Origin of the sequence: Oryzibacter oryziterrae, assembly GCF_021864535.1 — a bacterium.
GTDB lineage: Bacteria > Pseudomonadota > Alphaproteobacteria > Rhizobiales > Pleomorphomonadaceae > Pleomorphomonas > Pleomorphomonas oryziterrae.
In genome coordinates, this window is record NZ_JAKJIC010000001.1 from 57,059 (window position 1) to 114,729 (window position 57,671).

Annotated in this window: 46 protein-coding genes and 1 pseudogene (2 of these 47 running past the window's edge); 30 read left to right on the plus strand and 17 right to left on the minus strand. The window is 63.0% G+C overall.

The window, feature by feature from the left end:
- Positions 1–625, plus strand: partial view of an acetyl-CoA carboxylase biotin carboxylase subunit gene (locus tag L2I41_RS00265; RefSeq protein WP_237151491.1) — the 3' portion only. 1,388 nt of this gene lie to the left of the window's left edge; the window shows 625 of its 2,013 coding nt (coding positions 1,389–2,013); the start codon falls outside the window, past its left edge; it ends in the stop codon at positions 623–625.
- A gap of 73 nt (positions 626–698) precedes the next feature.
- Here L2I41_RS00265 and L2I41_RS00270 read toward each other — a convergent pair whose 3' ends face one another.
- Positions 699–1,136 carry an EamA family transporter gene (locus tag L2I41_RS00270; RefSeq protein ID WP_237151492.1) on the minus strand — a complete coding sequence of 146 codons (438 nt, stop codon included), beginning with the start codon at positions 1,134–1,136 and terminating at the stop codon, positions 699–701.
- 126 nt (positions 1,137–1,262) lie between these two features.
- Between L2I41_RS00270 and L2I41_RS00275 the strand changes: the two genes are divergently transcribed.
- The 4 genes from L2I41_RS00275 to L2I41_RS00290 all read left to right on the plus strand — a co-directional run bounded on the left by L2I41_RS00275 (position 1,263) and on the right by L2I41_RS00290 (position 5,251).
- The gene (locus tag L2I41_RS00275; protein WP_237151493.1) at positions 1,263–2,057 is read left to right on the plus strand and encodes a threonine/serine exporter family protein; all 795 of its coding nucleotides are present in this window, start codon (positions 1,263–1,265) and stop codon (positions 2,055–2,057) included.
- A complete protein-coding gene (locus L2I41_RS00280; RefSeq protein ID WP_237151494.1) occupies positions 2,054–2,524 on the plus strand; it encodes a threonine/serine exporter family protein in 471 nt (156 codons plus the stop codon). The genes L2I41_RS00275 and L2I41_RS00280 overlap by 4 nt, the downstream gene beginning before the upstream one ends.
- 115 nt (positions 2,525–2,639) lie before the next feature.
- On the plus strand, positions 2,640–4,601 hold the full coding sequence (gene thrS / locus L2I41_RS00285; RefSeq protein ID WP_237151495.1) for a threonine--tRNA ligase: 1,962 nt from the start codon (positions 2,640–2,642) through the stop codon (positions 4,599–4,601).
- A 188-nt stretch (positions 4,602–4,789) separates the two neighbouring features.
- Positions 4,790–5,251, plus strand: a complete 462-nt coding sequence (locus tag L2I41_RS00290; RefSeq protein ID WP_237151496.1) for a GNAT family N-acetyltransferase — start codon at positions 4,790–4,792, stop codon at positions 5,249–5,251.
- A 19-nt stretch (positions 5,252–5,270) separates the two neighbouring features.
- Here the strand turns inward: L2I41_RS00290 and L2I41_RS00295 are convergent, their stop codons facing one another.
- Together L2I41_RS00295 and L2I41_RS00300 are read right to left on the minus strand one after the other, a co-directional pair.
- On the minus strand, positions 5,271–5,453 hold the full coding sequence (locus L2I41_RS00295) for a YegP family protein (RefSeq protein ID WP_237151497.1): 183 nt from the start codon (positions 5,451–5,453) through the stop codon (positions 5,271–5,273).
- A 198-nt stretch (positions 5,454–5,651) separates the two neighbouring features.
- A pseudogene (locus tag L2I41_RS00300) lies at positions 5,652–6,011 on the minus strand (VOC family protein).
- A 529-nt stretch (positions 6,012–6,540) separates the two neighbouring features.
- Here L2I41_RS00300 and L2I41_RS00305 point away from each other — a divergent pair.
- From L2I41_RS00305 to L2I41_RS00320, 4 genes are all read left to right on the plus strand, one after another.
- Positions 6,541–7,584 (plus strand): methyl-accepting chemotaxis protein, encoded by a 1,044-nt coding sequence (locus L2I41_RS00305; RefSeq protein ID WP_237151498.1) that lies wholly within the window; start codon positions 6,541–6,543, stop codon positions 7,582–7,584.
- 210 nt (positions 7,585–7,794) lie between these two features.
- Positions 7,795–8,760 (plus strand): lipoyl synthase, encoded by a 966-nt coding sequence (lipA, locus tag L2I41_RS00310; RefSeq protein ID WP_237151499.1) that lies wholly within the window; start codon positions 7,795–7,797, stop codon positions 8,758–8,760.
- 5 nt (positions 8,761–8,765) lie between these two features.
- Positions 8,766–9,221: a type II toxin-antitoxin system RatA family toxin gene (locus L2I41_RS00315; RefSeq protein WP_237151500.1), complete on the plus strand. Its 456-nt coding sequence runs from the start codon at positions 8,766–8,768 to the stop codon at positions 9,219–9,221.
- A gap of 99 nt (positions 9,222–9,320) precedes the next feature.
- Positions 9,321–9,944, plus strand: a complete 624-nt coding sequence (locus tag L2I41_RS00320; protein WP_237151501.1) for a LysE family translocator — start codon at positions 9,321–9,323, stop codon at positions 9,942–9,944.
- A 59-nt stretch (positions 9,945–10,003) separates the two neighbouring features.
- Here the strand turns inward: L2I41_RS00320 and L2I41_RS00325 are convergent, their stop codons facing one another.
- Complete coding sequence (locus L2I41_RS00325) at positions 10,004–10,501, minus strand: CinA family protein (RefSeq protein WP_237151502.1); 498 nt, start codon at positions 10,499–10,501, stop codon at positions 10,004–10,006.
- Positions 10,498–11,742, minus strand: coding sequence for a bifunctional 2-C-methyl-D-erythritol 4-phosphate cytidylyltransferase/2-C-methyl-D-erythritol 2,4-cyclodiphosphate synthase (locus L2I41_RS00330; RefSeq protein WP_390633726.1), 1,245 nt, complete (start codon positions 11,740–11,742; stop codon positions 10,498–10,500). Before L2I41_RS00330 ends, L2I41_RS00325 begins: the two co-directional genes overlap by 4 nt.
- Before the next feature lie 139 nt (positions 11,743–11,881).
- On the opposite strand from L2I41_RS00330, the gene dusB reads away from it, so the two are divergent.
- From dusB to L2I41_RS00355, 5 genes are all read left to right on the plus strand, one after another.
- Positions 11,882–12,940 (plus strand): tRNA dihydrouridine synthase DusB, encoded by a 1,059-nt coding sequence (dusB, locus tag L2I41_RS00335; RefSeq protein ID WP_237151504.1) that lies wholly within the window; start codon positions 11,882–11,884, stop codon positions 12,938–12,940.
- Positions 12,937–14,058, plus strand: coding sequence for a two-component system sensor histidine kinase NtrB (locus L2I41_RS00340; protein WP_237151505.1), 1,122 nt, complete (start codon positions 12,937–12,939; stop codon positions 14,056–14,058). Before dusB ends, L2I41_RS00340 begins: the two co-directional genes overlap by 4 nt.
- A gap of 14 nt (positions 14,059–14,072) precedes the next feature.
- Complete coding sequence (ntrC, locus tag L2I41_RS00345) at positions 14,073–15,515, plus strand: nitrogen regulation protein NR(I) (protein WP_237151506.1); 1,443 nt, start codon at positions 14,073–14,075, stop codon at positions 15,513–15,515.
- Positions 15,516–15,519: 4 nt separating this feature from the next.
- Positions 15,520–16,062, plus strand: a complete 543-nt coding sequence (locus L2I41_RS00350; protein WP_237151507.1) for a GNAT family N-acetyltransferase — start codon at positions 15,520–15,522, stop codon at positions 16,060–16,062.
- A gap of 105 nt (positions 16,063–16,167) precedes the next feature.
- Entirely contained in the window at positions 16,168–17,364 is a 1,197-nt protein-coding gene (locus L2I41_RS00355; RefSeq protein WP_237151508.1) for a UbiH/UbiF family hydroxylase, read from the plus strand.
- 15 nt (positions 17,365–17,379) lie between these two features.
- Here L2I41_RS00355 and L2I41_RS00360 read toward each other — a convergent pair whose 3' ends face one another.
- Both L2I41_RS00360 and bglA read right to left on the minus strand, forming a co-directional pair.
- Positions 17,380–18,753, minus strand: coding sequence for a TIGR03808 family TAT-translocated repetitive protein (locus L2I41_RS00360; RefSeq protein ID WP_237151509.1), 1,374 nt, complete (start codon positions 18,751–18,753; stop codon positions 17,380–17,382).
- A gap of 77 nt (positions 18,754–18,830) precedes the next feature.
- Positions 18,831–20,492, minus strand: coding sequence for a beta-galactosidase BglA (gene bglA, locus L2I41_RS00365; protein ID WP_237151510.1), 1,662 nt, complete (start codon positions 20,490–20,492; stop codon positions 18,831–18,833).
- 293 nt (positions 20,493–20,785) lie between these two features.
- Between bglA and L2I41_RS00370 the strand changes: the two genes are divergently transcribed.
- The 3 genes from L2I41_RS00370 (at position 20,786) to cysN (ending at position 24,942) form a co-directional block, all read left to right on the plus strand.
- Positions 20,786–21,799: a LacI family DNA-binding transcriptional regulator gene (locus L2I41_RS00370; protein ID WP_237151511.1), complete on the plus strand. Its 1,014-nt coding sequence runs from the start codon at positions 20,786–20,788 to the stop codon at positions 21,797–21,799.
- A 303-nt stretch (positions 21,800–22,102) separates the two neighbouring features.
- Complete coding sequence (cysD, locus tag L2I41_RS00375) at positions 22,103–23,011, plus strand: sulfate adenylyltransferase subunit CysD (protein WP_237151512.1); 909 nt, start codon at positions 22,103–22,105, stop codon at positions 23,009–23,011.
- Complete coding sequence (gene cysN / locus L2I41_RS00380; RefSeq protein WP_237151513.1) at positions 23,011–24,942, plus strand: sulfate adenylyltransferase subunit CysN; 1,932 nt, start codon at positions 23,011–23,013, stop codon at positions 24,940–24,942. Before cysD ends, cysN begins: the two co-directional genes overlap by 1 nt.
- A 43-nt stretch (positions 24,943–24,985) precedes the next feature.
- Here cysN and L2I41_RS00385 read toward each other — a convergent pair whose 3' ends face one another.
- A complete protein-coding gene (locus L2I41_RS00385; protein ID WP_237151514.1) occupies positions 24,986–26,413 on the minus strand; it encodes an MFS transporter in 1,428 nt (475 codons plus the stop codon).
- Between the two features lie 306 nt (positions 26,414–26,719).
- On the opposite strand from L2I41_RS00385, the gene soxR reads away from it, so the two are divergent.
- Complete coding sequence (soxR, locus tag L2I41_RS00390; protein ID WP_237151515.1) at positions 26,720–27,157, plus strand: redox-sensitive transcriptional activator SoxR; 438 nt, start codon at positions 26,720–26,722, stop codon at positions 27,155–27,157.
- 13 nt (positions 27,158–27,170) lie between these two features.
- Here the strand turns inward: soxR and L2I41_RS00395 are convergent, their stop codons facing one another.
- Positions 27,171–28,325 (minus strand): GGDEF domain-containing protein, encoded by a 1,155-nt coding sequence (locus L2I41_RS00395; RefSeq protein ID WP_237151516.1) that lies wholly within the window; start codon positions 28,323–28,325, stop codon positions 27,171–27,173.
- A gap of 333 nt (positions 28,326–28,658) precedes the next feature.
- Here L2I41_RS00395 and L2I41_RS00400 point away from each other — a divergent pair, with 333 nt between their 5' ends.
- The 5 genes from L2I41_RS00400 to L2I41_RS00420 all read left to right on the plus strand — a co-directional run bounded on the left by L2I41_RS00400 (position 28,659) and on the right by L2I41_RS00420 (position 39,577).
- Positions 28,659–28,952: an FAD assembly factor SdhE gene (locus L2I41_RS00400; protein WP_237151517.1), complete on the plus strand. Its 294-nt coding sequence runs from the start codon at positions 28,659–28,661 to the stop codon at positions 28,950–28,952.
- Positions 28,953–28,964: 12 nt separating this feature from the next.
- Positions 28,965–32,603 carry a transcription-repair coupling factor gene (gene mfd / locus L2I41_RS00405; protein ID WP_237151518.1) on the plus strand — a complete coding sequence of 1,213 codons (3,639 nt, stop codon included), beginning with the start codon at positions 28,965–28,967 and terminating at the stop codon, positions 32,601–32,603.
- 913 nt (positions 32,604–33,516) lie between these two features.
- The gene (locus L2I41_RS00410; protein ID WP_237151519.1) at positions 33,517–35,937 is read left to right on the plus strand and encodes a tetratricopeptide repeat protein; all 2,421 of its coding nucleotides are present in this window, start codon (positions 33,517–33,519) and stop codon (positions 35,935–35,937) included.
- 1,342 nt (positions 35,938–37,279) lie between these two features.
- The gene (locus tag L2I41_RS00415) at positions 37,280–38,446 is read left to right on the plus strand and encodes an aminotransferase (protein WP_237151520.1); all 1,167 of its coding nucleotides are present in this window, start codon (positions 37,280–37,282) and stop codon (positions 38,444–38,446) included.
- Between the two features lie 108 nt (positions 38,447–38,554).
- On the plus strand, positions 38,555–39,577 hold the full coding sequence (locus tag L2I41_RS00420) for an asparaginase (protein WP_237151521.1): 1,023 nt from the start codon (positions 38,555–38,557) through the stop codon (positions 39,575–39,577).
- 4 nt (positions 39,578–39,581) lie between these two features.
- On the opposite strand, the gene L2I41_RS00425 is transcribed toward L2I41_RS00420, so the two are convergent.
- Positions 39,582–40,175: a L,D-transpeptidase gene (locus tag L2I41_RS00425; RefSeq protein ID WP_237151522.1), complete on the minus strand. Its 594-nt coding sequence runs from the start codon at positions 40,173–40,175 to the stop codon at positions 39,582–39,584.
- Between the two features lie 379 nt (positions 40,176–40,554).
- Here L2I41_RS00425 and L2I41_RS00430 point away from each other — a divergent pair, with 379 nt between their 5' ends.
- The 5 genes from L2I41_RS00430 (at position 40,555) to L2I41_RS00450 (ending at position 45,761) form a co-directional block, all read left to right on the plus strand.
- Positions 40,555–41,130 (plus strand): NnrU family protein, encoded by a 576-nt coding sequence (locus L2I41_RS00430; protein WP_237151523.1) that lies wholly within the window; start codon positions 40,555–40,557, stop codon positions 41,128–41,130.
- 186 nt (positions 41,131–41,316) lie between these two features.
- Positions 41,317–41,997: a tetratricopeptide repeat protein gene (locus tag L2I41_RS00435; RefSeq protein WP_237151524.1), complete on the plus strand. Its 681-nt coding sequence runs from the start codon at positions 41,317–41,319 to the stop codon at positions 41,995–41,997.
- The gene (locus L2I41_RS00440) at positions 41,994–43,367 is read left to right on the plus strand and encodes an outer membrane protein assembly factor BamB family protein (RefSeq protein ID WP_237151525.1); all 1,374 of its coding nucleotides are present in this window, start codon (positions 41,994–41,996) and stop codon (positions 43,365–43,367) included. The genes L2I41_RS00435 and L2I41_RS00440 overlap by 4 nt, the downstream gene beginning before the upstream one ends.
- Positions 43,368–43,492: 125 nt before the next feature.
- A complete protein-coding gene (der, locus tag L2I41_RS00445; RefSeq protein ID WP_237151526.1) occupies positions 43,493–44,899 on the plus strand; it encodes a ribosome biogenesis GTPase Der in 1,407 nt (468 codons plus the stop codon).
- A 229-nt stretch (positions 44,900–45,128) separates the two neighbouring features.
- On the plus strand, positions 45,129–45,761 hold the full coding sequence (locus L2I41_RS00450; RefSeq protein ID WP_237151527.1) for an NAD(P)H-dependent oxidoreductase: 633 nt from the start codon (positions 45,129–45,131) through the stop codon (positions 45,759–45,761).
- 57 nt (positions 45,762–45,818) lie between these two features.
- Here the strand turns inward: L2I41_RS00450 and mltG are convergent, their stop codons facing one another.
- The 4 genes from mltG to fabG form a co-directional block, all read right to left on the minus strand.
- On the minus strand, positions 45,819–47,159 hold the full coding sequence (mltG, locus tag L2I41_RS00455) for an endolytic transglycosylase MltG (protein WP_237151528.1): 1,341 nt from the start codon (positions 47,157–47,159) through the stop codon (positions 45,819–45,821).
- Between the two features lie 416 nt (positions 47,160–47,575).
- A complete protein-coding gene (gene fabF / locus L2I41_RS00460) occupies positions 47,576–48,838 on the minus strand; it encodes a beta-ketoacyl-ACP synthase II (RefSeq protein WP_237151529.1) in 1,263 nt (420 codons plus the stop codon).
- Between the two features lie 230 nt (positions 48,839–49,068).
- Positions 49,069–49,305: an acyl carrier protein gene (locus tag L2I41_RS00465; protein WP_237151530.1), complete on the minus strand. Its 237-nt coding sequence runs from the start codon at positions 49,303–49,305 to the stop codon at positions 49,069–49,071.
- Between the two features lie 382 nt (positions 49,306–49,687).
- On the minus strand, positions 49,688–50,425 hold the full coding sequence (gene fabG / locus L2I41_RS00470) for a 3-oxoacyl-[acyl-carrier-protein] reductase (RefSeq protein WP_237151531.1): 738 nt from the start codon (positions 50,423–50,425) through the stop codon (positions 49,688–49,690).
- Positions 50,426–50,648: 223 nt separating this feature from the next.
- Here fabG and L2I41_RS00475 point away from each other — a divergent pair, with 223 nt between their 5' ends.
- Both L2I41_RS00475 and L2I41_RS00480 read left to right on the plus strand, forming a co-directional pair.
- Positions 50,649–51,083 (plus strand): VOC family protein, encoded by a 435-nt coding sequence (locus L2I41_RS00475; RefSeq protein ID WP_237151532.1) that lies wholly within the window; start codon positions 50,649–50,651, stop codon positions 51,081–51,083.
- A gap of 12 nt (positions 51,084–51,095) precedes the next feature.
- Positions 51,096–51,524, plus strand: coding sequence for a CoA-binding protein (locus L2I41_RS00480; protein WP_237151533.1), 429 nt, complete (start codon positions 51,096–51,098; stop codon positions 51,522–51,524).
- A 19-nt stretch (positions 51,525–51,543) separates the two neighbouring features.
- Here the strand turns inward: L2I41_RS00480 and rnr are convergent, their stop codons facing one another.
- The 3 genes from rnr to topA form a co-directional block, all read right to left on the minus strand.
- Positions 51,544–53,838, minus strand: coding sequence for a ribonuclease R (rnr, locus tag L2I41_RS00485; RefSeq protein ID WP_237151534.1), 2,295 nt, complete (start codon positions 53,836–53,838; stop codon positions 51,544–51,546).
- Positions 53,839–53,945: 107 nt separating this feature from the next.
- Positions 53,946–54,791: a GGDEF domain-containing protein gene (locus tag L2I41_RS00490; protein ID WP_237151535.1), complete on the minus strand. Its 846-nt coding sequence runs from the start codon at positions 54,789–54,791 to the stop codon at positions 53,946–53,948.
- Positions 54,792–55,103: 312 nt separating this feature from the next.
- Positions 55,104–57,671, minus strand: the 3' portion of a protein-coding gene (gene topA / locus L2I41_RS00495) for a type I DNA topoisomerase (RefSeq protein ID WP_237151536.1). It continues 126 nt past the right edge of the window; the window shows 2,568 of its 2,694 coding nt (coding positions 127–2,694); the start codon falls outside the window, past its right edge; it ends in the stop codon at positions 55,104–55,106.

Below are 57,671 nucleotides of genomic sequence, written 5' to 3' on the forward strand. Positions count from 1 at the left end.
CAAGGAAGTGCTGGCCGTTGCCGCGCTCGCCATGGAAATGGTGCGCAAGGAGCGTCTTGACCATCACTCGGGCCGGCTCAAGCCGCACTCGGGTCACTGGCGCCACGAGTGGGTGGTTCGCCTCGATCGCGAGTATGTCAATGTGACCGTGCCGCAGGGTTACGCCGCGGTGCCGCTCGAGATCGACACCGAGATCAACGGTCGCCACATGACCGTGGCGTCCGACTGGCGCCTCGGCGAGCCGCTTTGGACTGGCCGCATCGACGGCCGTGAAGTTGCCGTGCAGGTGCGGTCGCTCAGCGGTGGCGGCGTGTTTCTGTCCTGGCGCGGCGTCAACATCAAGGCGCATGCCATGCTGCCGGAAGTAGCCGCGCTCGACGCGCTGATGCCGGTGAAGGTGCCGCCCGATCTCTCCAAATATCTCCTCTGCCCGATGCCGGGCTTGGTCGTCTCCATCGCCGTTCATCAGGGGCAGGAGGTCAAGGCCGGCGACATTCTCGCAGTCGTCGAGGCCATGAAGATGGAGAACGTGCTGCGCGCCGAGCGCGACGGCAAGGTCGCCACCGTCCACGCCAAGTCGGGCGACAGCCTGGCGGTGGACGCGGTGATCCTGGAGTTCGCGTGATCTGCGCTTATAGAGTCTAGGCGGAAGCGATGCGCGGGCCGGATATCCCTTGGGGTGTCCGGCTCGTTCCGTTTTACGGCCGCCAGGCGACCAGAAGAACGCCGCCAAAGATCAGGGCGACGCCCAGCCAGTTGGCGGGTGCGAGGCGTTCGCCGAGAAAGAGAGCCGCGAAGATGGCGACCAGGACCACGCTCAGCTTGTCGATCGGCGCCACGCGTGCGGCTTCGCCCAGTTTCAGGGCGCGGAAGTAGCACAGCCATGAGGCGCCGGTGGCAAGGCCTGAAAGCACCAGGAACAGCCATGTCCTGGCCGGTATGGTCGCGGGGGCCTGCCAGCTGCCACTGACGAAAAGCATGAGCGCGGCGGCTGCCACGATCACCACGGTTCTGACGAAGGTGGCAAAGTCCGGGTTCACGGCGGCCACGCCGAGTTTCGCCAATATCGCCGTCAGGGCCGCGAAGGCAGCCGACAGCAGGGCCCAGACCAGCCAGGGCTGGAGATAGTCACGCATCAGAGCCGTCCGTTCTCGCAACATGCCTGCCATTCCAGACTAACAGGCCTGATTTGATTCTTCTCCTTGTTAGCGGCCCGGCCGAAAGCAATACTGTGGTGAGATTCACCCACATGGCGGTTGCTCATGGAGCCCAGTTCCGATCCGGTCGTTGTTCGCCATCGCGAGCTTGAACGATTTGCCAACGCTACCCTGAAGGCTGGCCGCATCCTCATGGAGTGCGGCGCCTCGGTGCATGTGGTGCACGAGGGGATGACCATGATCGCCCGCGGCTTTGGCGTCGAGGGTGTGGGCATCCGCTCGGGCTATGCCTCGCTCGCCATCACCGTCACCGCCGGCGACAACACCATCACCCGCATGATCTCCGTCGGTCGCCACGCGGTGAACCATCGCCTCGATCAGGCGGTTCGGGCGCTGGCGGTGCGCGTCTCCAAGGGCGGCATGACCGTCGAGGAGACCGAGACGGAACTGGTCCGGCTCGCCAGGGAGACGCCGCGGCATGCGCCCTGGTTCGTCGCGCTTGCGGTCGGTCTGGCCTGCACCGCCTTCGGTCGCCTGTTCGGTGTGGACTGGGCAGCCTTCCTGCCGGTCTGGGCTGCCGGTGGCATCGGCCAGTATATCCGCCATCAGCTGCTGCACCGGGGCGTCAACGTCTTCATCGTCGCCGGCACCATCGCCTTCATCGCCGCCACGCTCGGCGGGCTCGGCGCCATGGCGGTAGGGTCGAAGACGATCAACCTCGCCATGATGGCGTCGATCCTGCTGCTGGTGCCCGGTGTGCCCGCCACCAATGCGCAGACCGATATCATGGACGGCTATCCCACCATGGGCAGTGCCCGCGCCGTCACCGTGCTGATGATCATGGTCTTCGCCGCCACCGGTGTGTGGCTGGCCGAAGCTCTCCTGGGGGTGCGCGCATGACCATGGATGCCATCCTCCACCTGTTGCATCAGGCGCTGTTCGGCGGCATTGCCGCCATGGGCTTCGGTGTGCTGTTCAATTTCGGCTTCCGCCTCCTGCCCTGGTGCGGCGCGGCCGGCGCGCTGGCGCTGGCGGTCCGTACCCTTGGTCTCGACGATGGCTGGAGCCTCGAGGCCGCCACCTTCGCCGCCGCCATCGTCACCAGCTGCTCGGCGAGCGTCCTTCGCCGCGCGCTCGGTCCGGTCTGCAACGCCGTGGCGCTGGCCGGCTGCATCCCCATGGTGCCCGGCGCCTTCTTCGGGCAGGCGCTGCTCAGCTTCTTCGCGCTCACTGCGCCCAATCCGGTGAACGCCGACCAGACCATCGTGCTCGCCATCGAATACATCCTGCGCGTCATCTTCACGCTCGGCGCCATCGGGGCAGGGCTGGCGATCCCGGCACACCTGCTCAAGAATCGCGAATTCTGAGCAAGGCCGGGCTGCCCGACTCTGGACAATCGCGCCGGCGCTGCCTAAAAGCCCAGCCGTTGACACCATCGCTTACCCGCACTCGTCGGCGGGAGTGAGCAACAAAGGACTGACCATGATCCACGTGACTTTTCCCGATGGCTCGGTGCGCGAGTTCGCTCCCGGCATCACCGGCTTCGAGATTGCCTCGGGCATCTCCAAATCCCTCGCCAAGAAGGCCGTCGCCATGGCGCTCGATGGAGCGCTGAGCGATCTGCATGACCCCATCACCACCGATGCCAAGCTTGAGATCGTGACGCGCGATGACCCGCGCGCGCTCGAGCTGATCCGCCACGACGCAGCCCATGTGATGGCGGAAGCGGTGCAGGAGCTGTTCCCCGGTACGCAGGTGACCATCGGTCCGGTGATCGAGAACGGCTTCTATTACGATTTCTATCGCCCCGAAGGTCCGTTCACTCCGGACGATCTGCCGAAGATCGAGGCGAAGATGCGCGAGATCATCGCGCGCGACAAGCCGTTCACCAAGCAGGTCTGGAGCCGCGATCAGGCCAAGGACTGGTTCGAGAAGAAGGGCGAGGCCTTCAAGGTCGAGCTCGTCGACGCCATTTCCGCCGACCAGTCGATCAAGATGTATGCCCAGGGCGACTGGATGGACCTCTGCCGTGGACCGCACATGGTCTCCACCGGCAAGATCGGGAGCGCCTTCAAGCTGATGAAGGTGGCGGGCGCCTATTGGCGCGGTGATTCCAACCGCGAGATGCTGACCCGCATCTATGCCACCGCCTGGCACACGGAAGAGGATCTCAAGGCCTATCTCACCATGCTCGAAGAGGCCGAGAAGCGCGATCATCGCCGCCTCGGCCGCGAGATGGACCTGTTCCACTTCCAGGAGGAAGGTCCGGGCGTGGTGTTCTGGCATGCCAAGGGCTGGTCGATGTTCCAGTCGCTGATCGCCTACATGCGCCGCCGTCTCGCCGGCGCCTATCAGGAGGTCAACGGCCCGCAGGTGCTCGACAAGGTGCTGTGGGAGACCTCCGGTCACTGGGGCTGGTACAAGGAGAACATGTTCGCCGTTCAGTCGGCGGGCGAGGAGGCCGAGGACAAGCGCATCTTCGCGCTGAAGCCGATGAACTGCCCCGGCCACATCCAGATCTTCAAGCACGGCCTCAAGTCCTATCGCGACCTGCCGATCCGCATGGCCGAGTTCGGCATCGTACACCGTTACGAGCCTTCGGGCGCCATGCACGGCATCATGCGCGTGCGCGGCTTCACGCAGGACGACGCGCATATCTTCTGCACCGAGGCCGACATGGCCGCCGAGTGCCACAAGATCAACGACCTCATCCTGTCGGTCTACGAGGACTTCGGCTTCAAGGAAGTCATGGTCAAGCTGTCGACCCGTCCGGAAAAGCGCGTCGGCTCGGATGACCTGTGGGATCACGCCGAAGAGGTGATGACCAAGGTTCTGAACGAGATCGCCGAGCGTTCGGGCGGCCGCATCAAGACCGGCATCAACCCGGGCGAGGGCGCCTTCTACGGACCGAAGTTCGAGTATACGCTGAAGGACGCCATCGGTCGCGAATGGCAGTGCGGCACCACGCAGGTCGACTTCAACCTGCCGGAGCGCTTCGGCGCCTTCTATGTGGATGCGGACGGCACCAAGAAGACGCCGGTGATGATTCACCGCGCCATCTGCGGCTCCATGGAGCGCTTCCTCGGCATTCTCATCGAGAACTTCGCCGGTCACTTCCCGCTGTGGTTCGCCCCCTCGCAGGTCATGGTCACCACCATCACCTCCGATGCGGACGACTATGCCCAGCAGGTCTACGACCGCCTGATCAAGATGGGCGTGAAGGCCGAGATCGATCTGAGGAACGAGAAGATCAACTACAAGGTCCGCGAGCATTCGCTGGCCAAGATCCCGCTGATCTTCGTCTGCGGCAAGCGCGAGGCGGAAGAAGCTACCGTCAACGTCCGCACCCTGGGCTCGCAGACGCCCAAGTCGATGACGCTGGATGACGCTTGCGCCATGGTGGCCGCCGACATCATCCCGCCGGATCTGAAGCGCGTCGGCTGACGATCCTTCCCTGTCCTTCGGCCCGGTGGCATGTCCTCCGGGCCGTTTTGTTTTTGTGATGCCAAGTGTCATTGAAAATGACCCTTGGCATTCCGCTTTCGAATTTCTCATGCCTCTGATGCAAATGAGAAATTCGAAATTTCTTCATTGAGCCCATGCGTCAGCATCTGGGCGAAATGGTGTGAGACATGATGGACGAGACCCGCTTTGAACCCGTGATCGAGATCCTTTCGGAGCCGTCGCCGGCCGACGAAGCGGCCATTCTCGCGCGCCTGATAGCCTATAACGAGGAAGCCGGCGGGCCGGCGCGGTATACACCGTTCAATCTCGTGGTCCGCCATCCCGAGAGCGGCGAAGCCATCGGCGGCATGGTCGGCTCGTCGGGCTACGACTGGCTCTACATCGATCTCTTCGTGATTCCCAAGGAGATGCGGCGCCAGGGCTTCGGCTCCAGGCTGATCGCCATGGCCGAAGCGGAAGCGCGCCGGCGCGGCTGCATCGGCATCTGGCTCGACACCTATATCTTCCAGGCGCGCCCCTTCTACGAAAAGCACGGCTTTGTCTGCTGTGGCGAGATCCTGGATCACCCCAGGGGCGGAGCGCGCTATTTCATGCAGAAGCGGCTGGACGGGGCGCCTCTTCAGCGTTGACCGCCGAAGAGGCTTCCGGTCACGCCGGAGTGCAACCCATGCCGTTCCGCTTGGCGTTTTCGATGCAGTCTGCCTTGTTCGAATAGCCTTGCGAGGACGAGCCTACGATCCGGCCGTTTGGCGCCGTTCGGCGCCAGCGCCAGCCGTCGGCTGCCTGATAGATTTCCCAGACGTCTCCATTCGCATCCTTGCACGTGGACATGGTGTCCTCCTTGTTGCTGCGTGAGGCAAACTATTCACACCGCGAAAGGAGTTCTACAAATTGCATGCAATTCTTGGTATGCATTTTGGTTGTACCTGCCGAGGGGGCTGTGTGGACCATTGCGGTGTTCCTGTGCCGCCTTCCGCTTGCAGGCCGTCCAATCAAGGGCGCTGCCATCGTCGGCTTGCGCTGGACGCATTAAACCTTCACTGGCTCCCATAGTTCCACGGGATTGCCTTCGGGGTCCTGGATGCGCGCGAAGCGCCCGATTTCGGAGTTCCTCTCGGCGCGGGTTTCCACGGCAACACCGCTCGCCGTGAGGTCAGCCAGCAACCCATCAAGATCATCGACCCTGAAGTTTATCATCCACTGCTGCTCCGCCCGGCCGAAGTAGTCGGTATCCTTTGAAAAGGGGCCGAAGATCGTCATCCCTGCCTCTTGCTGCCAGGCAGACTTGTGCATGTCGTCAATGCCGAGATGTGTTTGGTATCATTCGGCCAAAGCTTCCGGATCTTTTGCCCGGAAGAAGATACCGCCGATACCCACTGCCTTAGGCATGTCTTTCTCCCTTGTTTCTTGTGAAGGTTATGCGTAGCTCGCTGCACAATGTGCATTGCCGTGTCGGTTTGCGGGGCGCCATTCCGTCCGGGCCGGTGCTAACCTCCGTGTCTCCCCGCATTCACCCAAGTCTGCCATTCACTCAATGTCATCGGCGACAGGCCTAGTTCGTATCAGCAGAACCATCTGCCTGAGCGACCCCCTCAGCCTTGCGGGACCGGCCAAACCAGACGCAACACACCCATGGATAGCTTTGCCCGTTATGGGGTGAAAGTGGCGTGCAGGATCTTCGGCGGCGGATAGCTCAACTTTGGTCGCCCCCTGTTTGATTAAACATGGAGCATGTAATTCGCTCTGTTGCTTTCCAGTATGAATTAATCGTCGCAGTGTGCATACTTTTTATGCATTTGTTGCTTGTTTCCGCAAAATAGAAAACCCAAATTGCTGTCATATTGTTATAATTATACATGAAATATTAGCGATTCACGATAGAATGCCGACAAGTCCAAGAACTGTGAGGCGGTGACAGATGGCTGCGTCCAACGTATCGATCCGTGATATCTCGACGAAGTCGGAAGCTGTTCAGGAGATCACCTTTTCCAAGGTTGGCCAGATCAGGGCCATCAACCGACGCATGCGCATTCTCGCCCTGAATGCCTTGATCGAGGCCGAGCGTGCCGGGGCGGCCGGGCGGGGCTTTGCCGTCGTCAGTCAGGAAGTGCGTGGCATCTCCGAGGAAGTCGAGAAGCTGTCGACAGCTCTTGAGGCCGAGCTTGCCAACGAGATCGGCCAGATCTCCACGCTCGTCCAGGAAATGAGCGAGGGGTCCCAGGGCCAGCGTCTCGTCGATCTGGCGCTCAATGCCATCGAGATCGTCGACCGCAATCTCTACGAACGCACCTGCGACGTGCGCTGGTGGGCCACCGATTCCGCTTTTGTCGATGCCCTGAGCTCGCCGTCGGAGGATGCCTTCAACCATGCCGCCCGGCGGCTGGATGTCATCCTCCGCGCCTATACCGTCTATCTCGACCTGTGGCTCTGCGATCTCAATGGCAACGTGGTGGCCTCCGGCCGCAACAACCGCTATCCCGCCATCGGCACCAATGTCGCCAGTCGTCCGTGGTTCAAGTCGGGCATCGGCTTGCGCAGCGGCGATGATTTTCATGCCGAAGACGTGGCGCGCGAGCCCATTCTGGGCAATGCCCTTGTCGCAACCTATGCAACGCCGGTCCGCGTCGGTGGCGAAGCCAGCGGTCGTCCGATCGGACTGCTCGCCATTCACTTCGATTGGGAGCCGCAGGCCGACACCATCGTGAGGGGCGTGCGCCTGTCGGATGAGGAGCGTGAGAACAGCCGTGTGCTGATCGTCGACCGCGGTGGACGCATCCTCGCCGCCTCGGATGGTCGTGGTGTGCTGACGGAGCGTATCGACAATCTCGGCCGGGACGTCAGCGGCTGGTCTTTCCGCAATGGCAGCCAGCTCATCGCCCATCACCTGACGCCGGGCTACGAGACCTATCAAGGCCTCGGTTGGCGGGGCGTCATCGTGCAGAACTTCGACGCCCTGCGCTGAGTGCGCGCACGGCGTCTGACCCGTTCTTCGACATCGCCTGTCAACGGTGCGCTACGTTGTTGCCCTGACAGCGCGGGCCAGCGATGCGGGAATGCTATGGTGGCGAAGCGGCGGATTTGCTAGAAGGGCGGCCATCTATCCCCGTTTGGTCTTCAGCGCGGCGATCGCGCGGCTTGCGGGGCTTCGAGTGTGCCGGAGGATCGCGCGCTTATGGTTACCCTTGTCGACAATGTGAACAAGACGCCCAAGGCGCGCCACCCGGAGAAGGTCAACCGTCCAGACAATCCAATTCAGCGCAAGCCGGAGTGGATTCGCGTCAAGGCGCCCGGATCTCCCGTCTACAAGGAAACGCAGGCCATCGTGAAGGAGAACGGTCTCTTCACGGTGTGCGAGGAGGCTGGCTGCCCCAACATCGGTGAGTGCTGGTCCAAGAAGCACGCGACCATGATGATCATGGGCGACACCTGCACCCGCGCCTGCGCCTTCTGCAATGTGAAGACCGGCATGCCCCAGCCGCTCGATCCCGACGAGCCGGAGAATGTGGCCGTTGCGGTCGAGAAGCTCGGCCTGTCGCATGTGGTCATCACCTCGGTCGATCGTGACGATCTGCCCGACGGTGGTGCCGAGCATTTCGCCCAGGTGATCGGTGCGATCCGCCGTCGCTCGCCGCTGACCACCATCGAGGTGCTCACGCCCGACTTCCTGCGCAAGGAAGGTGCCCTCGAAAAGGTGGTGGCTGCCCGTCCCGACGTGTTCAACCACAATCTGGAGACCGTTCCGTCCAACTATCTGACGGTTCGCCCCGGTGCGCGCTATTTCCACTCCATCCGCCTCCTGCAGCGGGTCAAGGAGCTGGATCCCACCATCTTCACCAAGTCCGGCATCATGGTCGGCCTCGGCGAGGAGCGGAACGAAGTGCTGCAGTTGATGGACGACCTGCGCTCGGCCGACGTGGATTTCATCACCATCGGCCAGTATCTGCAGCCCACCTCAAAGCATCACGCCATCATCAAGTTCGTGACGCCCGACGAGTTCAAGTCCTACGAGACGGTGGCCTATACCAAGGGCTTCCTGATGGTTTCCTCGAGCCCGCTGACGCGTTCGTCGCATCACGCCGGCGAGGACTTTGCCCGCCTCAAGGCAAATCGCGCAGCCAAGCTGGGTCTGGCGGGGTAAAGAGGATGCCGCAGTTCGAAACGACGCGGAAGGTCAGGCATTCCGCTGCGCAGATGTTCGCCCTGGTGGCCGATGTCGAGAAGTATCCCGAGTTCGTGCCCATGTGCGAACGCCTGTCCGTCCGTCTGCGCCGCGAGACTCCCGAAGGGGAGATTCTGGTGGCCGACATGACGGTCGGCTATGGCCCGGTGCGCGAGACCTTCACCTCCAAGGTGCAGCTCGATCGGCAGGCGCTGGCCATCGTCGTCGAGTATCTCGATGGTCCCTTCAAGTTCCTGGACAATCGCTGGACCTTCCAACCGACCGGCGAACAGAGCTGCGACGTGGGCTTCTGGATCCACTACGAGTTCAAGAGCAAGGTCCTTGGCGCGCTGATGGGCTCCATGTTCGACCGTGCCTTCCGCAAGTTCTCCGAGGCCTTCGAGACCCGCGCCGACAAGGTCTACGGCGTGCCCGCCTGATCGCCCGGGGCGTACCTGATTGAAGGGGGCCGGGCTTGTGGCCGGCAAAGCCGGTCGGCATCTTCGCTGCAGAACCGCCTGTCATGATCCGGAGCTCGCATGGACGCCGTCAATCTGCCGCTGATCCTCTCCGCCGCATTTCTCGCCACCGCTAGCCCTGGTCCGTCGACCATGACCATCGCCGCCACGTCGATGGCGCAGGGACGGGCGCGCGGGCTCGCTCTCGCCGGTGGCGTTCTGACCGGCTCCTTGTTCTGGTCGATCACGGCGGCCCTTGGGCTTGGCGCGATCATGCTGGCCAATGTCTGGCTGATGGAGGCGCTGCGCTACTTTGGCGCCGGCTATCTCCTCTTTCTGGCCTGCAAGTCCGCGAAAGGCGCCATCGCGCCGCGGGCGGTGGCCTTGGTGGCTGCCGCCGATCTCAGCCCACGTCAGGCCTATGTGAAGGGCGTGCTCCTGCATCTCACCAATCCGAAGGCCATCCTGTTCTTCGGCGCCCTCTACTCGGTCGGTGTGCCGGCCGGCGTGTCACCCAAGGAACTGGCGACGGTGATTCTTGCGGTTGGATTGCAGTGCGGCCTGATCTTTTCGAGCTATGCGCTGCTCTTCTCGTCCGCTCGCGTGCAGCGCGGCTTTGTCCGTCTGCGCCGGTGGTTCGACGGTCTGTTGGCGCTCGCCTTCGTCTATGCCGGTTTCAAGATCGTGACCGCCCCCTTGCGCTGATCCGGCTGCTCCTGCCTCGCGCATCTCGCGAAGGGCGGCGCGTGCGGTACGCCCTCGGCTCAGGCCCGGAGCGCCTCTTCGATCAGCTCCAGGGCGGCGGCAATCGTCGCCTGTCGGACGCCGGAACGACCGAGTGCGCCAAAGCGACATTCCCGTGACATTGACGCCGACTTCTTCGAGGCGATTGCGACGAATACGAGACCAACCGGCTTTGTCGCACTCCCGCCGCCGGGGCCGGCGATTCCGGTCACGGCGACGGCGATATCCGCGCGGGAATGGGTGAGAGCGCCTTCCGCCATGGCCAGTGCCACCTCGGTACTGACGGCACCCCGAGCGGCGATCAGCTCGGCGGGGACACCCAGCATTTCCGCTTTGGCTTCATTGGAGTAGGTAACGAATCCCCGTTCGAAGACGTCGGAGGAACCGGCGATTTCCGTCAGCAATCCGGCGATCAGGCCGCCGGTGCAGGATTCGGCGGTGGCGATCTTCAGGCCCTTTGTCCGCGCCGCCGCGAGGATATCGGTCGCCCTGGCTTCAAGCGGGGAGAGATCGGTCATAGCGGCAACCTTATGGTGGCGGTGGCGATCGCGCAAATGCCTTCCCTGCGACCGGCAAAGCCAAGTCCTTCATTTGTCGTGGCTTTTACGCCGACGCGGTCGATGGAAATGCCGCAGGTCTCCGCGATTCTGGCCCGCATCGCCTCCCGGTGCGGCCCCACTTTCGGGGCTTCGGCGACGATATTCACGTCACAATGTGCAATAATTCCGCCGCGTTCCCGGACACGCCGAACGGCATCCGCCAGGAAGAGGGTCGACGCCGCCCCCCGCCAGCGATTGTCGGACGGCGGGAAATGCTGGCCGATATCCCCATCGCCAAGCGCGCCAAGGATGGCATCCGTCAGCGCATGCAGTGCCACATCCGCATCCGAATGCCCCTTCAGCTTGTGGCTATGGGGGATGAAGACCCCGCAAAGGGTGACGCCGTCGCCCGGTTCCAGCACGTGCACGTCATAGCCGGTTCCGCATCTGACGTCGGGGAGGCGGAGGTAAGTCTCTGCCAGAACACGCTTTTCGGCCATGGCAAAGTCCTGTGCGGTTGTCAGTTTCACGTTGTCGTCGTCGCCCTTGACCATGAGAACACGCTGCCCTGTCATTTCCATGACTGCCGCATCGTCAGTCACGCCCGAAACACCGTCTTCGGCGAGTTTTCGATGTGCTTTCAAGATCTTGTCAAAGGCGAAGCCTTGCGGTGTCGCTGCACGCCAGAGCCCGTCCCGCGGCACCGTCGCTTCGATCAGGCCGCCGTGATCGACCTTCTTGACCGTATCCACCACCGGGATCCCGCAGAGCACCGCCGGATGGGAGGCGAGTGCCGCGACGACCGCCTCGATCGTTGGCGTCGAGATGAAGGGACGCACCGCGTCATGGATCAGCACCAGGTCCGCGCCGTGTGGTGCAAGAGCCTGCAAGCCATTGAAAACGCTTGCTTGTCGGTCAGCTCCACCGATCACGGGCGGCAGCACACGGGCATCCTTGATGTCGGTGACCGCGTCTTGATAAAGCTTGGCATCGTCGCCGTGAATCACCACTTCGACCAGACCCACAGCCGGATGGTTCAGAAAGGCGTCGATTGTGTGGGCCAGCACGGCGCGGCCAGCGAGCTTGCGATATTGCTTTGGCGGTTCTCCGGGCTCTGCCGCGCGGGTGCCGCGGCCGGCAGCTACCAGGATCACGGCCACGGTGGGCCTGAGGTCGGCTGAATTACCTTGGATCATTGCCGGTTCTTTAGGCTCTGTAATGGTCCCGACGCAAAGGCGCGTCAAAAATGTGCATCGTGGATACGTTATTCCCGAAAGGTCCCGCAAGGCGCTTGCGTCTTTTTTCGGGTAAGGCTATCAATTGCGCAAATAGTGAGCAATGTTGTTTGGTGCCCACCGCATGAGCATGAATGAAACGCCGGAAATACCTGTCGCGCCAGCCCGTCTGGCGGAGGGCATCCGGCTTGGCTCCGTGCATCTGCCCAATCCTGTATTTCTTGCGCCCATGTCGGGCGTGACCGATCTGCCGTTCCGCCAGCTTGCCCAGCGCTATGGCGCCGGCATGGTGGTGTCGGAAATGGTCGCCTGCGAGACCCTGGCCGAAGGGCATCCCGAAACGGTCACACGAGCGGAAGGCGCGGGTATCGACGTGCATGTGGTCCAGATTGCCGGCCGGGAGGCGCGGTGGATGGAGCATGGGGCGCGTCTGGCGCAAGACGCCGGTGCCGATGTCATCGACATCAACATGGGCTGTCCGGCAAAGCGCGTGATTTCAGGCTACTCCGGCTCGGCGTTGATGCGCGACCTTGATCACGCGCTGACGCTGATCGAAGCGGTGGTGGCTGCGGTTTCCGTGCCGGTGACGCTGAAAATGCGCCTCGGCTGGGACGAAAACTCGCTGAACGCCGCCGATCTCGCGCGCCGCGCCGAGGCCGCCGGCGTGCAGATGGTGACGGTGCACGGGCGCACGCGCAACCAGTTCTACAAAGGCTCGGCCGATTGGTCCAAGGTGAGGCCGGTGACCGAGGCTGTGCGCATTCCCGTGGTGGTCAACGGCGACATTGTCGATGCGGCCAGCGCAAGGCGCGCATTGGACTTGTCCGGCGCCGATGCGGTCATGGTTGGGCGGGGCGCCTATGGCCGGCCCTGGATGCCCGGTCGCATGGCCAAGGCATTGCGGGAGGGGGGCGAGGCGATCGCTCCCGGCCGGCTTGAGGCGCGTGATCTGCTCCTGGAGCACTATGACGCCATGCTGTCGCTCTACGGGCAGGAACTTGGCATCCGGATTGCTCGCAAGCATCTTGGGTGGACGCTGGATGCCTATCCGCGTGACGACGCCGACGCGGTTGGTCTGAGGGCCCGCGTGTTTACCACGGATGCCCCGGAAGCCGTCAGGGCTGCCGTCGTTGATTGGTTCGACGGGGACGTTGCCGATGATGTTGAAAGGTATGCTGCATGACGGACCAGACTTCCAGGACAGGGCCCGCTGCCGCGCGCGGCGAGCGGGAGGTGCTGATCCTCAATGCCCTGCCGCATCCGGTGATCCTGCTCGACGAGGCCAACAAGGTCTGTTCGGCCAATGATGCGGCGCAGAGCTTCTTTCAGGCTTCTGCGTCGGTGCTGAGCCGCCATCCGCTCGGCCATTTCGTGCCCTTCGGCAGCCCGCTGCTGCAGCTTGTCGATCAGGTGCGCGAGCGTGGCTCGTCGGTCAATGAGTATCGCGTCGACGTGGGGACGCCGCGCATCGGCGGCGAGCGCATCGTCGACATCTATGCCGCGCCGGCGGCCGATCAGCCCAACTTCGTCGTCGTCATGCTGCAGGAGCGCACCATGGCCGACAAGATGGACCGGCAGTTGACCCACCGCGGCGCTGCCCGTTCCGTGACGGGGCTGGCGGCCATGCTGGCCCATGAGATCAAGAACCCGCTGTCCGGCATCCGCGGTGCGGCCCAGCTTCTGGAGCAGTCCGCCACCGATGACGACCGGGCGCTGACCCAGCTCATCACCGACGAGGCCGACCGCATCGTCAAGCTGGTGGACCGGATGGAGGTCTTCTCCGACGAACGCCCGATCGAGCGCGAGCCGGTCAATATCCACGCCGTGCTGGAGCATGTGAAGCGTCTGGCGCTCAGTGGCTTTGCCCGGCATATCCGCATCATCGAGGAATATGATCCCTCGCTGCCGCCGGTCTATGCCAACCGCGATCAGCTGGTGCAGGTGTTCCTCAACCTCGTCAAGAATGCCGCGGAAGCGCTGGTCGACACCTCCGACGCCGAAATCGTCCTGACGACCGCCTTCAGGCCGGGCGTGCGCCTCTCCATTCCCGGAACGCGCGAGCGGGTCAGCCTGCCGCTGGAATTCTGCGTCCGCGACAATGGCCCCGGCGTGCCGGACGAGATCCAGACGCACATGTTCGATCCCTTCGTGACTACCAAAACCAACGGAACGGGGCTCGGTCTCGCGCTGGTTGCCAAGATTGTCGGCGACCATGGCGGCGTGATCGAATGCGACAGCCAACCGCGTCGCACCACGTTCCGATTGCTCCTTCCCGCTTACGTCGATAAGTCCGCCGACTGAAAGGTTTTCACACGATGCCCACCGGCAGCATTCTCGTCGCCGACGACGACTCCGCGATCCGCACGGTTCTCAACCAGGCCCTGTCGCGCGCGGGCTATGAAGTTCGGCTCACCTCAAATGCCGCGACCCTGTGGCGTTGGGTCAGTCAGGGCGATGGTGATCTGGTCATCACGGACGTGGTGATGCCCGATGAGAACGCCTTCGATCTGCTGCCGCGCATCAAGAAGGCGCGTCCGGATCTGCCGGTGATCGTGATGAGCGCCCAGAACACCTTCATGACGGCGATCCGCGCGTCTGAGAAGGGCGCCTACGAATATCTGCCCAAGCCCTTCGATCTCAAGGAGCTGATCGCCATCGTCGGGCGTGCGCTGGCCGAGCCCAAGGGCAAGCAGCGCCTCGATGCGGCGGACGAGAATGGCGAGAACATGCCGCTGGTCGGCCGTTCGCCGGCCATGCAGGAGATCTATCGCGTTCTGGCGCGCCTGATGCAGACCGATCTCACGGTGATGATCACCGGCGAAAGCGGCACCGGCAAGGAGCTGGTGGCCAGGGCGCTGCACGATTACGGCAAGCGCCGCAACGGCCCCTTCGTGCCGATCAACATGGCGGCCATTCCGCGCGACCTGATCGAAAGCGAGCTGTTCGGCCACGAGAAGGGCGCCTTCACCGGCGCGCAGGCCCGCTCTGCCGGCCGCTTCGAGCAGGCCGAGGGCGGCACGCTCTTCCTCGACGAAATTGGCGACATGCCCATGGACGCGCAGACGCGTCTGCTGCGCGTGCTGCAGCAGGGCGAGTACACCACCGTCGGCGGTCGCACGCCGATCAAGACGGACGTGCGCATCGTCGCGGCGACCAACAAGGATCTGCGCATCCTGATCAATCAGGGCATGTTCCGCGAGGACCTGTTCTTCCGTCTGAACGTGGTGCCGATCCGCCTGCCGCAGCTGCGCGAGCGCATCGAGGATATCCCCGATCTCGTCCGCCACTTCTTCAACATCGCCGAGCGCGAAGGGTTGCCGTCCAAGCAGATCGAACCGGCCGCCGTCGAGCGTCTCAAGCGCTATCGCTGGCCGGGCAACATCCGCGAGCTGGAAAACCTGGTCCGCCGTCTGGCCGCGCTCTATCCGCAGGACACCATCACGGTGAACCTGATCGAAGCGGAACTGGCGACCCCCACCGTATCGGTGCCGGAAGAAGAGGTGCATGCCGACGAAGAGCTGTCGGAATCGGTGGAGCGCTTCCTCGCCAAGTATTTCGGCGAGTTCGGGGACAATCTGCCGCCGCCGGGCCTCTATCACCGCATCCTCAAGGAAGTGGAATATCCGCTGATCGGTGCGGCGCTCGCGGCGACGCGGGGCAACCAGATCAAGGCCGCCGAGCTGCTCGGCGTCAACCGCAACACCTTGCGCAAGAAGATCCGGGATCTCGATGTGCAGGTGATCCGCAACTCGCGCTAAGCGAATGCGATCGCACGTCAATTGGGCGATCCGCCGTGCTGAGCCGGCGGACGCTTCCGCGCTGGCGGCGCTGGCGATCGGCGTCTGGCTGCATACCTATGCCGGCGACGGCATCCCGCCTGATTTTGCCGACTATGTACTCGGGGCCTTCTCCGCTGAGGACATGACGGCGCAGATCGCAGCCAGCGATCGGAGCCTGTTCGTCTGTTCTTCCGGCGAACGGCTGCTGGGTTTTGCCAGCCTTTCCCATGCCGACGCTCGCGCTGACAGGCCTCATTTCTCGACGGAGCTCGAGCGGCTCTACGTCCTCTCAAGTTTCGCGCGTTGCGGCATCGGCCGCGGCTTGCTGGCGGCTTGCGAATCTCACCTGCGCGAGCGCGGCGAGGCCGGCTACTGGCTGAGGGCCTATGCCGGCAACGAAAAGGCACTTGCCTTCTATGACGGCATTGGATTTGAGCGCCTGGGACTGGACTGGTTCGCGCTGGGGGACCAGAGATACGAGAATGTCCTGTTCGGCAAGCTGTTGAGAACCGACGATCCTGCGTGAAGCGGGCGTGGTCGTCGGCGTTTCTCCTCCCCCATCCCGCTTGGGACTTGCCCGCGGGGCGCTTTGCCGCCACATAGAGACGTCCGTTGCTTCCGGGAGCCGATGATGTCCGTCGAACAAGACCAGATCCATGATGTCGCGGTAGTTGGCGCCGGGCCTGCCGGTCTGACGGCAGCCATTGCACTCGTCGACGCCGGGCTTTCGGTGGCCCTGATTGCCCCCGAGACGCTGGCGGAAGATTGGCGCACCACGGCGCTGCTTGGCGCATCGGTGGACTTTCTGGATCGGCTGGGTGCCTGGCAGCTCATGTCGGCTCATGCGGCGCCGCTCAAGACCATGCGCCTCATCGATGGCACCCGGCGGCTCATCCGCGCCCCGGAAGTGGCTTTTCACGCCTCCGAGGTCGGCCGCGACGCCTTTGGCTACAATGTCCCGAACACGGCGCTGACCGGCGGTCTCGCGCAAGAAGTTGCCCGCCGCGGCGACAGTCTCCGACGGGTGCCCGCGCTGATGACGGCGATCGATCTTGGCGAGCGCCAGGCGACGATCACCACATCGAGGGGCGAAACCATCAAGGCCCGACTGGTGGTGGCCGCCGATGGTCGCAAGTCGCTCGTGCGCGAGGCGGCGGGGATCAAGCTCAAGTCCTGGAGCTATCCGCAGACGGCGCTGGTTCTGAACCTCGAGCACAGCGGGCCGCACAACGATACCTCGACCGAGTTTCACACGGAGACCGGCCCCTTCACCTTGGTCCCGCTCGACCGTCGCCGCTCGTCGCTGGTCTGCATCGAGAAGCCCGAGGTGGCCGAGCGCCTGTCGGCGCTGGACGACGCGGCACTCGCAACTGAACTCGAACGGCGTTCGCACTCGCTGCTCGGGCGTCTCAAGATTGCCAGCCCGCGCCAATGCTGGCCCATGTCCGGCTTCAAGGCCGAGACGCTTGCCGGGCGTCGCGTGGTGCTGATCGGTGAGGCGGCGCACGGCTTCCCGCCGATCGGGGCGCAAGGCTTCAATCTCAGCCTGCGCGACATCGGCGATCTCGCTGATATCGCCGTACGATTCCGCGGGCGCGGCGATGAGATCGGCGGCGCCGAGTTCATCGATCGCTATCAGTCCTCCCGCCAGCGCGACGTGGCGAGCCGGGTCTATGGCGTCGACCTGCTCAATCGGTCGCTGCTGTCGGATCTGTTGCCCGTGCAGGCGGTCCGCGCCATCGGCCTGGAGGCAGCCCGTGTCCTGCCGCCTTTCCGCAAGCTGTTGATGCGCGAAGGCCTTGGCGCCGCCGCACGCTCGATCTTCTGAGGCGCGGCTGTACGGTCAGCTGAGGCTGTTCTTGTCGAGGATCAGGCCGGGATAGGCGCCGCTGGCCGCTTCCACGAGTTCATCGGTCGCAAAGTCCGCCCAGCGCATGCCGCGGATGCCGCCGGCTTGCACGTCGGCAATCAGATTGCCGCTGATCATGGTCTGGCCGACGCCTTCGACGACGGACACGCCGATGCCTGTGCCGGCCTTGCGGATCATGTTGCCGCTGGCGATCACGTTGCGCATGTAGGGGCCCCAGCCGAGCTGCAGGCCGAGCGTTGCGGCGGTGTCGATGACATTGGCGGAGACGGTCGTGTCGGCTTCCACATAGATGCCGACACCGAAGTCGAGACCGCTCTCGTCCTTGTAGGGGCCGCCCTTGTGCAGGTTGCGGACGATGTTGCCGGATACGTTGGCGAGGCGCCCGCCTTCATTGAAGTTGGCGATGGAGATACCGACGGCGGCCGTGTCCACCACATTGTTGGCGATCATGGCGCCTTCGAAGGCGAACTCGGAATAGATCGCGGTCTCGCCGGAGCGCAGGCACTGGTTGGTGGCAATCTGCACGTTGCTGGCAGAGTTGGCGCGGATGGCCGAGAAGGCGCAATCGGAGACGTGATTGTCGCTCAGGATCACGCCGCCAGCGCGGAAGACATTGATGCCGTTGCCATTCTGACCTGTGCCCCCCGATTTGGCCGCGATGCGGGCAACGCGGTTGCGCGAGACGATGGTGCCGTCTTCGCCCACCGTCCAGCGATAGACCAGGATGCCGCCGTCGCCGCAGTCGGTGACCGTGTTGTCCGATATCTCCAGCCCGTGAGCATCGACCGACCAGACGCCCGCATCGCGCGCGCCGGTGAACTTCGACTGCGACACGCGTCCCGACACTTGCTGCAGGGAGAGGGCGTGGCCGGCGCTGCCGAGCACCTCGGACCGGCCGACGGTCAGATCGCTGACATTGCGGAAGCTGACGAGACCGGCGGCGTCCTCGGACAAAGCGCGGTTGGCACCGTCGAAGACGACGCCGTCGATAGTGACGCCGGTTGCGTCCTCGCCTGCCAACAGATAGCCGCCGCCGGTGTAGACCAGACGCGTTTCGCCCTCGATGCCGATGATGCGCAGCCGGGCGGGCAGGCGGATGTTGGAAACCTCATAGCGTCCCGGCGGCAGGAACAGCGGCTTGCCTTCGCTGGCAGCCTTGTCGATCGCCTTCTGCAGTGTGGTGCTCTGGTCGTCTGGAGCGCCGGCGGTGAGGCCGATGTCGGTGGCCGGCAGGCTGCCGCGCAGGTCGGCCAGTTGAACGCGACGCATGTCCGCACGCGCCGGGACGGCGGTCAGTGCCGTACCCAGGCTGGCAACCGTGCCAAAGAGGAACGCGCGGCGGTCCATGAACAACACTCCCTGCAGCTGTCAGACTGCAGGGAGCAAGGAGTGTTCCGCGGGTATTTGTTCCTATTCGGCACAGATCAGGCGAGGTCGGCGATGAAGAGATCTTCCGGCCCGAGCTTGATCACGTCGCCCTTGAGGCTGGCGCCGAAGCCAAGATCGGCAGCGGTTGCGACTTTCACGTCCGCCGGGAGCGTGAAGCGCGCCCGCTTCTGGGCGAAGTTGACGACCACCAGCATTTTCGACGCACCGGCTTGGCGGACGAAGGCGAGCAGGTCACCGCGGGTCGGCAGGAAGCTGATCGAGCCGGAGATCAGGGCAGGGCGGGTCTTGCGGAAGGCGATCATCGCCCGGTAGTGCTCGAATACGGAGCCCGGGACACCTTGCTGCTGATCGACAGCCCTGGTCTTGTGCTCATCGGGCACGGGCAGCCAGGGCTTGGCGCTCGAGAAGCCGCCGAAGGGCGCGTCGGCGCTCCAGACCATCGGCGTGCGGCAACCGTCGCGTCCCTTGAACTCGGGCCAGAAGCGAATGCCATAGGGATCGACCAGATCTTCAAACGCGAGATCGGCTTCGGTCAGCCCAAGCTCTTCGCCCTCGTAGAGGCAGACCGAGCCGCGCAGGCTCATCAGCAGCGTGGCCAGCAGCTTGGCCTGCCGGACGGGATCCTGGGTCTTGTCGAGGAAGCGGGAGGCGTGCCGCTTCACGTCGTGGTTCGAATAGGCCCAGCAGGGCCAGCCGTCGCCGGCCCTGGCCTCGAAGGTCTTCATTGTCCGCTCGAAGAAGTCGCGGCTGTATTCGCCGCCGAGCAGGTCGAAGGTGTAGCACATGTGCAGCTTGTCGCCGCCGGCGGTATAGGCGGCCATGGTCTCCAGCGACCGCTCGCCGTCGCCCACTTCACCGATGGTGGTGGTGCCGGGATACTGGTTCAGCAGTGCCCGCATGCGCGCGAGGAAGGCGACGTTCTCCGGCTGCGTCTTGTCGTAGAGGTGCTTCTGGCGGCCATAGGGGTTCACCAGCGGCGCGTCGTTGGCCGAGGGCTTGCGCCGCATGGCCGGGTTGTTGCGCAGCTTTGCGTCGTGGAAATAGTAGTTCACGGTGTCCAGGCGGAAACCGTCGACGCCGCGGTCCAGCCAGAATTTCAGCACGCCAAGCAGGGCATCCTGAACGTCCGGATTGTGGAAGTTGAGGTCCGGCTGGCTGGCCAGGAAGTTGTGCATGAAGAACTGGCAGCGGCGGCTGTCCCACTCCCAGGCCGGGCCACCGAAGACGGAGAGCCAGTTGTTGGGTGCGGTGCCGTCGGGCGCGGCTTCCGCCCACACGTACCAGTCGGCCTTGGGGTTGTCCTTGGACGAGCGGCTTTCCTTGAACCATGGGTGCTGGTCGGAGGTGTGCGAGATCACCTGATCGATGATGATCTTGATGCCGCGCGCGTGGGCGGCGGCGATGAGGTCGTCGAAGTCCTTGAGATTGCCGAAGATCGGATCGACGTCGCAATAGTCCGAGACGTCGTAGCCGAAGTCCTTCATGGGGGAGGTGAAGAAGGGCGACAGCCAGATGGCGTCGATGCCCAGTTCCTGCAGGTAGTCGATACGGGCGGTCACGCCGGCCAGATCGCCGATTCCATCGCCATTGGTGTCCTGAAACGAGCGCGGATAAACCTGGTAGATCACGGCACCACGCCACCAGTCTGGATTTGAAGCGCGATCGGTCTTGATGGGGGCCGTGACATGCTGATTCATGGTTGTCTGCGTCTTTCCGTGGGGGCGGGAACCGAGGAACACCTTCACTTTTCCCACGAGTTTTGCATCAGCGAAAGGCATAAGGCCAGCTCTTTTGCGGCCGGTTCAACCAAAGGGGGCGTTGTGTGGCGAAAGCTGTTTGCCGAATGTGGGGGATTGATCGGTAAGCCTTTGTGTTCACGGCGGAAATCGTGCTAAAGAAGGGGCTGGCTAATGAAACTGGCGGGGGTCGGTTTGCTGGCCGAAGTTCCGGCGAAACCGTCGCGGTTTCCATTGGGTGTTTTGATAGAGCTATGAATCTCAAACAATTGGCTGCGGAACTGGGGCTGTCGCAGACCACCGTCAGCAGGGCGCTCAACGGTTATCCCGAAGTCAATGCCAAGACGAAGGAGCTCGTCCTGGCTGCGGCGCAGCGTCATGGCTATCGGGCCAGCCCCGCCGCCCGGCGGCTTGCGACCGGCAAGGCACACGCGCTTGGCGTTGTTTTTCCAATGGAAAGCAACGTGTTGCTCGATCCGCTCTATGTCGAGTTTCTTGCCGGCGTTGCCGAGACCTGCGGCCAGGCCGGGTTTGACATTCTGGTCAGTCCGACGACGCAGGCGGGCGAGCTCTCCACATATCGCCGTCTGGCGCAGGACGGCACCGTTGACGCCGTGCTGATTTCGTCGCCGCGCAACGTTGACCCGCGCATGGAACTGCTCAAGGACATCGGCTTTCCCTTCGTGGTGCACGGCCGCCCACCGGAGTCCGATGGCGTCGCCTTCCTGGACATCGACAACCGGGACGCCTTCCTGCATGCGACGCGGTTCCTGATCCATCTCGGTCATCAGCGGATCGCCATGTTGAACGGCGAGGACCGCTTCACCTTTGCGGCGGATCGGTTGGCGGGGGCTGCCGGTGCCTATGCCGAGGCGGGGATCGATCCTTCTCTGCTTTCTGTCGATCATGCGCCGATGACCGTCGAGAATGGCTACCGCCTCGCCCGTCAGGTGCTGGCGCGTCCGGACCGGCCGACGGCGCTGCTGTGTGCATCGGTTCTGGTGGCGCTTGGCGCCCTGCGGGCGGCGGCCGAACTCGGCCTCGACGTGCCGCGCGACCTGTCCATTGTCGCCCATGACGACGACATGCCGGCCTTCCAGCCCGATCACATGCACCCGCCGCTGACGACGACGCGATCCTCCATCCGTACGGCTGGGGCGCGCGTGGCCGAGATCGCGCTCGGGCGGCTCGCCGGTGAGGCGCCTCTTGTCCAGGAAGTCTGGAAGGTGGATCTGATCGTGCGCAGCTCCACGGCTCCGGCCATTTGAGGAGCCCCTCCGGGCTGGTTGGCAACGCTCATTTCTCTGCGGACGATCCGGACTTAAGTCCGTCGAAGGCGGGACTATTTTGCTCGATTTAGAGGGCGGAACCGCGGTTTTGAGCTGACGTTTCGGCTGACCGCTGCTTTCGAGGTAAAATATTCTAATCGGCACCGGAAATACGATGCGCCTATCCTTGTTCGCCAGATGTTGCCTTGGTACCCGTGGCTTCATAGGAAGCCGGGCTGCGCATATGGCAAGGCTTGGCAGGTCACTCGCGTGGCGCGGTGGCCTTGAAGGGGTGTCGTGCCAGTGTCCAAGGATCGTCTGACCCATCTGAAGCGGCTCGAAGCCGAATCCATCCACATCATTCGTGAAGTGGCCGCGGAATTCAAAAATCCGGTGATGCTCTATTCCATCGGCAAGGACTCGTCGGTGATGCTGCACCTGACGATGAAGGCCTTCTATCCGTCCAAGCCGCCGTTCCCGCTGATGCATGTGGACACCACCTGGAAGTTCCGCGAGATGATCTCGTTTCGCGACGAGACGGCCAAGCGGCTCGGTCTGGATCTGATCGTGCACACCAACCCCGACGGCAAGCGCGACAACATCAATCCCTTCACCCACGGCTCATCCGTCTACACCAACGTCATGAAGACCGAGGCGCTGAAGCAGGCGCTGACGGCGCACGGCTTTGACGCGGCCTTTGGCGGCGCCCGGCGCGATGAGGAAAAGAGTCGCGCCAAGGAGCGCATCTTCTCCTTCCGCACGGCAACCCACGCCTGGGATCCCAAGAACCAGCGTCCGGAGCTGTGGAAGCTCTACAATTCGCGCGTCCGCCCGGGTGAGAGCATTCGCGTGTTCCCGCTCAGCAATTGGACCGAGCTGGACATCTGGCAGTATATCCTCCTCGAGAACATCCCCATCGTGCCGCTCTATTTCGCCAAGGAGCGCCCGGTGGTGGAGCGCAACGGCCAGCTTCTGATGGTCGACGACGAACGCATGCCGATCGCATCAGGTGAAACCATCGAGAACCGCCTGATCCGCTTCCGCACGCTCGGCTGCTATCCGCTGACGGCGGCCATCGAGAGCCCGGCCGCGACCTTGCCGGAAATCGTGCGCGAAATGCTGCTGGCGCGGACCTCGGAACGCTCGGGCCGTCTGATCGACCATGACGACAGCGCCTCCATGGAAAAGAAGAAGAAGGAAGGCTATTTCTGATGAGCGCCCTGGAATCCCTCGACGTTTCGGCCTTCACGGAATATCTCGCTCGCCACGAGAAGAAGAGCCTTCTTCGCTTCCTGACCTGCGGCTCGGTGGACGACGGCAAGTCGACGCTGATCGGCCGTCTGCTCTATGACACCAAGCTGCTGTTCGAAGATCAGCTGGCAAGCCTGGAGAAGGACTCCAAGAAGCACGGCACGGTGGGTGAGGACATCGACTTTGCGCTGCTGGTCGACGGCCTCGAGGCCGAGCGCGAGCAGGGCATCACCATCGACGTCGCCTACCGCTTCTTTGCCACCGACAAGCGCAAGTTCATCGTCGCCGATACACCGGGCCACGAGCAATATACGCGCAACATGGCGACCGGCGCGTCCAACTCCGATCTGGCCGTCATCCTGGTGGACAGCCGTTACGGCATCCTGACGCAGACGCGGCGTCACTCGTTCATCGCCTCGCTGCTGGGCATCCGGCACGTGGTGCTGGCGGTGAACAAGATCGATCTCGCCGGCTATTCGGAAGACGTGTTCAACAGGATCGTCGCCGAGTACAAGGCGTTTGCCGCCGACTTCGGCTTCCATACCTTCCAGCCGATCCCGCTGTCGGCGCGCTTCGGCGACAACGTGCTCGAACGCGGTCCGAACATGCCCTGGTACACCGGGCCGACACTGGTCGAGCACCTGGAGACGGTGGACATCGAGCAGGATCTGGTGGCCAAGCCCTTCCGCATGCCGGTGCAGTGGGTGAACCGGCCCAATCTGGATTTCCGCGGTTTCTCGGGCACCATCGCCTCCGGGCTTGTGCGTCCGGGCGATGCCGTCGTGGTTGCCAAGTCCGGCCGGTCCTCCACCGTCAAGGCGATTGTCACGCATAATGGCGATCTGCCGGAAGCCGGCGCCGGCGAGGCGGTGACCATCACGCTCAACGACGAGATCGACATCTCGCGCGGCGATGTGCTGACGGCGCCGGACAATCGCCCGGAAGTGTCCGATCAGTTTGCCGCGCATCTGATCTGGATGGCGGACGAGCCGCTCTATCCGGGGCGCCCCTATCTGATCAAGCTCGGCACCAAGCTGGTGCCCGGTCAGGTCACCGAGATCAAGCACAAGATCGACGTCAACACCTTCAGCGAGTTGGCGGCGAAGACGCTGGCGCTCAATGAGGTTGCGGTGGTCAACTTTGCGCTCAGCGAAGCGATCGCCTTCGATCCCTATTGCGAGCATCACGACACCGGCGCCTTCATCGTCATCGACCGCATCTCCAATCTCACGGTTGGTGCGGGCATGGTGGATTTCGGCCTGCGGCGCGCCAGCAACATTCACTGGCAGGCGCTGGATGTCACCAAGGAGTCGCGTGCGGCTGCCAAGCAACAGAAGCCGGTTGTTCTCTGGTTCACCGGCCTGTCGGGCTCGGGCAAGTCGACCATTGCCAATCTCGTGGAGCGTCGGCTACATTCGCTCGATCGGCACACCTTCACGCTCGACGGCGACAATGTCCGGCACGGTCTCAACAAGGACCTCGGCTTCTCCGACGCCGACCGCGTGGAGAACATCCGCCGCGTGGCCGAGACGGCCAAGCTGTTCGTCGATGCGGGCCTGATCGTTCTTGTGTCCTTCATCTCGCCCTTCCGCTCCGAGCGGCAGCTGGCTCGCGAGTTGCTGGAGGATGGCGAGTTTGTCGAGATCTTCGTCAACACGCCGCTGGACGTCGCCGAAGCGCGTGATCCCAAGGGGCTCTACAAGAAGGCGCGTGAAGGCAAGATCCAGAACTTCACCGGCATTTCCTCGCCCTACGAGGCGCCGGAAAATCCCGAGCTGACGCTGGACACGACAGCCTATACCTCCGAGGAACTGGCCGATCAGATCGTGGCCTGGCTCGACAAGCGCGAGTATTTCGGCGCCGGCTCGATCTTCGGCGATTACTCGATCTGACGTGTTTCATCGCAGACCGGTGGGACGCCCCGATGGGGGCGTCTCACAGCCGCCCGGCCGAGCGGCTCAGCGTTGCCATGCGCGTGACGGCAAAGGCGGGGATCAGCGCTGCCAGCGTTGCGAAGACGAAAGTGATGGTGAGCGCCATCCTCAGGTCGTCAGGCGAGTGGGCGCCGGCAAATCCCGCGACATTGGCCACGAGGCCGTTCAGCGCCGCCCCGGCGGCGTAGCCCATGGATTGCAGCGTCGGCAAGAGAGACGAAGCCTTGTCGCGCTCGCCGGCCGGACTTGCGTCCATGATGGTCTGGCACAGATTGGCCCAAGACATGCCCATGGTCATGCCGACGAAGACCGTCGCCGCGATATAGCCCGACGGTGAGGAGACGAACAGCGTCGCCGCGGCCAGTGCCAGGCCGAGGACAAGGCCGCGCGAGCCGCCGACCACAAGGGAAATGGCGCGCGAACGGCTCTTCAGGCTGGCGACACCAATGGCGGTCAGGCTCCAGGCGGTGGCGAGCGCCGACCCCAGGATGCCGGCCATGGTGGTGCTGTAGCCCCACAGATGCTGCGCGGCAAAGACCGTGAACAGGCTGGTCACCGATTGGGCGATCGGCATCAGCACGACGGCCGCAAGGCCCATGCCGGCCAGTGAACTGACCCGGAAGGCTCCGGTCGGGAGAAGGGCAAAGGGCGCGCGTCGATCCATGCGATAGGCAAGGGCGGCCATGGCAATGGCCGCGACAATGAGCAACGGCTGATAGACCGGGCTTTCGATGACAGCGGCCAGCGAGATGGCACCCATGGTGCCGGCCACCAGACCGAGCCTGATACCCGGGAATGGCGTTGCCGTGGCGACGGCTTCGTGAGCCGGGATGGTGCGCAGCACCAGCAAGATGAAGATCGCCACCACCGGCACGTTCACATTATAGGCCGCGCGCCACGACCAAGTCTCTGTGATCCAGCCGGCGAGTGCCGGCCCGCCGAAGGCGGCGACCGCCCAGACGGTGGCCTCGACGCCAAACACCTTGGCCACCAGATTGCCGGGGAAGAGCCGCGGCACCAGGGAATAGCAAATGGCGGACACAAGGCCTTCGCCGGCGCCCTGCAGCAGGCGGCCGAGGATGACCATGATGATGTCGTTGCCCCAGACCACCAGGCTGTTGCCGATGAGGAAGGTGAGGCTGCCGAGCACCAGCGACATGCGGTCACCCAGGCGCAGCTTGGCCAGGCTGGCGGCCGAGCCGGTGACGATGGAGGCGGTGGTATAGGCGGTGAAGGTCCAGGACAGATAGGCCGCCGCATTCAGCTCGCCCACCGCCGTCGGCATGGTGGTCGATACGATGAAGGCGTTGAAGGCAAAGATCGCAATTCCAAGCGAAATCATGATTGTAGCCGGCGCCAGTCGCGGCTGCAAAAGCTCCGCCCAGCGGCCATTTTGCGTGGCCGCGGTGGGGTGGATCTGGTCGGTCATGAAACAACAAGTCCTTTGGTTCAACGCCTTCGGCGGCCCAGGCACATCCGCCGGTCATGTTGGAACACCATGATCGAACAGCGGTAGCTCAAGCCTTTGAACCCCGAGCACTTCCAGATCGATCCGACAAATTCCGTCCGATCCGGGACACGCTCAAGGGCTCCCGCAAACGCAGCAATGAGCTGTGTTAGCCTGATTTGGTTCCGATACCTATCCGAAAAGCCTGCCGGTAATCGTCAGCAGACCTCGTTGCGACGGGATTTGCAGCAAGCTACAACCTCAACAATGGTTGAGGTAAAGCGAAAAATGGCGCATGCGGAACTTTCTGTCGGCGAGGTCGCGGCTCGCAGCGGTGTGGCCGTTTCAGCGGTGCACTTCTACGAGAGGCTCGGTCTGATCACGAGCCGTCGCACCGGCGGCAATCAGCGACGCTTTGATCGCGACGTTCTCAGACGCTTGGCTGTGATCCGGGCGGCGCAGGAGCTCGGCATTCCGCTCAAGCAGGTTCAGGACGCCTTTCGCAAGCTGCCGGACATGCGGGCGCCTGGACGCGACGACTGGGAAGCCATTTCGAGCGGATGGCGCGACATGCTGGAGGCGCGGATCTCCAAGCTGGAGCGCCTGAGGGATCGGCTTGGCGAGTGCATCGGCTGCGGCTGCCTGTCGATGGATCGCTGTTCCATTTTCAACGACGAGGACAAGGCCGCTTGCGATGGCGTGGGGGCTGTGTTCCTGGAAAGGTGATGCCTTTCAGGCGTCAGATCACCATGGAGTCCAGATTGGACGTGCCGGACGCTCCCAGGAACATCTTCAGGCGCATGGCCTTGGAGAAGACGACCGCTCGGTCGCGGCCCGTGCGTTTGGCATCATAGAGCGCGGTATCGGCCGCCGTCAGCAGGAGCTCGAAGTTCGGCCCAGTCTCCGAAATGGCGGCAATGCCGCAGCTGACACTCAGCTTGATCGGCTGATCATTGGTTGGAATGTTGATGTCGCGAACGCACTGGCGGAGGTGGCTGGCAAAGCTGGTGGCAATGCCGGCGCTGGCGTGGGGCATGTAGAGGGCGAACTCCTCGCCGCCGACGCGAGCGAAGATGTCCGGCTCCTGGATCCTGGCCGATAGCGCATCGGCGAAGGCAACCAGCGCCATATCTCCGACCGAGTGGCCATGCGTGTCGTTGATGCTCTTGAAATGGTCGAGATCGAACAGGATCAGCGCGCCACTGCCTGTGGAGGCTTCGACCATCTGCTTGGCGCTCTTCATGAAGATTCGCCGATTGCACAGGCCGGTGAGCGAGTCGGTTTCCGCTGCCGTGCGCAACTTGCGTTCCGTGCGCTGGCTGTGCATCGCAAGCAGGTTCGGGCCCATGAAGGCCATGCTGATCGCGGCTTCAAGGCCGATCCACACATACCATCCATAGCGGGGGAGGGCGTCGGAGCCTTCCGGCAAGGGGGCGGTCAGGACCAGTCCGATGCGAGCGATGTGGCTCACGCTGTGGATCGAGAACATCCCGATCAGGGACGTATAGGATGAAAGCGGCTCTTGCTGGCGCAGAAGCCGAACTTCGCGAATCACGGCGAACGAGAAGGCGACGTTCAGCGCCGAAATCAGAATGGTGCGGGCGTTGATCGACTCATATTGCTTGGTCAAGGTTGCAAACAGGAACCAGATCACAATGCCGGACAAGGAGAAAGCGATGTCGGAAGAGGTGATGCGGCCGGCAAACTTCTTGAGGCCCAGCCAGGCCAGTCCGTAGCCAAGCAGGCCGAGGCCGTTGGCAAAGCCTATGGACATGGCGTCGGGAAGCAGCGCGCGCCCCATGAGCAGGATCATGGTTACGAGAAAAGCCGCGTAACTGGCGCCCCAATAGACGAAGTGACTGGAGTTGCGACTCGCTGTCCAACCCAGTGCCATGATGCCGATATTGCATGCTGCCAGGCAGATGCTCACGGTCAATAGCGTTGGAAGCTCCAGTACATGCATACGCGCCTCAAGCCCTGATCCACTCTCTTATATGGTCAAAACGCTATGCCGCTGGCGTTAACAAAACCGCTAGAGCAGGGGGCTGTTCACTAACGAAAATTGTTAGCTTCCTGGTTTGGTTGTCGAAAGGTTAATAATGTCTAGCCTTGGCACTGCGTCCGGCGCGGCCAGACACGGCGTCTTTGCCTCCATTTCTGTCTTAAAACCGCGTGACAGGCGCCCGGAACCAAATTAGAACGCGGGTGTCTTTCGAGGATCCATGTCATGTCCGGTCTTTCGCGTACGTCCGATGATCTCAGCCCGCGTCGTCGGCGTATCCTCTATCACGCCTGGCACCGCGGCACGCGGGAGCTCGACCTGCTTCTTGGTCGCTTTGCCGACGCGCATGTGGGCGACCTGCTCGAGGCCGAGCTCGATGATTTCGAGGCGCTGATGGAGGTCGAGGACAAGGACCTGTTTGGCTGGATCCTCGGCAAGCAGGAGACGCCGGAGCAGTTTCGCACGGCCGTCCTGGCCAAGGTGCTCGCCTACGCCGCCGCCCATCCCCTGACCGACTGACCGTTTCGTCCGATGTCCATCAAGTGGTCTGAGATCTTCAAGGAATTCCGTTCCGTCACCGTTGGTTCGGTGCCCGATGGCGCCGAGGCGCTGGTGCTGGCCGAGATGGTCCGATCGGGCAAGCGCACCGGGCTTGATGCCGTCTATGTGGCCCGCGATGGCCAGCGGCTGCAGCAGTTGCAGCGGGCGCTCGCCTTCTTCGCGCCCGAGATCGGCGTGCTGGAGTTCCCCGGCTGGGACTGTCTGCCCTATGACCGCGTGTCGCCGACCCCGGCCATCGTCGCCAAGCGCATGACGACGCTGTCCGAGCTGACGGCGCGGATCAAGGAACCCAAGCCCTTCGTGCTGCTGACCACCGTCAACGCCATCGTGCAGAAGGTGGTGCCGCCGGCCTCCGTGGCCGGACAGGTGATGGCGCTCGGGCCTGGCAACATGGCCGACATGGCCAAGCTGACCGGCTGGCTGGAAGACGCGGGCTTCTCGCGTTCCTCGACGGTGCGCGACACCGGCGAATATGCCGTGCGTGGCGGCATTCTCGATCTGTTTGCCCCCGGTGCGGAAGCGCCCGTGCGGCTCGATTTCTTCGGCGATACGCTGGAATCCATCCGCACCTTCGATCCGGAAACCCAGCGCTCCACCGGACAGCTGAAGCGCCTCGATCTCGTGCCCATGAGCGAAGTGCAGATCACGCCGGCGTCGATCAAGCGCTTCCGGCAGGGCTATGTGGCCAACTTCGGCGCCGCGACCTCCGGCGATCCGATGTATGAGGCGATCTCCGAGGGGCGGCGCTACGCCGGCATCGAGCACTGGATTCCGCTGTTCCACGAAGGCCTTGGCTCGCTGTTCGACTATTGCGGCGATGCGCCCACCATCGTCGATCCCTTGACCGACGAGGCCATCACCGAGCGGCTGGTCACCGTCTCCGATCACTACGAAGCACGCATCGATGCGCTCAAGACCGGCGGCTCCGGCGCCCCCTACAAGCCGATGCCGCCGTCGGCGCTCTATTTCACCGACACCGAAGCCAAGGCGATCCTGGCCCGCCGCGACGTGGCGCATCTCACGCCCTTCGCCCGTCCGGAGCAGAGCGCGCTCAAGATCGTCGACTTCGGCGGCAAGACCGGCCGCAGCTTTGCCGCCGAGCGGGCGTCGGGCGACGTCAACATCTTCGACGCGCTGGTCAAATACCTCGACACGCTCAAGGCGGAGAAGCGCAAGGCCATCATCGCCTGCTGGTCGGAAGGCTCGCGCGATCGCCTGCAGCAGGTGCTGCACGATCATGGCGCCGGGACGACCGACAGCGTTCCGCATCTCGACGCAGCGCTGAAGTCCGCGCCGCAGAAGCTGCCGCTCGCCATCCTCGGCATTGAGACCGGCTTTGAACTGCCCGACTTCGTGGTGATCGCCGAGCAGGACGTGCTGGGCGATCGTCTGGTGCGCGGCGCCAAGAGCCGCAAGAAGGCCGAGAATTTCATCAAGGAAGCCACCAGCCTCGCCGAGGGCGATCTGGTGGTGCATGTGGAGCACGGCATCGGCCGCTTCATCGGCCTGCGCACGATCGAGGCGGCCGGCGCACCGCATGATTGCCTCGAGCTGCAATATGCCGGCGGCGACAAACTGTTCCTGCCGGTCGAGAATATCGAGCTGCTGAGCCGCTACGGCTCGGACGACGCCGAGGCGCAGCTCGACAAGCTGGGCGGCGGTGCCTGGCAGGCGCGCAAGGCGCGGATGAAGAAACGCATCCGCGAGATCGCCGACGAGCTGATCAAGACGGCCGCCGCGCGCCTGCTCAAGACCGCACCGGTGCTGATACCGCCGGAAGGCATCTACGACGATTTCGCCGCCCGCTTCCCCTATGACGAGACCGACGACCAGCTGAATGCCATCGAGGCGGTGGCCGGCGATCTCGGAGCCGGCCGGCCCATGGACCGCCTCGTCTGCGGCGACGTTGGTTTCGGCAAGACGGAAGTGGCGCTGCGCGCCGCCTTCCTCGCCGCCATGAGCGGCAAGCAGGTGGCGGTGGTGGTGCCGACGACGCTGTTGTCGCGCCAGCATTTCCGCACCTTCTTCGAACGCTTCAAGGGCCTGCCGATCGAAGTGCGGCAGGCCTCGCGTCTCGTGCCGACCAAGGACCTGGCCGCCACCCGCGCCGGCCTCGCCGACGGCACCGTCGATGTGGTGGTCGGCACCCATGCGCTGCTCGCCAAGGGCATCGAGTTCAAGGACCTCGGCCTTCTGATCATCGACGAGGAGCAGCATTTCGGCGTCAAGCACAAGGAACGGCTGAAGGAACTCAAGTCCGACGTGCACGTGCTGACGCTCAGCGCCACGCCGATCCCGCGGACGCTGCAGCTGGCGCTGACGGGTGTGCGCGAGCTGTCGCTGATCGCCACGCCGCCGGTCGACCGTCTCGCCGTCCGCACCTTCGTCACCCCCTTCGATGCGCTGGTGGTGCGCGAGGCGATCCTGCGCGAGAAATACCGCGGCGGGCAGTGCTTCTATGTCTGCCCGCGCGTCGCCGATCTCTCCGATCGGGCCGAGTTCCTCGCCAAGCATGTGCCCGAGGTGAAGGTAGCCATTGCCCACGGCCAGATGGCGGCGACCCAGCTCGAAGACATCATGAATGCCTTCTACGAGGGCCAGTATGATGTGCTGCTCTCCACGACCATCGTCGAAAGCGGTCTCGACATTCCCACCGCCAACACGCTGATCATCCACCGGGCCGACATGTTCGGTCTCGCCCAGCTCTACCAGCTCAAGGGCCGTGTCGGCCGGTCGAAGACGCGCGCCTATGCCATCTTCACCACGCCGGCCGAGCGGCAGATCAACACCGTGGCCGAACGGCGCCTCAAGGTGCTGCAGTCGCTCGACACGCTGGGCGCCGGTTTCCAGCTCGCCAGCCACGACCTCGACCTGCGCGGTGCCGGCAACCTCCTTGGCGAGGAACAGTCCGGTCACATCAAGGAAGTCGGCTACGAGCTTTATCAGCAGATGCTCGAAGAGGCCGTCGCGCAGCTGAAAGCCGGCAACTTCGACGATGTGGCCGAAGACACCTGGTCGCCGCAGATCACCATCGGCACGCCGGTGCTGATCCCGGACTATTATGTGCCGGATCTGCAGCTGCGGCTCGGGCTCTATCGCCGCCTGGCCGATCTCGAGGACGGCAGTTCCATCGACGCCTTTGGCGCCGAGCTGATCGACCGCTTCGGGCCGCTGCCGGAAGAGGTGGAGCATCTCCTCAAGATCGTCACCATCAAGGCGCTCTGCCGCAAGACCAATGTGGAGAAGATCGACGCCGGCCCCAAGGGCATCGTGCTCGGCTTCCGCGACGGCAAGTTCGAGAACCCGGCGGCGCTGGTCAAGTATATCGGCGAGCAGGGCGTGCTGGCCAAGATCCGGCCCGACCAGAAGATCGTGCTGGTGCGCGAATGGCCCGAGGCCGAGCAGCGCCTCAAGGGCACCGCCGCCGTTCTGGTGCGCCTCGCCAAGATGGTCGACGACGCCAAGGCCGGCGCCAACACCCAGCTGCAGGCGCCCGACCTCAAGAAACTGTCGCTGAAACCAACCCCGCCGCCACCGCCACCCGAACCGGTGAAAAAAGGCCGCTTCCCCTCGGTCAAGAGCCTGAAGGACCGCGGCTGGAAGCGGTGACGGGGTAGGGGGGCTCGATTGCCCCAACTCATGAAGATATCTGGCTCGATACGTCCCTTCCGAGCTTGGCTTGACGGGGCCGCGCCGCAGAATTCCGGTGACTGCTTGCCTAATTCACGCGTATCGCTTGCCGCGTTTTCTCCATCCTTTCAATGAATTGGGCTAGCTGTCACCAGGGAACTCGTCGTCGCCAGACCTCCCACCCGGAGTTCAACAAGGGTTGGAAGGCCGCGCTGGCGGGCGACACCACTTTGCCAACGGCCTCAACGTCCACGCCGGCAAGCGCACCTACAAAGCCGTCGCCGATGCTCTCGGACTCGCCTACATCTCAACGGCGAACGTGCTCGGCAGAGAGTAGGGGACGGGATTAGCGTGATGAGATTTGGCACCGGAGCGGGGAACTGCTCCGGTGTTTTTTGTTGGGGGCGGCGGTCGGTTCAAGTCGGGGTTCGCCAAGTAGCTGCTTTGCGGCCGGAAGCGGAATAGCGGCTTCCAGACGATGAGACAATCAAGCGGACATTCGATGGACGCGGGTGGAAAGGAATAGTCAGACCACAAGCGGCCGGAGTAGCCTGAATGGCCTCCCTCATCGAGAAACAGTTGATTTACGGAAGCAGGATGCAAGCCTAGTTGCGCCGCGAAGACCGCCAGTGGCAGATAGCAATGAGCAGGCAGATCGCGGACAAGGCCAAGTAGCAAGCAGACGGGGGCATCAGTCCGGCCTCATGTACGGTCATGCCGACAACTGCGTATATGATAGCCTGTACGATGTAGAGCAGCGGCAGCGCGTGTCGTAGGATAATGCTGAGGATAAACTTCATTTCCGATCTCCGTGGTTGATCGGATTGCTATGATCCTCATCTGACGAGGCCCGTCGCTGCAGTAATCGGAAGACACGTGGAAACGAGCTAAGATGGCGTCGGAGATCAGCAGTGGCCGCACCTTCCCTGAGGTGCTGAGCTGGCACTTAAACAACGGCACGCGCCCTGAGGGTTCGCCTGAAAGGGCCGGGAAGCTCTGGACGAATAAGGAACTCGCTGAAACGATCGGCGTTTCCGACAGAACGGTCAGATACTGGCGCACAGGCAAGAACTACCCGGACGACATAAGGTCGCTAGAATCGGCCCTGTTCGGCGACAATCTGGCCTACTCACAGCAACGGCAGGAATTACGGACGGCACCGCGTGCATTTCCTCCGCATTCGCCGTCGCCCCGGAGGCCGCGTGCAGCCTTTCCGATTGTGCCACCGGCACGATGCATTGGCCGGGATGTCGAAACGAAATCGATCCTCGCCGCACTATCCGGAAAGGCGCAGGCGGCTATTCTGGTGTTGGGGTCGGCAGGCATAGGTAAATCGACCCTTCTCCAGCGCATAGCCATCGACTCATGCAGCATCGCCCGCTTCCGGCACCGCCGATGGCTCATACCGCTTGAAACGATTACCGGGAGCGCGCCGTTACGCGCCGCAATAATCCGTGCTGTGGGCCTCGATCCGTCGCGGCACAGCTTCCGGCAAGCGCAAAGCCAGTTGGCAAGACAGAAAAGTCTCATCCTCCTCGATAACCTCGAAACACCTTGGGAGCGGGATTCTACCGCCGTCGAGGATTGCCTTGCAGAGCTTATGGCGGTCCCTACGGTGAGTATGATCGTCGCGCTTCGGGGCGCGGACGTACCGCTGCGTCCAGGCTGGACAGTCGCGCCAGTGCGAGTCGAGCCGCTCGATCGAGCGGCTTCAATGCAACTTTTCAGATCAATCGCAGACAATATTTCCGACTCCGATTCACATTTAGTTCCACTCCTTGACGAACTCGGCGGCGTGCCGCTCGCGATCGAGTTGGTCGCGTACCGCGCAACGCCCTACGACTCACTCGAAGACTTGTGGGATGAATGGAAGGATCGAGGCACGGCGCTCGCGCGCCTTCCAAACGCGCCTGAGGGGCGCCTCACTTCAATCGATCGATCCATCGATTTGTCGCTGAGGTCGCCACGTCTGCACGAAAGCGGACTTGCCCTGTTTCGTCTGCTCGGGCCGTTGCCTACCGGTATTGCGATCCTGGATCGAACAGCCTTGCTTGGGGCAGGCGGTAGAGAGGCAGCCCGCCAGCTTTTGTCGGTCGGGCTTGCGCATCAACGGCGCGGGCACCTCGATCTGCTGCCGCCGGTTCGGAACATGGTGCTGCGACTACACCCCCTCGATAAGGAAGAGACTGCTCGCTGGCGTCGTCACTTTCTGCGCTTGGTGAGAGAACTCGGTCCTAGGCTCGGCTGGCGCGAAGGTGCCGTTGCAGCTGCCCGCCTAATGCCCGAGACTGCTAACATCGAGGCGGCTTTCGACAACGCTCTCGCCGCGAGCGATCTGACAGATGTCGCGGATGCGGCGTTCGGATATGCAGAGCTTCTTCGATTTACGGGGATCGGTGGCATCGAGCCCCTCAAGCGACTTGTCGAAGCATACAAGGCCGCGGGCAAGCCAGAAGCTGAAGCGCAGTGCGCTCTTGCCGTCGGCAACGTCGAAGCCCACCGTTCGCAGTACGATAGCGCGAGACAATTCTACGAATGCGCGCTACGCATTTTCGAGACGACTGGTAACCTTGCTGGACAGGCCAAATGCGCTTGGCGGCTTGGCGATGTAGCCATATCGCAATGGGATCATCCTTCAGCGCATGACCTGTTTGAGAGAGGGAGGCAGCTCCATCAGGAAATCGGCGATGAACGCGGAAGCGCGACATGCATCTATGAGCTTGGCAACATCGCTCTGTACGGCGACCGGCTCAATGAGGCAAAGAAAGCCTACGAAGAGGCATTGCTGGTCTTTGAGCGCCATGAAGACACGCTGCATATCGCGAATTGTATATGGCGGCTTGGCGATGTGACTTTGGGTAGGGGCGACGCAGACAGCGCATATGAGTGCTATGCGCAGGCGCTCAGGCTTTTTACTCAGGTCGGCGATCCGCGTGGCGAAGCCAATTGCATGCAGCGCCAAGGGGATATCCATCTCAGGCGATGCGAGTTCGGTGAAGCACAGGCGCTATACATCAAGGCAATCGATATCTATCGCGTTGTCGCATCCGCTTTCGGACAAGCAAATTGCCTGAAAAGCCTAGGGGACATCGCGCACGAACAGGACAACCGCGACAAAGCTGAAAAATGCTACGAGCAAGCCCTCGTGCTGTACGCCAGCATTCCGAATCCTCTTGGGATTGGCCAAACCCACCACCGACTTGCAGGGCTGCGTACCGGCAAGGAAAGGGCAGCACACGAACGTTCTGCTCGAGAAGCATGGGCCTCCATCGGACGGAACGATCTGATCATACAGTTGCCGAATAGTGGTTAAGCCTACGATAATGGCTATTAACTTGAGTGCCCCCTCAGTAACGGTGGGTGAAATCCGCACTCTGCTGTCTAACCCGTCGCCGTAGGCAATGAGGAGATTTTGTGAAGGTCGAAGGCGCCGGCAACATAATGTCAGCTTTCGAGAAACGTTCACTTGCGACTCAACGACGGACTTGGGGCGCAAAGCAGTCATGCGCTCCCCTGTCTAGTTGATTGCCCCCTCCGCCATCTCCCCAAAAAAATCTTATCCCCCTCCCACCTGTCCTCCCCCATAATCCCCTCATCCGTGGCCGGCGGGGAGGTGTCAGGATCCAGCACCGAGCATCTGGCCGGGGACCGGTCCCGCGCCTGCCGACTGGCGGCAGTCCCGGGCGAGCCTGACCTCGGTACCACTGCCCCGCACTACGACGGGGTGCCCTGAAGCAGGAGGGCGATAGGGGTGTCGGGTGGGTCCAGAGCGACGGAGGCGGCACTGATGGCGATGAGTCACGCAGCCCGTCCTTACGTAACCGGGACCGCCTGGCTCCGGCCGATGGGCCACCGTCTTTCCCCGCGCGCTCTCGGGCGTGACGGCAGACGGAGGTTCGGGAGGTGTCTCGCATGAGGCGCTGACCAAAGCCGGGACAGCCCTGAAGACGTACCGTTTAAAATCGGGGGCGCGAGCTCCCGGACAGGCTTCGTACACACCGGACGGGAGCGCGGGCGACCGCTATCCTACTCCAAACCTTACCGCGGCCCCGCCGCGCTCCCGTCCCCGCACTTTGTGGGGAGATGATGCATTCAAAGCTCCGGAGGTCGAGGCCTCGCGGAGGTGCCTGTGTTTGTGGGCGCAGAATTCCGGTGACTGCTTGCTCAATTCACGCGCCGTGCGTGGCGGTATTTCTCAGGTCTTTCAATGAATTGGGCTAGCTGTCACCAGGCAATTCGTCCTCGCCTGGACTCCCACCCCGAATTGCCTGGTGACAGCTGTCCGAATTCACCCTGACCGCGCGTGCGAGCCACCCTAGCACCAGAGGTGAATTCGAAAAGCAGTCACCGCAATTCTTCGCGGCCTTCGAAGCCCATCTTGCCGGGGCAGAGTTGGAGAGGGTGGGCCATTCGATCGTTCAACCGTCGACATCAGGAATCTACCCGCCTCGACAAACACCAGATCATCTCCGCACCACCTGCCCCCCAACGCAAAAGCCTTGCCACCAGCATCCCTGTTGCACGGGGCATCCCACAAACCCGGCAAGTCAGGAAATATTTTGCGTCAGGAGCGGGATTGCTGGAATGCCGGCGCCTTGTCGGGGGCAGGGGTGTTCCGTATCGTCCGCTCACCTCATCTTCCAGGCAGTGTCTTCATGAAGCCCACGAACCCGATGTTTACCGGCCTTCCCACCACGATCTTCGAGGTGATGTCGTCTCTGGCGCGCGAGACCGGGGCGATCAATCTCGGGCAGGGCTTTCCGGACGTGGACGGGCCCGAGATCATCCGCCGGGCCGCCGCCGATGCGCTGATGGCCGGGCCGAACCAGTATCCGCCCATGATGGGCGTGCCCGAGCTCAGGCAGGCGGTGGCCGAGGCGAGCCTCAGGTTTCAGGGCATTCCGGTCGATTGGCAGAAGGAAGTGATGGTCACCTCCGGAGCCACCGAGGCGATCACCGATGCGATCCTCGGCCTTGTGGCGCCGGGCGACGAAGTGGTGCTGATCGAACCGCTCTATGACAGCTACCTGCCGATCGTGCGGCAGGCCGGCGGCATTCCGAAACTGGTGCGCATCGCGCCGCCGAAATGGGAACTCGATCCGGACGCACTGGCGGCGGCCTTCTCCGACAAGACCAAGGCGATCCTCATCAACTCGCCGATGAACCCGGCCGGCAAGGTGTTCAGCCGGGCCGAGCTGCAGATCATCGCCGATCTCTGTCTCAAGTTTGATGCCTATGTCATCGCCGACGAGGTCTACGAGCATCTCGTCTATGACGGCGAGCAGCATCTCAGCCTGATGGGCTTCGAGGGCATGCGCGACCGGGTGGTGCGCATCGGCTCGGCCGGCAAGACCTTCTCGCTGACGGCCTGGAAGATCGGCTATGTGACGGCCGCGCCGAATCTCCTGGCGCCGATTGCCAAGGCGCATCAGTTCGTCACCTTCACCACGCCGCCGGACCTGCAGAAGGCCGTCGCCGTCGGCTTGCGGCTGGGCGACGACTATTATGCCGACTTCAAGACCGGGCTGCAGGCCAAGCGCGATCGCTTGTCGGCGGGGCTGAAGTCGCTGGGCTTCGATGTGCTGCATTCGGGCGGTACCTATTTCATCAGCACCGATACCGGCCCGCTCGGCCTTCAGGATGATGCCGAGGCCTGCCTCAAGATGACGCGCGAGGCGGGCGTGGCGGCGGTGCCGGTGTCGGCCTTCTACGCCGCCGATCCGCCCAGCAACTTCATCCGCTTCTGCTTCTGCAAGCAGGATCATGTGCTGGACGAAGCGCTCAATCGTCTGGGTGATTGGCTGAAACGGCAGCGGTCGTGACTGTTTATCGCGCTTTAGTGAAATTGCGTATGATGCATTCGGCATTGAGACTTGCCGATGCCGCGCGGGCGGTTTAGCAGGCGCTCACACGCATTTCCGGAGTTCACGATGTCCAATCCAGTTCTTGTCGAAGTCACCCGCGGCGGAGTGGTGGAAAGTCGGCATCGTGGCGCCGTGGCCGTCGTCGACGGCGATGGTTCGGTGCTGTGGTCGCTGGGCGACATCGATCGGCCGAGTTTTCCTCGCTCGGCCGTCAAGCCCTTCCAGGCGCTGCCCTTCATCGAGAGCGGGGCGGCGGACAAGTTCGGCTTCGGCAACGCGGAGCTCGCCTACTCCTTCTCCTCGCACAATGGCGAGGCGCGGCACATCGCGACCACCCGATCCATGCTGGCCAAGGCCGGCCTCGACGAGAGCTGCCTTGTCTGCGGTGCGCATTGGCCCAATCGCGAGGACGATCACGCCGCGATCCATGCCGCCGGCGGCAAGCCGCTGAAGGTGCACAACAACTGCTCGGGCAAGCATGCGGGCTTTCTCTGCACTGCGGTGGCCATGGGTGTCTCGCCCGAGGGCTATCACAAGGCCGGGCATCCGGTGATGGACGAGGTGATTGCCGCCGGCGCGTTCATGACCGGTACGCCGCATGCTCAGGACATCTGCGGCATCGATGGTTGCTCCATCCCCACCTTCGCCATTTCCACCCGATCGATGGCCCATGGCTTTGCCCGCTTCGTCACCGGCGTCGGCCTCGGCCCCGAGCGCGCCAAGGCGGCCGACCGGCTGCGTCTGGCGGCGGCGGCCGATCCGTTCATGGTGGCGGGAACGGGACGATTCTGCACGCGGGCGATGGCTGCTCTCGGCGATCGCGCCATGGTCAAGACCGGCGCCGAGGGCGTGTTCACCGCGGCGATCAAGTCGCTGGGCCTCGGCGTTGCGCTGAAGATCGACGATGGCGCGGCGCGCGCTTCGGAGGCTGTGACGGCGGCGATCCTGATGAAGCTGCTCAAGATCAGCCCCGATGATGCCGCCCACGCGGAAATGACCAAGCTCGCCAACCCCACGATCAAGACCTGGGCAGGCGAGCTGGCTGGCGAGATCCGCGTGACGGATGCGCTGATTCAGGCGATGGGCTGACCGGTTACGGCATCACTTCGACGCGCATGGACGCCTTGCCGTATTCGCTGGCGAGGCTGTAGAGCAGCGTCGCATTGTCCGGATGCAGGCGAACGCAGCCATGCGACGCCGGCGTGCCCAGGCGCTTGATATAGGGCGTGGCGTGGATGGCGTAGCCCTCGTTGAAGAAGATGGAATGGGGCATCGGCGCGTTGTCATATTTGCGCGAGTGCCACATGACATGCATGCGATAGGGCGTCCAGAAGCCCGTGGGCGTCTTGTATCCGCGGCGTGCGGTCGAGACGGGCCAATCGTATTTGGTCTTGCCGTCGACGATCACCAGCATGCGCTGGAGCGAGATGTCGACGCGAACCAAGACCCTCGGGCCGAGGGCGTGGCGCGAGTTGGGGCCGGCGAAGGCAACAGTCGATGCCACTTCCGACAGCGGCGCCATGGTCATGGCCAGCTGCGGTGCCGGCGTGGTGGCGCTGATGGATGGGCGCATGCCCAACTCGTCTGCGCTTGGCGGCGGTGTGGCCTCAAGCGAAACGGCGAAGGCGGAATGACTGGAAAAAGCAACAATGGCAGCAAAGCCGCAAAGGGCGAGGAAGCGAGACATGACGACCCCCGAAACGACAGCGTCATGATCGGGCCGATTGGTTAAGTTATTATATGCGGTTTTAGGAAAATTTGGATGCATGGGCGTATACCCCGGTGCGCCATCAAGTGTTTGGTCAGTGAAATGAGGAATTGCAGACTATTTTACTATTAATGCCAATATGCTGGCCTGTTCTTCGGCCGCTCGGTCAAGTCGTCGGCGTTCAAAAAAAGATGTGCGCGCTGGATCGAGTTGTCATCATATTAGGGCATTGAGAGGCGGCGGTTCAACAAAGATTTGAGGCGACAGCGCGCACTCTCACCGCTATCAACGCATGCGTTGCGCATGTTGCAAAGGATTGGGCTGGCCGCTGAGCTGGCCGGATGACTGGGAGTTTCGCATGGTCTTTCTGGTGTTGGGACTGGTGCTTTTCATTGGCACGCATTCGATTTCGATCATTGCGCCGCAACTGCGTGAGCGGGCGATTGCGAGACTCGGCGCAAATCAGTGGCGCGGCCTCTACTCCCTTCTGTCCCTGTCCGGATTGGTTCTGCTGATCTGGGGCTATGGCGTTGCCCGCGAGACGCCCGTCATCGTCTGGGATCCGCCGCTGTTCACGCGCCACATCACCCTGACGCTGATGCTGTTTGTCTTCCCGCTGCTGTTTGCCGCCTATATGCCCGGTCGCATCAAGAAGGCGGCCAAGCATCCCATGCTGCTGGCGGTCAAGATCTGGGCCTTTTCCCATCTTCTGGCCAACGGAACCCTGGCCGACATGGTGCTGTTCGGCGCCTTGCTGGCATGGGCCGTGGTGGCTCGCATTGCCGCCAAGAAGCGGCCGCTGACGGTTGACGTCGATCTCAAGGCGCGCCCGCTCAACGATCTTCTGGCGGTCGGCCTCGGGCTCGCCGTCTATCTCGTAATGCTGTTCTACCTGCATGAGGTTTTGATCGGCGTTTCCCCGCTTGCTCTCTGACGCCAGGTGCGCCGTACAAAATCCGCCGCAATTATCGTCTTCCTGTTGGATTTGAGAGACAAAAGCCTGTAAACGGCAATGATATCGGGGCGCTGCGTCGGCTTGGCCGGCGCGGCTGCAGGGTGATGCGTCGGCTTGTTGCGATAGCAAGTGGCGCATGCCGGAATAGGTGTGACGGACTGGACCATGGCGGATATTTTTGACGAAGTCGGCGAAGACCTGCGCCGCGATCAGCTGACTTCCTTCTGGAAGCGCTACAACACCTTGATCATTGGCGCGGCTGTGCTGGTGGTGATCGGAACGGGTGTCTGGCGCGGCTATGCCTATTGGCGCGACACCAAGGCCGCCGCCGCTGGCGATGCGTTCCTGCAGGTGATGGCCGACACCAAGGCCAATGACCACAAGGCTCTGGCAGAAAGCCTTGCCGTCTACGCATCTTCGGCGCCCGCCGACTATGCCTTGCTGGCCCGCTTCCGGATGGCGTCCGAACATGCTGCCGCCGGCGAGGCCGACAATGCCCTCAACGCTTTCGAGGGCTTGTCGAAGGAAAGCGGAGCGACGCAGGACTTCCGCGATCTGGCGGCCATTCGTGCGGCGATGATCACCGTCGACAGCGAGAATCTCGACCAGATGAAGGCGCGTCTGGCCAACTACACCAATGACATCTCGCCCTGGCGTCATGCGGCGCGCGAACTCTTGGCACTTTCGGCCATCAAGGCGCAGAACTGGACCGAGGCTGCTGGCGTGATCCAGAAGCTTCTCGACGATCCGCAGACGCCGGCCGACACCCAGTCGAGGGCGCAGATCCTCAAGGGCCTCGTGACCTCGGCCTCCAGCGATGCGTTCAAGGATCAGGCTGCATCATGATGACGACCAGACGCCTTCGGATATCGGCCGCGCTGCTGGCGCTCCTGCCGCTGCTGGCGGCGTGTGGTACGGACGGCCCGATCGATGCTGTCTCCAATCTCAACCCCTTCAAGAAGGCACCGCTTGTCGATCCCGGCAACCGCAAGCCTCTGCTTGAAGTGTCGGACCCGACTCGGGGCATCACCAATGGTGTCGCCAAGATCGGTGCAGCGACAGCCAGCAGCGATTGGCCGCAGGTTGGCGGACCGGCGAGCAATGATCCTGGCAATGTGGCCGGCTCCATCCAGGGGGTGCGCTATTGGTCGCTGAAGGCTGGCGCGTCCGGCTTCGGCAGTGAGTACATGGGTATGTCGTCGAGCCGTGGGCGCCGCATCTCTGCGCGTCCGGTGGCTTCCGGCGGGCTCGTCTATGTCTATGACGCCTCGGGTGTCGTGTCCGGCTACAAGATCGCCAATGGCGGTGCCGCCTGGCATGTGAGTGCCTATCCCAGCGGGCAGTCCGATTCCGTCAGCGGCGGCGGTCTCGCCGTGTCCGGCAACCAGGTTCTGGTGGCAACGGGCTATGGCGAAGTTCTGGCCCTCGACAAGGCCACGAGCAACATCCTCTGGCGTGTCAAGATTGATGCCCCGGCGCGGTCGGCTCCGGCTGTTGGTGGCGGCAAGGTGATCGTGATGTCCCAGGCGGGCACCGTTAACGTGCTCGATCAGGCCACTGGTGCCTCTGTCTGGAAGGCATCCACCGACGTGTCCGGCGCGTCGCTCCTCGGTTCGATGAGTGCGGCGGTGACCGCTGATACCGTGATCGTGCCTGGAGCCAACGGGCAGGTTCTGGCCTTCGATCTGAAGACGGGGGCTCCGAAGTGGCAGGCGACCATCGCTGGCGGCTCGAACATCTCTGCCGTAACCGGTCTGCGTGACGCCTCTGCCAGCCCCGTGGTGCATGGCGATACGGTCTACGCGACCGGCGTCGGCGGGGCGCTGGTGGCGATCTCGCTGAAGACCGGCGAGACAGTGTGGCAGCAGCAGATTGGCAGCGCTGATACGCCGGTCGTATCAGGTGACAGCCTGTTCCTGCTCGATCTCGAAGGCCGCATGATCGCCGTCAATCGCCTCAAGGGCAACGTCATCTGGGCGACGGAGTTGCCGGATACGGCCGAGTCCCGCAAGAAGGGCGCTTGGGCTGGTCCGGTGATGGCCGGCGGCAAGCTCTATGCCGTGTCCAACGACGGGCGCCTGGCGATCGTCGATGCGGCGACGGGTGCTGTCAGCAACACCGCCAATCTGGGTTATGCCGGCGCCATCGCGCCGATCCTGGCGTCGGGCAAAATGCTGGTGCTGGGCGGGGATGGCCTGCTTGCGGCGGTAAACTAAACCATTTTCGCCGATAGGGCTTCGAGATTCGCCAATCTCGGGTTATATGGGCGTCCAAAGACGTTTTCGATTGCGGCGACGGACGAGAGCCCGGGCGCCGCAATTGCCATTGAGGGATAGCCATCATGTCCGCCCAACCGACCGTCGCCATTGTGGGGCGACCGAATGTCGGCAAGTCCACGCTGTTCAATCGGCTCGTCGGCAAGAAGCTGGCGTTGGTGGACGATACCCCAGGTGTCACGCGCGACCGGCGTACCGGCGACGCGCGCCTGGGTGACTTGTCGTTTCAGATCATCGATACCGCCGGTCTCGAAGAAGCCGATCCGGACAGCCTCGCCGGCCGCATGCGCGCCCAGACCGAGACCGCCATTCGCGATGCCGACGCCATCCTGTTCGTCATCGATGCACGCACCGGTCTGACGCCGCTCGACAAGCATTTCTCGGAAGTTATCCGCCGCATGGGGCGTGAGGTTATTCTGATCGCCAACAAGGCGGAAGGACGCTCGGGCTATCCGGGTGTGCTTGAGTCCTATGAGCTCGGCCTTGGGGAACCCATCGCGCTTTCGGCCGAGCACGGCGAGGGCATGGCCGACCTCTACGACGCTCTGCGGGATGCGCTGGAAGACAAGCTCGGCTTTGCCGCGCCGGTGAATGACGAAGCCATCACCAATGTCGACGTCGACGAGGACGGCAATCTTGTCGTTCCCGAGGTCGAGCGGCCGTTGCGTGTGACCATCGTCGGTCGCCCCAATGCCGGCAAGTCCACGCTGATCAACCGCATGGTTGGCGAGGATCGCCTGTTGACCGGCCCCGAGGCCGGCATCACGCGTGACAGTATTTCCGTCGACTGGGAATGGCGTGGTCGCGAGGTGAAGCTGTTCGATACGGCCGGCTTACGCAAGAAGGCCCGTGTTCAGGAAAAGCTCGAAAAGCTTTCGGTGGCCGATGCTCTCAGGGCCATCAAGTTCGCTGAGGTGGTGGTCGTGCTGCTGGATGCGACGATCCCTTTCGAAAAGCAGGACCTGCATATCGTCGATCTGATCGTGCGCGAAGGCCGCGCGCTGGTGATCGGTCTCAACAAGTGGGATCTGGTCGAGGATCGCGTCGCCAAGCTGAAGGAGCTGCGCGAGGAATGCGAACGCCTGCTGCCGCAGGTGCGCGGCGTGCAGCTGGTCACGCTGTCCGGCATCAACGGGCAGGGGATTGACCGCCTCATGCAGGCGGCCATGACGGCCTATGACCTGTGGAACACGCGTATCTCCACCGGTCGCCTCAATCGCTGGCTGACTGGGCTTCTCGAGCATCATCCGCCCCCAGCCGTTGCCGGGCGCCGCTTGAAGATCCGCTACATGACGCAGGCCAAGACGCGCCCGCCGATGTTCGTGTTGTTCGGATCGCGCCCCGAGGCCATGCCGGAGAGCTATCTGCGCTACATGGTCAACGGCCTGCGCGAGACCTTCGAGATGCCGGGCACACCGATCCGCATCCAGATGCGCGCGGGTGGCGAGAATCCCTTCGACAAGAAGAGCTGACCCAAGCCTCTTGTCAGTACCGTACTTGCGGCTTCCCGCGTAGCGGGGAGTCAGCAAGATGGTACCTGGTCACATTGTTCAAATCTGTGTGACTATGTGGCGAGACCATTGATTATCGTCACCTGTTTCGACGACATTTGACGCCAAGGAATCCGGCGTGGTCGCGGGTCCATGAGCTGCGACACCGCCTGTTCCCAAGTGTATGTCCCGATCAAATCAAGGAAATCACATGCTTCTCGAAAAGCTCAACTGGCGCTACGCCACCAAGAAGTTTGACTCCTCCAAGTCGGTTCCGGCCGACAAGGTGGCGCGCATTGTCGAGGCCGCCCGTCTTGCCCCCACCTCCAGCGGTCTGCAGCCGTTCGAAGTCATCGTGATCTCCAACCACGCGCTGCGTGAGAAGATCCAGCCGATCGCCTTCAATCAGGCGCAGGTGGTCGATGCCTCGCATCTGCTGGTCTTCGCGGCTTGGGATAACTACACCGCCGACCGCATCAACGCCGCCTTTGATCTCGTCAACGCCGAACGCGGCTTCGTCAGCGAGGGTGGGGAGAACTATCGTCAGATGCTTCTGAACGGTTACGTTCCGCGCGATGCCCAGGTCAACTTCGAGCACGCCGCCCGTCAGGCCTATATCGGCTTCGGCCTCGCCATTGCCGCTGCTGCCTTCGAAGGTGTCGATGCGACGCCGATGGAAGGCTTCGATGCTGCGGCGCTCGACGAGCTGCTGGGCCTCAAGGCCAAGGGCCTCAAGTCGGTGACCATCCTGCCGCTTGGCTACCGCGACGCCGCCAATGACTGGCTGGTGAACCTCAAGAAGGTTCGTCGTCCGCTGGACAAGTTCGTCACCGAGATCGCTTGATCCCTGTCGTGACGTTCTGATTGTGAGTGAGAGCGCCCGCCCTTGAGCGGGCGCTTTTCATTTCGGCTTGGGAACAGGCAGGACCGGCAGGTTCGGATCGCGGTGCGGTTCGCCGTCGAGCAGATCGAGAGGATCGCTTGCCTCGGGTTTGGCCGGTGTCGCAGTCGCGTCCGCCGCGTCGTCAACTTCAGCGTCGGGCGGCAGGTCGACGGCGTCCGGGTCCTTGGTGTCCGCCTCGGCTTTGCCTGCGGCGGCAACCTTCGCCCTCTCAAGCTTGCGCCACTTGGCGACGTTGCGGTTGTGATCGGCCAGCGTGGCGGCGAACACATGGCCGCCGGTGCCGTCGGCGACGAAGTAGAGGTCCTTGGTCGCCGAAGGATTGGCAACCGCCTCAAGCGCGGCGCGGCCGGGGTTGGCGATCGGTCCGGGGGGCAGGCCGTCGATGTGATAGGTGTTGTACGGTGTCACGCGGTCGATATCCGACCGGGTGATCGACCGGCCCAACGTTCCGGCGCCGGCCACGATGCCGTAGATGATGGTCGGATCAGATTGCAGGCGGATGCCCTTGGCAAGCCTGTTGAGGAAGACGGAGGCCACATGCGGACGCTCGTCAGCCTTGCCCGTCTCCTTCTCGACGATCGAGGCGAGGGTGACCAGTTGCTCGGGCGTTTCGATCAGCGGATTGGGCGTCCGGTTCTCCCAGATCTCGGCCAGGGTCTTGCCATGGGCCGCCCGCATCTGGGTCAGGATCTGCTCGCGCGTGGTGCCGCGCGTGAACGTATAGGTTTCCGGCAGCAGCGTTCCCTCGTCGGGAACCTTGGCGATCGGGCCGGTGAGGACATCGTTGGCCTTGAGGCGTTCGACGATCTGCTGCGAAGTCAGCCCTTCCGGCAGGGTGACCTGATGCATGATCGCCTTGCCGGCCACAAGCAGGTCCATCACGCTGCGCATGCTCGCGCCGGCAGGGAAGGCATACTCGCCGGCCTTGAGCTTGCCCTGCACCTGGTAGACGCGAACACCGGCCATGAAGATATAGTGGCCGAAATAATCATAGGGATTGGCGATCACGCCGTTGGTCTCAAGAATGTCGGCAATCTTGCCGACACCTGAGTCCGAGGGGATCAGCACAACGGTCTCGGTCTTGAGCGGTCCGGGTTGATCGAACTGTGCCTTGCCCCAGTAGAGAACCGCGCCGGCGGCAATGACTGCAAACACCACAAGCGTGATGATGGCGTTCATTACCACGACGATCGGGTTATGGGCTGACTTGGAACGTGGAGGCTGCGGCGCGGGCTCCGGAGACAGGGCCTCGCGCGGGCTCTTCGGCGCTATGCGCAGCTTGCTGCCACCCGCCGGGTCCGTCGAGGAGGTTTCCTTGAGTTCGCGCTTGTCGTCCATGAACTGCCGCTTTTCTCTCGTCGCGTTTTCGCTGTTTGCCGCGAAAAATGCGTGTTTTCTTTTCTAGTGCGTTCCGTCGATGGCTGCCGCCAACGTTGCCCTTCTTCGCCCTCAGCCCCAGCAAAGGCAACAGTTGAGCCGCCAAATATGGCAAAAGCTCGAACTGTTCGTGCCCGCCGAACGCTCAAGCGCGACCGGGCGCTGTCGGTGGCAGGACAGCGTCCTGATGGTTTTTCAGGCCGCACAAGGCAACACGGTTAACCTCCTGCTGGCAAGAGGCCGACAGATACTGACCACAGGATATTGCCTGAAATTTGGTCTCTTCCGTCCAACTACCGATGGCGTAAAACGAAATCGGCCGGTGCCTTCCTTTCGGAAGAGGCACCGGCCGACGGATGGAAAAGCAGACGTTGACCTTAGCCGTCGAAGGACTTGAGAACCAGCGATGCGTTGGTGCCGCCGAAGCCGAAGGAGTTGGACAGGGCGTAACGCACCTTCTTTTCCTTGGCCTTGTGGGGCACCAGATCGATCGGGGTTTCGACGTCGGGCGTGTCGAGGTTGATGGTCGGTGGCAGCAGGCTGTCGCGAATCGCCAGCACCGAGAAGATCGCCTCGATGGCGCCGGCGGCACCGAGAAGGTGGCCGGTCATCGACTTTGTCGAGGACATGGCGGCCTTGCCGGCCGCGTCGCCGAGCAGACGCTCGACGGCGCCAAGCTCGATCGTGTCGGCCATGGTCGACGTGCCATGGGCGTTGATGTAGTCGATCTGGTCCGGCGTGACACCGGCGCGCTTGAGCGCCGACACCATGCAGCGATAGGCGCCGTCGCCGTCCGGAGTCGGGGCGGTGATGTGATAGGCGTCCCCCGAAAGGCCATAGCCGACCACTTCGGCATAGATCTTGGCGCCGCGCTTCTTGGCGTGCTCGAGCTCTTCGAGGACGACGATGCCAGCGCCTTCGCCCATGACGAAGCCGTCACGATCCTTGTCATAGGGGCGGGAGGCCGCGGTCGGGTTGTCGTTGAAGGCCGTCGAAAGCGCCTTGCAGGCAGCGAAGCCGGCAATCGCAAGACGGGAGATCGGCGACTCGGTGCCGCCGGCGACCATGACATCCGCATCATCCAGGGCGATCAGGCGCGCAGCGTCGCCGATGGCATGGGCACCCGTCGAGCAGGCCGTGACCACCGCATGATTCGGTCCCTTGAGGCCGTGCTTGATGGAGATCTGGCCGCCAGCCAGATTGATCAGGCGGCCGGGGATGAAGAAGGGGCTGATGCGGCGCGGGCCCTTCTCGGCCAGCGTATAGCTCGCGTCCTGAATGCCGATCAGACCGCCGATGCCGGAGCCGACCATCACGCCGGCGCGCACCGCTTCTTCATGAGATTCGACGGAAAAGCCGCTGTCGGCGATCGCCTGATCGGCGGCCGCAGCCGCATAGACGATGAACTCGTCGACCTTGCGCTGTTCCTTCGGCTCCATCCACTGATCGGGATTGTAGGTGCCGTTGGTACCATCACCGCGCGGAATGAGACATGCGATCTGAGCCGCAAGGTCGCCCACTTCAAACTCAGTGATGCGCCGGGCGCCGCTCTTGCCGGCGGTCAGAGCAGACCATGTGTGCTCGACACCGCAGCCAAGCGGGGTGACCATTCCGAGTCCGGTGATGACAACTCGTCTCATTTGGACGGAAGCCTCTCTAGCATTCGTCCCAGGTCATGACGCGCATCGCCGATCGGCAGCGTTCGGACCCGAACGACGCACAAACGTGCTATTGAAATTTTCCGGATTTCCCACACGGCGACCGCGCCGAAGACGCGTTAAATGCCTGAATTTGCGGGAAAGGGAGTCCTAAAAGGCAAGAAAGCAGCTGCCCCCTTGGGGGAAGCTGCACTCCAAACCGCGCTGGAAAATCAGGCGGTGGCCTTTTCCAGGAACTTCACAGCGTCGCCGACCGTGAGGATGGTCTCGGCTGCGTCGTCGGGGATCTCCACGCCGAAGGCTTCTTCGAAAGCCATAACCAGTTCGACGGTGTCCAGGGAGTCAGCACCCAGATCTTCGATGAAGGCGGCTTCGAGCGTAACCTTGTCGGCGTCAACGCCGAGATGCTCGATAACGATGTTCTTCACCTTTTCAGCGACTTCGCTCATGTTCATGAACCCTTGTTAGACCAATTCCATTACCGAATGGGACGTCGAAGTCACCATTTTACCCCCTATACATGACAAGCGGGCAAAACGCGAACTTCGGTTACCGAAGGTGCAGAGCATGGCGCCACCAGCTGGAAACGCCCCTCTCGAAACGGCCGGCCTTGCCTGGCAAACCGTCTTCAGCCCCTGCCGAAGTTCTTGGAATTTCGGCATATACTTCGCGCGACCTTCAAGCGGACCCCAGCGACGGTTCCCGATCAGATCGCGGGCTTGGTAACATACTTCGCCCCCATTGACCAGCACCGCTTGTCAGAGGTGCCGGGTTTCGCGGCCACATTTCCACGGTCCGCGAAAATTTCCCAAAGTTCTTGACGCTTCAGCGTCAGATCATGGCCATTCCGCCGTTGACGTGCAGGGTCTGGCCCGTGACGTAAGCGGCTTCGCGGCTCGCAAGGTAGACGCAGGCCGCGGCGATTTCCTCGGAGGTGCCGAGGCGGCCCATGGGCACGGCGGCCAGCGTCGATTCCTTCTGCTTGTCATTGAGCACGTCGGTCATCGCTGTCTCGATGAAGCCGGGCGCAACGCAGTTGGCAGTGATGCCGCGGCTGGCCACTTCGGCTGCGATCGCCTTGGTCATGCCGATCATGCCGGCCTTGGCGCCTGCGTAGTTGGCCTGGCCAGCGTTGCCGGTCACGCCAACGATGGAGGTGATGCCGATGATGCGGCCGAAGCGGCGCTTCATCATGCCCTTGACGGCGGCGCGCGACAGACGGAAGGCGGAGGTGAGGTTGACCTCGAGCACCTGATCCCAGTCTTCGTCCTTCATGCGCATGAAAAGGCCATCGCGCGTAATGCCTGCGTTATTGACCAGGATGTCGACCTGACCGAGGGCTGCCTCGGCCTTGCCGAAGAGGGCATCGACGTCGGCGCGATCGGAAAGGTTCGCGGTTGCGATGTGGACGCGCTCGCCGAGCTTGGCGGCGAGCTCCTCAAGGGCGGCCGCACGCGTGCCGGAAATGGCAACAGTGGCACCCTGAGCGTGCAGGGCAGTTGCAATGGCGCCGCCAATACCGCCGCTGGCTCCGGTCACGAGGGCCGTCAGTCCCGAGAGATCGAACATATCTTTCCGCCTTCACCTGAGGCATCTTCGTTGCGATGCCCTGTTTTGTGGGCCTGACACCACGGTGGGCCGAGTTTGTCAAGCTGATATGCGGATTTGCCGGCTCAATCCGGGTCTGACCGGCCAAAAGGCGGGGGACAAGGGCTCGTTCGCTGCTGACGTGAACCGGCTCCGACTTCTGCTTCCATCAGGCCCGTTGCAGTATACTCTTGAGGAGAGCTCCATGTCATCGCCATTCAAGCCGCGTCTCAGTCTGATCACTTTGGGCGTCGCGGACGTCGCCCGCGCCAAGGCTTTTTATGATGCGCTCGGGCTCAAGGCGGCCAAGGCGTCGCAGGGCGATGTCGTGTTTTATCAGCTTTCGGGTGTGGTCCTTGCCCTCTATCCGCGCGAGCTTCTCGCCGAAGACGCGCTGGTGGCCCATGATGGGGCCGGCTTCGACGGGGTCACGATCGCTCAGAATCTGGAAAGCGAGGCCGAGGTGGATGCGGCCATGGACCACGCCTTGACGTGCGGCGCCATCCTGAAGAAGAAGCCGCAGAAGGTGTTCTGGGGCGGCTACTCGGGCTATTTCGCCGATCCGGACGGACATTTGTGGGAGCTTGCCTACAATCCTTTCTTTCCCTTCGATGAGCGTGGCATATTATCGCTCGACTGAAGGAGACCTCAAATGCACGTTGATGGAAAGACAGACGCCGATATCAGCCGCATCCTGCGCAGCGTGAGGACCATTGCGCTGGTTGGTGCCAGCCAGAATCCGGATCGCCCGTCCTTCCACGTGCTCGAGTATCTGCTTGGCAGCGGATACACGGTCTATCCCGTCAATCCGGGGCTTGCGGGCAAGTCTCTGCTGGGCGTGCCCGTCTATGGCAAGCTTTCCGACGTGCCGCAGCCGATTGATATGGTGGACGTCTTCCGCAACTCCGAGGCTGCCGGGGAGACGATTGATGAAGCTCTGGCGCTTGCAGAAAAGCCGAAGGTCGTCTGGCTGCAGCTTGGCGTCGTCAACGAAGAGGGCTTCAAGCGCGGCGAGGCGGCGGGCGTGCAGGTCGTGATGAACCGCTGTCCGGCGATCGAGGGGCCGCGGCTCAGTATTTGACGATCAAGCGGTGGGGACGTCAGCGCCCCCGCCGTACCTTGTTCATGTGATCCTTGCGCTCGCGGTCCTTGCGCGCCTTGGCGGCGCGCATCATGGCACCCTTGCCGAGTGGCTTGCCCTTACCGCCTTCGGAGAGGATTTCGAAGCGCAGCGCGCCGGCGAACGGCGCGGCTTCCACCAGCCGAACTTCGACAGCGTCACCGAGCTGGAAGGTCTCCCCCGTCCGCGAGCCGATCAGCGAGTGACGCGTTTCGTCATAGGCGAAGTAGTCCGCACCCAGCGTGGAGATCGGCACGAAGCCGTCGGCTCCGGTCTCGTTCAGCCGGATGAAGAGGCCGGCCTTGGTGACACCGCCAATGCGCCCCTTGAAGGTGGCGCCGACGCGATCGGAGAGCCACTGGGCGATCAGCCTGTCGATGGTCTCGCGCTCGGCCGCCATGGCGCGGCGTTCGGCGGCGGAGATATCGGTGGCGATCTGTTCCAGCTTGTCTTCGATGCCATCGGGCAAACCGTCGCCGCCGAGGCCAAGGGCGGTGACCAGTGCGCGATGCACGATCAGGTCGGCATAACGGCGGATGGGCGAGGTGAAGTGGGCGTATTTGCGCAGGTTGAGGCCAAAGTGGCCGATGTTGCTTGGTGAATACTCGGCTTGGCTCTGCGAACGCAGCACCACCTCGTTGACGAGATGCGCCTGGGGCGTGTCGGCAACGCGTTCCAGGATCCGATTGAAGATGTCCGGCTGCAGGTTACCCTGCTTGGCCAGCTTCATGTCGAGCGAGGCAAGGAACTCGCGCAGGGATTCCAGCTTGGTCAGGGACGGCTGGTCGTGGACGCGATAGACCAGCGGGGTCTTGCGCTTTTCCAGCGTCTCGGCCGCCGCAACGTTGGCCTGGATCATGAACTCCTCGATCAGCCGGTGCGCGGTCAGGCGCTCCGGCGTGACGATGCGGTCGACTGTGCCGTCCGGCTTCAGCAGGACCTTGCGCTCGGGAATGTCGAGATCCAGCGGCCCGCGTTCGTCGCGAGCGCGGGCCAGGACGTCATAGGCATTCCATAGCGGCTTCAGGATGGAGACGACGATGGGGGCCGTCTTGTCGTTGGGGTGCCCGTCGATGGCCGCCTGGGCTTCCTGGTAGGACAGCTTGGCAGCGGACCGCATCATGATGCGATGGAAGCTGTGGCTCCGCTTGCGGCCTTCGGCGTCGAAGATCATGCGCACGGCGAGGGCGGGGCGGTCCTGCAACTCCTTGAGCGAACACAGATCGTTGGAAATCTTCTCCGGCAGCATCGGGATGACGCGGTCGGGGAAATAGACCGAGTTCCCGCGCTTCAGCGCTTCCTGATCAAGTGGGGTGCCCGGGCGCACATAGGCGGCAACGTCGGCGATGGCGACGGTGACGATGAAGCCGTCCGGATTGTCGGCGCTTGCATCCGGCTCGGCGCGCACCGCGTCGTCATGGTCCTTGGCATCCGGCGGATCGATGGTGACGAGGGGCAGGGCGCGCCAGTCTTCGCGACCCTCCAGCGTGGCCGCCTTGGCCTTCTCGGCTTCGGCGATGACATTGTCCGGGAAGATGTACGGAATGTCGTTGGCATGGATCGCGATCATCGAGACCGCCTTCTCCGAGCGCAGGTTGCCAACGGTTTCGCGGACGCGGGCGCGCGACAAGCCCATTCGGCTCGATCGGATCACGTCGACGGAAACGAGATCGCCGTCCTCGGCTCCATTGAGATCGTCGAGCTCGACGATCATTTCGTCCTGCTGCTTCTTGGAGATCGGCAGTACGCGGGCGCCATATTCGTTGCGCTTGAGAATGCCGAGAATTCCGGCCGGCTTGGCCTCCAGCAGCTTGATGATGCGAATGCCTGCCTTGGCCAGACGGTCGTATCCGTCCGGCAAGTCGACGATACGCGCCAATACGCGATCGCCGAGGCCCGCGGTCGGCACGTGTTCGCCGCGACGCCGACGAACGGCGACCACGACAAAGCGCGGTCGAGGCCCGCGATCGGCCTCCCACTCGCAGGGCTCGGCATAGATATCGCCATCCTTGTCGCGGGCGACAATGTCACAGGCCAGCACTGAGGGCAGCGCGCCGGGCTCGGAAAATCGCTTGAAGCGGCGATCGAGCAAACCGTCCCCTTCAAGCTCCTTCAGGAGGCGCTTGAGGACCACACGCCCTTCGCCCGTCACGTCAAACGCGCGTGCAATGTCGCGTTTGGTTCCCTTTGCGGGGTTTTCGGCAATGAAACGGAGAATGGCTTCACGGGTGGGAAAGGCAGGTGTGTCGTCGGCGGGGCGTGTCTTGCGAGCCAAATGGAAAAATCCGGTGTCAAATGGGCGGCCGCGGGACTGCGGTCATGCGCATGATCGGATAAGTGGGGGGCTTCGCCGGTCAGATCAAGGAAAATCTGCGGCAAGCCTCAAGAGGCCATGCGCTTGAGAGGGGCGACCATCTTGACCGGAGGGCGGCTCTCCCAAGCGATTTCGTCGGATTCCACGATGCCGGCAAAGGGCAGATGGTCGTCTGCCACATGGTGGCGATTGCGACCGGCCGTTCGCGCGTTCTGCAGGGCTCGCTCCGTGTCGGCGAAGGCCCGGCCAAAGGAAACATGGCTCTGCACGGCTGTGATGCCAACCGAGATCGTCAGGAAAATCGGTTGACCGGGTTGGCCAAAATCGGTTCTGGCCGTCCTTGCGATAAACGAGAGGGCCCGATTTGCCACGTCGTGAACCGACTTGGGTGTCGCCAATAGCACCAACTCATCGCTGTGCGTGCGATAGACCTTGCCCAGATCTCCCAGTTCGTCTGCCGCGATGCGGGCCAGACGGCTGATCGCGTCGTCGCCGCAGCCATGGCCAAAGGTTTCATTGATGTTGCTCATGTGATCGACATCGGCGATCAGCAGCACGCGACCCGATCCTTGCGCCGCCTCGAAGTCCTCTCGCAGGCACTTTCCGTTCGGAAGTCCAGTCATGGGGTCCATAACCTTGAGCAAGGACAGCTTTGTGGCAAGCCGGTTCGCGCGGAGCACGGACCTTCCGACGATATAGCCCGATGGAATTGTGACCGACAGGGAGACCAGCAATGTCAGGCACCAGCTTCGGATGGCAATCGGCCAGTCGAGAAAGAAGACCATCTGGTTTGTCACGTCGACGGCAAGGGCAACGGAGGTGCAGATCATCGTCAGGCGCGCAACGAATCTGTGCAGATCCGTTTCGTCTTGCAGCGGTACACCCAGCAAAGGCCGAGGCGGCATGAAATCCATGAAACGCGCAACTCCAATGGCCTGCGAACACGAAATGTCTTCATGCTCGCCGCACTTGGATGCTTCCTCCGGAACCGGATCTTCGATGTGTAGACGTCGATACTTCCGATAGCGGCGAGGAAACGTCCGTCATCGTTGACCTTAGAGCAACTTATTGAAAACTCCGGTTTGAAACCGTGACAAATTTTATGGATTTCTTCGAAATCGTCTTAAGAAGTTCGCGGCTCCGCCGTAAAGTCTGCGAAGCCGCGACGGGCCGATTTGTTTGCCTATTGGGGCACTTGCCGCACCGTGGCCAGGTCTTGGCTGAACTCACTCAGCGTCAGAAGTATCTTTCTTGACTGCTTTCGCGCGTGGCGCGGCCTTCTTGGTGGCGGCAGCTTTTTTCGGAGCCGCGGCCTTGGTCTTGGCGGGAGCCTTGTCGTCCGCAGACTTTGCTGCCTTTTCCTTGGCCGGTGCCTTGCTCTTGGCTGCGGCCTTGGGCTTTCCGCCGCTCTTGCCGCTCTTTTCGGCGAGCAGTGCAAGGGCCTGTTCCACTGTCAGGGCCTGCGGATCGGTGCCCTTGGGCAGGGTCGCGTTGATCTTGCCCCAGGCCACATACGGGCCGTAGCGGCCGTCACGAACGGTGATCTCGCCGCCATCGGGATGGTCACCCAGGCTCTTGAGAGCGGCTGGCGTTGCCCGAGCGCGGGCTCCCTTTTCCTTCTTCTCGGCCAGAACGGCGACGGCGCGGTTGAGGCCCACGACGAAGACTTCGTCGACACTGTCCAGATTGGCATAGACGCCGTCATGGGCAACATAGGGGCCGTAGCGCCCGATGTTGGCTTCGATGACCTTGCCTGTCTCCGGATGGGTTCCAACTTCGCGCGGCAGATCGAGCAGCATGCAGGCGCGGGGCAGGTCCATGCTTTCCACCGACCAGCCCTTGGGCAGGGATGCACGCTTGGGCTTGGCCTCTTCGCCGAGCTGCACGTAGGGCCCGAAACGGCCCGAACGCAAGGACACGTCCATGCCGGTCTTCGGGTCGGCTCCCAGCACCTTCACGCCGTCGGCGCCGAGGGCGGCGTCAGCCTGATCTTCGCCCTGTCCATTGCCGAGCTGGCGCGTGAAGCGGCATTCGGGGTAGTTGGAGCAACCGATGAAACTGCCGAAGCGACCAAGCTTCAGGGACAGCTTGCCCGTACCGCAGGTGGGGCAGGAGCGCGGATCCGATCCGTCACCGCGATCTGGGAAGATATGCGCTGCGAGATCGTCATTCAGGGCGTCAATTACCTCGGCGACCCGGAGTTCCTTCACCTCACCGATGCGGGTGTTGAAGTCGGTCCAGAAGCGACGCAGCACTTCCTGCCACTCGAGCTCACCAGCAGAGATGCGATCGAGATCTTCTTCCAGGCTCGCTGTGAAATCATATTCCACATAGCGCTCGAAGAAACTTTCGAGGAAGGCGGTAACGATGCGGCCCTTGTCCGAGGGGATCAGGCGCTTCTTGTCGATGTCGACATATTCGCGGTCGCGCAGGGTGGCCAGCGTTGCCGCATAGGTGGACGGACGGCCGATGCCGAGCTCTTCCATCTTCTTGACCAGCGTCGCTTCGGTGTAGCGCGGTGGCGGCTCGGTGAAATGCTGGTCGATGGCAACCGACTTGCGTGACAGCGCGTCGCCGACGCTCATCAGCGGCAGGCGCGAGCCGTCCTCGTCTTCCTCGTCGTCGCGGCTTTCCTGATAAAGGGTGAGGAAGCCGTCGAACTTCAGCACGGAGCCGGTGGCGCGCAGGCCCGCCGTCTTGCCGCCGGACTTGGCTGAGATGTCGATGGTGGTGCGCTCGAAATCGGCACTCTGCATCTGGCTGGCGATGGTGCGCTTCCAGATCAGTTCATAGAGGCGAGCCTCGTCGTTTTCGAGATACTTGATGACCGTGGCCGGCAGGCGCCCGAGATCGGTGGGACGAATGGCTTCGTGAGCCTCCTGGGCATTCTTGGCCTTGGTGGAATAGAAGCGCGGCTTTTCCGGCAGGTAACGGTCGCCAAACTCCTGCGAGATCACCTTGCGCGCGGCATTGATGGCTTCGGGCGCGATCTGCACGCCGTCCGTTCGCATGTAGGTGATGAGGCCGACCGTCTCGCCGCCGATGTCCGTGCCCTCATAGAGACGCTGGGCAACCTGCATGGTGCGCTGCGCCGAGAAGCCGAGCTTGCGCGAGGCTTCCTGCTGCAGCGTCGATGTGGTGAACGGCGCCCAGGGATTCCGCTTCTGCGGCTTGGACTCCGCATCGGTGACGGCGAAAGTGGCGCCATTGAGGAAGTCGCGGATTTCTGCCGCGCTCGTTCCGTCCTTGACGTCGAGGCGGGTCATCTTCTTGCCGGCCCATTCGCTGAGGCGTGCCTCGAACTCTTCCCCCTTGGGAGTGGCGAGCCTGGCCAGAACCGACCAATATTCCTGCGGACGGAAGGTCTCGATCTCGTTCTCGCGGTCGCAGACAAGGCGCAACGCCACAGACTGAACGCGACCGGCCGAGCGGGCGCCCGGCAGTTTGCGCCAGAGCACGGGCGAGAGCGTGAAACCGACGAGATAGTCCAAGGCGCGGCGCGCCAGATAGGCGGCGACCAGCGGCTGGTCCACGTCGCGCGGCTTGGCCATGGCATCAAGCACGGCCTGCTTGGTGATGGCGTTGAAAACGACGCGCTGAATTGTCTTGCCCTTGAGGGCACGCTTGGCGCCCAGCACTTCCAGCACGTGCCAGGAAATGGCTTCCCCTTCGCGATCAGGGTCGGTTGCCAGAATGAGGCGGTCGGCAGACTTGAGAGCTGTCGCGATATCGGCAAGGCGCTTGGCGGACTTTCCGTCGGTTTCCCACTTCATGGAGAAATCTTCGTCGGGAAG

What these genes read in the sequence shown, in the direction of transcription:
- L2I41_RS00270 (WP_237151492.1), bottom strand. Translation starts at nt 1,136, where the DNA reads ATGCGTGACTATCTCCAGCCCTGGCTGGTCTGGGCCCTGCTGTCGGCT.
- L2I41_RS00275 (WP_237151493.1), top strand. Translation starts at nt 1,263, where the DNA reads ATGGAGCCCAGTTCCGATCCGGTCGTTGTTCGCCATCGCGAGCTTGAA.
- L2I41_RS00280 (WP_237151494.1), top strand. Translation starts at nt 2,054, where the DNA reads ATGACCATGGATGCCATCCTCCACCTGTTGCATCAGGCGCTGTTCGGC.
- thrS (WP_237151495.1), top strand. Translation starts at nt 2,640, where the DNA reads ATGATCCACGTGACTTTTCCCGATGGCTCGGTGCGCGAGTTCGCTCCC.
- L2I41_RS00290 (WP_237151496.1), top strand. Translation starts at nt 4,790, where the DNA reads ATGATGGACGAGACCCGCTTTGAACCCGTGATCGAGATCCTTTCGGAG.
- L2I41_RS00295 (WP_237151497.1), bottom strand. Translation starts at nt 5,453, where the DNA reads ATGTCCACGTGCAAGGATGCGAATGGAGACGTCTGGGAAATCTATCAG.
- L2I41_RS00305 (WP_237151498.1), top strand. Translation starts at nt 6,541, where the DNA reads ATGGCTGCGTCCAACGTATCGATCCGTGATATCTCGACGAAGTCGGAA.
- lipA (WP_237151499.1), top strand. Translation starts at nt 7,795, where the DNA reads ATGGTTACCCTTGTCGACAATGTGAACAAGACGCCCAAGGCGCGCCAC.
- L2I41_RS00315 (WP_237151500.1), top strand. Translation starts at nt 8,766, where the DNA reads ATGCCGCAGTTCGAAACGACGCGGAAGGTCAGGCATTCCGCTGCGCAG.
- L2I41_RS00320 (WP_237151501.1), top strand. Translation starts at nt 9,321, where the DNA reads ATGGACGCCGTCAATCTGCCGCTGATCCTCTCCGCCGCATTTCTCGCC.
- L2I41_RS00325 (WP_237151502.1), bottom strand. Translation starts at nt 10,501, where the DNA reads ATGACCGATCTCTCCCCGCTTGAAGCCAGGGCGACCGATATCCTCGCG.
- dusB (WP_237151504.1), top strand. Translation starts at nt 11,882, where the DNA reads ATGAGCATGAATGAAACGCCGGAAATACCTGTCGCGCCAGCCCGTCTG.
- L2I41_RS00340 (WP_237151505.1), top strand. Translation starts at nt 12,937, where the DNA reads ATGACGGACCAGACTTCCAGGACAGGGCCCGCTGCCGCGCGCGGCGAG.
- ntrC (WP_237151506.1), top strand. Translation starts at nt 14,073, where the DNA reads ATGCCCACCGGCAGCATTCTCGTCGCCGACGACGACTCCGCGATCCGC.
- L2I41_RS00350 (WP_237151507.1), top strand. Translation starts at nt 15,520, where the DNA reads ATGCGATCGCACGTCAATTGGGCGATCCGCCGTGCTGAGCCGGCGGAC.
- L2I41_RS00355 (WP_237151508.1), top strand. Translation starts at nt 16,168, where the DNA reads ATGTCCGTCGAACAAGACCAGATCCATGATGTCGCGGTAGTTGGCGCC.
- L2I41_RS00360 (WP_237151509.1), bottom strand. Translation starts at nt 18,753, where the DNA reads ATGGACCGCCGCGCGTTCCTCTTTGGCACGGTTGCCAGCCTGGGTACG.
- bglA (WP_237151510.1), bottom strand. Translation starts at nt 20,492, where the DNA reads ATGAATCAGCATGTCACGGCCCCCATCAAGACCGATCGCGCTTCAAAT.
- L2I41_RS00370 (WP_237151511.1), top strand. Translation starts at nt 20,786, where the DNA reads ATGAATCTCAAACAATTGGCTGCGGAACTGGGGCTGTCGCAGACCACC.
- cysN (WP_237151513.1), top strand. Translation starts at nt 23,011, where the DNA reads ATGAGCGCCCTGGAATCCCTCGACGTTTCGGCCTTCACGGAATATCTC.
- L2I41_RS00385 (WP_237151514.1), bottom strand. Translation starts at nt 26,413, where the DNA reads ATGACCGACCAGATCCACCCCACCGCGGCCACGCAAAATGGCCGCTGG.
- soxR (WP_237151515.1), top strand. Translation starts at nt 26,720, where the DNA reads ATGGCGCATGCGGAACTTTCTGTCGGCGAGGTCGCGGCTCGCAGCGGT.
- L2I41_RS00395 (WP_237151516.1), bottom strand. Translation starts at nt 28,325, where the DNA reads ATGGCACTGGGTTGGACAGCGAGTCGCAACTCCAGTCACTTCGTCTAT.
- L2I41_RS00400 (WP_237151517.1), top strand. Translation starts at nt 28,659, where the DNA reads ATGTCCGGTCTTTCGCGTACGTCCGATGATCTCAGCCCGCGTCGTCGG.
- mfd (WP_237151518.1), top strand. Translation starts at nt 28,965, where the DNA reads ATGTCCATCAAGTGGTCTGAGATCTTCAAGGAATTCCGTTCCGTCACC.
- L2I41_RS00410 (WP_237151519.1), top strand. Translation starts at nt 33,517, where the DNA reads ATGGCGTCGGAGATCAGCAGTGGCCGCACCTTCCCTGAGGTGCTGAGC.
- L2I41_RS00415 (WP_237151520.1), top strand. Translation starts at nt 37,280, where the DNA reads ATGAAGCCCACGAACCCGATGTTTACCGGCCTTCCCACCACGATCTTC.
- L2I41_RS00420 (WP_237151521.1), top strand. Translation starts at nt 38,555, where the DNA reads ATGTCCAATCCAGTTCTTGTCGAAGTCACCCGCGGCGGAGTGGTGGAA.
- L2I41_RS00425 (WP_237151522.1), bottom strand. Translation starts at nt 40,175, where the DNA reads ATGTCTCGCTTCCTCGCCCTTTGCGGCTTTGCTGCCATTGTTGCTTTT.
- L2I41_RS00430 (WP_237151523.1), top strand. Translation starts at nt 40,555, where the DNA reads ATGGTCTTTCTGGTGTTGGGACTGGTGCTTTTCATTGGCACGCATTCG.
- L2I41_RS00435 (WP_237151524.1), top strand. Translation starts at nt 41,317, where the DNA reads ATGGCGGATATTTTTGACGAAGTCGGCGAAGACCTGCGCCGCGATCAG.
- L2I41_RS00440 (WP_237151525.1), top strand. Translation starts at nt 41,994, where the DNA reads ATGATGACGACCAGACGCCTTCGGATATCGGCCGCGCTGCTGGCGCTC.
- der (WP_237151526.1), top strand. Translation starts at nt 43,493, where the DNA reads ATGTCCGCCCAACCGACCGTCGCCATTGTGGGGCGACCGAATGTCGGC.
- L2I41_RS00450 (WP_237151527.1), top strand. Translation starts at nt 45,129, where the DNA reads ATGCTTCTCGAAAAGCTCAACTGGCGCTACGCCACCAAGAAGTTTGAC.
- mltG (WP_237151528.1), bottom strand. Translation starts at nt 47,159, where the DNA reads ATGGACGACAAGCGCGAACTCAAGGAAACCTCCTCGACGGACCCGGCG.
- fabF (WP_237151529.1), bottom strand. Translation starts at nt 48,838, where the DNA reads ATGAGACGAGTTGTCATCACCGGACTCGGAATGGTCACCCCGCTTGGC.
- L2I41_RS00465 (WP_237151530.1), bottom strand. Translation starts at nt 49,305, where the DNA reads ATGAGCGAAGTCGCTGAAAAGGTGAAGAACATCGTTATCGAGCATCTC.
- fabG (WP_237151531.1), bottom strand. Translation starts at nt 50,425, where the DNA reads ATGTTCGATCTCTCGGGACTGACGGCCCTCGTGACCGGAGCCAGCGGC.
- L2I41_RS00475 (WP_237151532.1), top strand. Translation starts at nt 50,649, where the DNA reads ATGTCATCGCCATTCAAGCCGCGTCTCAGTCTGATCACTTTGGGCGTC.
- L2I41_RS00480 (WP_237151533.1), top strand. Translation starts at nt 51,096, where the DNA reads ATGCACGTTGATGGAAAGACAGACGCCGATATCAGCCGCATCCTGCGC.
- L2I41_RS00490 (WP_237151535.1), bottom strand. Translation starts at nt 54,791, where the DNA reads ATGGATTTCATGCCGCCTCGGCCTTTGCTGGGTGTACCGCTGCAAGAC.